The 57,671-nt window shown below is 62.4% G+C and carries 51 protein-coding genes, 3 tRNA genes, 1 other RNA gene, 1 pseudogene and 1 other annotated feature (1 of these 57 cut by a window edge); of the genes and pseudogenes, 28 read left to right on the forward strand and 28 right to left on the reverse strand.

Features of this window, described 5'->3' with window-relative positions; translation table 11 throughout:
• Positions 1-116: 116 nt before the first annotated feature.
• The gene (locus RXV95_RS12435; RefSeq protein ID WP_338466360.1) at positions 117-398 is read left to right on the forward strand and encodes a hypothetical protein; all 282 of its coding nucleotides are present in this window, start codon (positions 117-119) and stop codon (positions 396-398) included.
• Here RXV95_RS12435 and RXV95_RS12440 read toward each other — a convergent pair.
• From RXV95_RS12440 to RXV95_RS12455, 4 genes are all read right to left on the reverse strand, one after another.
• A complete protein-coding gene (locus RXV95_RS12440) occupies positions 343-1,149 on the reverse strand; it encodes a phosphatidylcholine/phosphatidylserine synthase (RefSeq protein WP_338468560.1) in 807 nt (268 codons plus the stop codon). The genes RXV95_RS12435 and RXV95_RS12440 overlap by 56 nt on opposite strands.
• Before the next feature lie 38 nt (positions 1,150-1,187).
• On the reverse strand, positions 1,188-1,937 hold the full coding sequence (locus RXV95_RS12445; protein ID WP_338466361.1) for a phosphatidylserine decarboxylase: 750 nt from the start codon (positions 1,935-1,937) through the stop codon (positions 1,188-1,190).
• A gap of 3 nt (positions 1,938-1,940) precedes the next feature.
• Positions 1,941-3,065, reverse strand: a complete 1,125-nt coding sequence (locus RXV95_RS12450) for a beta-ketoacyl-ACP synthase III (protein ID WP_338466362.1) — start codon at positions 3,063-3,065, stop codon at positions 1,941-1,943.
• 77 nt (positions 3,066-3,142) lie between these two features.
• On the reverse strand, positions 3,143-4,933 hold the full coding sequence (locus tag RXV95_RS12455; RefSeq protein ID WP_338466363.1) for an acyclic terpene utilization AtuA family protein: 1,791 nt from the start codon (positions 4,931-4,933) through the stop codon (positions 3,143-3,145).
• A gap of 437 nt (positions 4,934-5,370) precedes the next feature.
• On the opposite strand from RXV95_RS12455, the gene RXV95_RS12460 reads away from it, so the two are divergent.
• A complete protein-coding gene (locus RXV95_RS12460) occupies positions 5,371-6,153 on the forward strand; it encodes a helix-turn-helix domain-containing protein (protein ID WP_338466364.1) in 783 nt (260 codons plus the stop codon).
• 33 nt (positions 6,154-6,186) lie between these two features.
• On the opposite strand, the gene RXV95_RS12465 is transcribed toward RXV95_RS12460, so the two are convergent.
• From RXV95_RS12465 to RXV95_RS12490, 6 genes are all read right to left on the reverse strand, one after another.
• Complete coding sequence (locus RXV95_RS12465) at positions 6,187-6,864, reverse strand: recombinase family protein (protein WP_338466365.1); 678 nt, start codon at positions 6,862-6,864, stop codon at positions 6,187-6,189.
• A 1,410-nt stretch (positions 6,865-8,274) separates the two neighbouring features.
• A complete protein-coding gene (locus tag RXV95_RS12470; protein ID WP_338466366.1) occupies positions 8,275-10,173 on the reverse strand; it encodes an AAA family ATPase in 1,899 nt (632 codons plus the stop codon).
• Between the two features lie 316 nt (positions 10,174-10,489).
• Positions 10,490-10,678 (reverse strand): DNA-binding protein, encoded by a 189-nt coding sequence (locus RXV95_RS12475; RefSeq protein WP_338466367.1) that lies wholly within the window; start codon positions 10,676-10,678, stop codon positions 10,490-10,492.
• An 88-nt stretch (positions 10,679-10,766) separates the two neighbouring features.
• Positions 10,767-11,423, reverse strand: a complete 657-nt coding sequence (locus tag RXV95_RS12480) for a hypothetical protein (RefSeq protein ID WP_338466368.1) — start codon at positions 11,421-11,423, stop codon at positions 10,767-10,769.
• Positions 11,420-12,649, reverse strand: coding sequence for a tyrosine-type recombinase/integrase (locus RXV95_RS12485; RefSeq protein ID WP_338466369.1), 1,230 nt, complete (start codon positions 12,647-12,649; stop codon positions 11,420-11,422). Before RXV95_RS12485 ends, RXV95_RS12480 begins: the two co-directional genes overlap by 4 nt.
• 196 nt (positions 12,650-12,845) lie before the next feature.
• A tRNA-Tyr gene (locus tag RXV95_RS12490) sits at positions 12,846-12,931 on the reverse strand.
• 203 nt (positions 12,932-13,134) lie between these two features.
• Between RXV95_RS12490 and rlmB the strand changes: the two genes are divergently transcribed.
• On the forward strand, positions 13,135-13,959 hold the full coding sequence (gene rlmB / locus RXV95_RS12495; protein WP_338466370.1) for a 23S rRNA (guanosine(2251)-2'-O)-methyltransferase RlmB: 825 nt from the start codon (positions 13,135-13,137) through the stop codon (positions 13,957-13,959).
• 38 nt (positions 13,960-13,997) lie between these two features.
• Positions 13,998-14,816, forward strand: coding sequence for a hypothetical protein (locus tag RXV95_RS12500; RefSeq protein ID WP_338466372.1), 819 nt, complete (start codon positions 13,998-14,000; stop codon positions 14,814-14,816).
• A gap of 145 nt (positions 14,817-14,961) precedes the next feature.
• Here the strand turns inward: RXV95_RS12500 and RXV95_RS12505 are convergent, their stop codons facing one another.
• The 8 genes from RXV95_RS12505 to hrpB form a co-directional block, all read right to left on the reverse strand.
• Positions 14,962-15,234 (reverse strand): HU family DNA-binding protein, encoded by a 273-nt coding sequence (locus RXV95_RS12505; protein ID WP_338466373.1) that lies wholly within the window; start codon positions 15,232-15,234, stop codon positions 14,962-14,964.
• A gap of 267 nt (positions 15,235-15,501) precedes the next feature.
• Positions 15,502-17,895: an endopeptidase La gene (gene lon / locus RXV95_RS12510; RefSeq protein WP_338466374.1), complete on the reverse strand. Its 2,394-nt coding sequence runs from the start codon at positions 17,893-17,895 to the stop codon at positions 15,502-15,504.
• 230 nt (positions 17,896-18,125) lie between these two features.
• A complete protein-coding gene (locus RXV95_RS12515; RefSeq protein ID WP_338466375.1) occupies positions 18,126-18,551 on the reverse strand; it encodes a DsrE family protein in 426 nt (141 codons plus the stop codon).
• A 46-nt stretch (positions 18,552-18,597) separates the two neighbouring features.
• Complete coding sequence (locus RXV95_RS12520) at positions 18,598-18,933, reverse strand: YbaB/EbfC family nucleoid-associated protein (RefSeq protein ID WP_338466376.1); 336 nt, start codon at positions 18,931-18,933, stop codon at positions 18,598-18,600.
• The gene (locus RXV95_RS12525) at positions 18,930-20,786 is read right to left on the reverse strand and encodes a DNA polymerase III subunit gamma/tau (protein ID WP_338466377.1); all 1,857 of its coding nucleotides are present in this window, start codon (positions 20,784-20,786) and stop codon (positions 18,930-18,932) included. The genes RXV95_RS12520 and RXV95_RS12525 overlap by 4 nt, the downstream gene beginning before the upstream one ends.
• A gap of 176 nt (positions 20,787-20,962) precedes the next feature.
• Positions 20,963-21,059, reverse strand: an RNA gene (gene ffs / locus RXV95_RS12530) — signal recognition particle sRNA small type.
• A 75-nt stretch (positions 21,060-21,134) separates the two neighbouring features.
• Positions 21,135-21,413, reverse strand: a complete 279-nt coding sequence (locus RXV95_RS12535; RefSeq protein WP_338466378.1) for an ETC complex I subunit — start codon at positions 21,411-21,413, stop codon at positions 21,135-21,137.
• A 48-nt stretch (positions 21,414-21,461) separates the two neighbouring features.
• Entirely contained in the window at positions 21,462-23,939 is a 2,478-nt protein-coding gene (gene hrpB / locus RXV95_RS12540; protein WP_338468561.1) for an ATP-dependent helicase HrpB, read from the reverse strand.
• Positions 23,940-24,024: 85 nt separating this feature from the next.
• Here hrpB and RXV95_RS12545 point away from each other — a divergent pair, with 85 nt between their 5' ends.
• Positions 24,025-24,285 carry a hypothetical protein gene (locus tag RXV95_RS12545; protein ID WP_338466379.1) on the forward strand — a complete coding sequence of 87 codons (261 nt, stop codon included), beginning with the start codon at positions 24,025-24,027 and terminating at the stop codon, positions 24,283-24,285.
• 31 nt (positions 24,286-24,316) lie between these two features.
• On the opposite strand, the gene RXV95_RS12550 is transcribed toward RXV95_RS12545, so the two are convergent.
• Both RXV95_RS12550 and RXV95_RS12555 read right to left on the reverse strand, forming a co-directional pair.
• Positions 24,317-25,333 (reverse strand): aldo/keto reductase, encoded by a 1,017-nt coding sequence (locus RXV95_RS12550; RefSeq protein ID WP_338466380.1) that lies wholly within the window; start codon positions 25,331-25,333, stop codon positions 24,317-24,319.
• Between the two features lie 120 nt (positions 25,334-25,453).
• Positions 25,454-27,598: an EAL domain-containing protein gene (locus tag RXV95_RS12555; RefSeq protein WP_338466381.1), complete on the reverse strand. Its 2,145-nt coding sequence runs from the start codon at positions 27,596-27,598 to the stop codon at positions 25,454-25,456.
• Between the two features lie 423 nt (positions 27,599-28,021).
• On the opposite strand from RXV95_RS12555, the gene RXV95_RS12560 reads away from it, so the two are divergent.
• Positions 28,022-28,453, forward strand: coding sequence for a hypothetical protein (locus RXV95_RS12560; protein ID WP_338466382.1), 432 nt, complete (start codon positions 28,022-28,024; stop codon positions 28,451-28,453).
• A gap of 184 nt (positions 28,454-28,637) precedes the next feature.
• Positions 28,638-28,784, forward strand: a complete 147-nt coding sequence (locus RXV95_RS12565) for a hypothetical protein (RefSeq protein ID WP_338466383.1) — start codon at positions 28,638-28,640, stop codon at positions 28,782-28,784.
• A gap of 8 nt (positions 28,785-28,792) precedes the next feature.
• Here the strand turns inward: RXV95_RS12565 and RXV95_RS12570 are convergent, their stop codons facing one another.
• Positions 28,793-29,806: a polyprenyl synthetase family protein gene (locus RXV95_RS12570; RefSeq protein WP_338466384.1), complete on the reverse strand. Its 1,014-nt coding sequence runs from the start codon at positions 29,804-29,806 to the stop codon at positions 28,793-28,795.
• Positions 29,807-29,919: 113 nt separating this feature from the next.
• Between RXV95_RS12570 and RXV95_RS12575 the strand changes: the two genes are divergently transcribed.
• Positions 29,920-30,207, forward strand: coding sequence for a chorismate mutase (locus tag RXV95_RS12575; RefSeq protein WP_338466385.1), 288 nt, complete (start codon positions 29,920-29,922; stop codon positions 30,205-30,207).
• A gap of 3 nt (positions 30,208-30,210) precedes the next feature.
• Entirely contained in the window at positions 30,211-30,579 is a 369-nt protein-coding gene (locus RXV95_RS12580; protein WP_338466386.1) for a hypothetical protein, read from the forward strand.
• Positions 30,580-30,611: 32 nt separating this feature from the next.
• Here the strand turns inward: RXV95_RS12580 and RXV95_RS12585 are convergent, their stop codons facing one another.
• Positions 30,612-31,079 carry an Lrp/AsnC family transcriptional regulator gene (locus RXV95_RS12585; protein WP_338466387.1) on the reverse strand — a complete coding sequence of 156 codons (468 nt, stop codon included), beginning with the start codon at positions 31,077-31,079 and terminating at the stop codon, positions 30,612-30,614.
• Positions 31,080-31,309: 230 nt separating this feature from the next.
• Between RXV95_RS12585 and RXV95_RS12590 the strand changes: the two genes are divergently transcribed.
• From RXV95_RS12590 to RXV95_RS12610, 5 genes are all read left to right on the forward strand, one after another.
• Entirely contained in the window at positions 31,310-33,127 is a 1,818-nt protein-coding gene (locus RXV95_RS12590) for a histidine kinase dimerization/phospho-acceptor domain-containing protein (RefSeq protein WP_338466388.1), read from the forward strand.
• A gap of 31 nt (positions 33,128-33,158) precedes the next feature.
• Positions 33,159-34,160, forward strand: a complete 1,002-nt coding sequence (locus RXV95_RS12595) for a polysaccharide deacetylase family protein (RefSeq protein WP_338466389.1) — start codon at positions 33,159-33,161, stop codon at positions 34,158-34,160.
• 48 nt (positions 34,161-34,208) lie between these two features.
• A tRNA-Ile gene (locus RXV95_RS12600) sits at positions 34,209-34,284 on the forward strand.
• 85 nt (positions 34,285-34,369) lie between these two features.
• Positions 34,370-35,785, forward strand: coding sequence for a DUF6538 domain-containing protein (locus RXV95_RS12605; RefSeq protein ID WP_338466390.1), 1,416 nt, complete (start codon positions 34,370-34,372; stop codon positions 35,783-35,785).
• 189 nt (positions 35,786-35,974) lie between these two features.
• Positions 35,975-36,550, forward strand: a complete 576-nt coding sequence (locus RXV95_RS12610; RefSeq protein ID WP_338466391.1) for a recombinase family protein — start codon at positions 35,975-35,977, stop codon at positions 36,548-36,550.
• Here the strand turns inward: RXV95_RS12610 and RXV95_RS12615 are convergent.
• A complete protein-coding gene (locus RXV95_RS12615) occupies positions 36,530-36,775 on the reverse strand; it encodes a hypothetical protein (RefSeq protein ID WP_338466392.1) in 246 nt (81 codons plus the stop codon). The two genes, RXV95_RS12610 and RXV95_RS12615, sit on opposite strands and share 21 nt — an antisense overlap.
• Positions 36,776-36,967: 192 nt before the next feature.
• Between RXV95_RS12615 and istA the strand changes: the two genes are divergently transcribed.
• A complete protein-coding gene (istA, locus tag RXV95_RS12620) occupies positions 36,968-38,251 on the forward strand; it encodes an IS21 family transposase (RefSeq protein WP_338466234.1) in 1,284 nt (427 codons plus the stop codon).
• Complete coding sequence (istB, locus tag RXV95_RS12625; RefSeq protein WP_216313962.1) at positions 38,248-39,048, forward strand: IS21-like element helper ATPase IstB; 801 nt, start codon at positions 38,248-38,250, stop codon at positions 39,046-39,048. Before istA ends, istB begins: the two co-directional genes overlap by 4 nt.
• A gap of 15 nt (positions 39,049-39,063) precedes the next feature.
• Here istB and RXV95_RS12630 read toward each other — a convergent pair whose 3' ends face one another.
• Positions 39,064-39,618 carry a hypothetical protein gene (locus tag RXV95_RS12630; RefSeq protein ID WP_338466393.1) on the reverse strand — a complete coding sequence of 185 codons (555 nt, stop codon included), beginning with the start codon at positions 39,616-39,618 and terminating at the stop codon, positions 39,064-39,066.
• 48 nt (positions 39,619-39,666) lie between these two features.
• Positions 39,667-40,017, reverse strand: a complete 351-nt coding sequence (locus RXV95_RS12635) for a hypothetical protein (protein ID WP_338466394.1) — start codon at positions 40,015-40,017, stop codon at positions 39,667-39,669.
• Positions 40,018-40,788: 771 nt separating this feature from the next.
• Between RXV95_RS12635 and RXV95_RS12640 the strand changes: the two genes are divergently transcribed.
• Genes RXV95_RS12640 through RXV95_RS12650 form a run of 3 tightly spaced genes read left to right on the forward strand, consistent with a single transcriptional unit; the run spans position 40,789 to position 42,669 of the window.
• Complete coding sequence (locus tag RXV95_RS12640) at positions 40,789-41,556, forward strand: TIGR04255 family protein (RefSeq protein WP_338466395.1); 768 nt, start codon at positions 40,789-40,791, stop codon at positions 41,554-41,556.
• Positions 41,556-42,119, forward strand: coding sequence for a hypothetical protein (locus tag RXV95_RS12645; protein WP_338466396.1), 564 nt, complete (start codon positions 41,556-41,558; stop codon positions 42,117-42,119). Before RXV95_RS12640 ends, RXV95_RS12645 begins: the two co-directional genes overlap by 1 nt.
• Positions 42,091-42,669, forward strand: coding sequence for a hypothetical protein (locus tag RXV95_RS12650; RefSeq protein WP_338466397.1), 579 nt, complete (start codon positions 42,091-42,093; stop codon positions 42,667-42,669). The genes RXV95_RS12645 and RXV95_RS12650 overlap by 29 nt, the downstream gene beginning before the upstream one ends.
• A gap of 1,203 nt (positions 42,670-43,872) precedes the next feature.
• Here RXV95_RS12650 and RXV95_RS12655 read toward each other — a convergent pair.
• A pseudogene (locus RXV95_RS12655) lies at positions 43,873-45,120 on the reverse strand (IS3 family transposase).
• Positions 44,725-44,839 (reverse strand) — a sequence feature (AL1L pseudoknot). It overlaps the preceding pseudogene by 115 nt.
• A 465-nt stretch (positions 45,121-45,585) precedes the next feature.
• Between RXV95_RS12655 and RXV95_RS12660 the strand changes: the two are divergent.
• A tRNA-Pro gene (locus RXV95_RS12660) sits at positions 45,586-45,662 on the forward strand.
• 49 nt (positions 45,663-45,711) lie between these two features.
• On the opposite strand, the gene RXV95_RS12665 is transcribed toward RXV95_RS12660, so the two are convergent.
• A complete protein-coding gene (locus tag RXV95_RS12665; RefSeq protein ID WP_338466398.1) occupies positions 45,712-47,013 on the reverse strand; it encodes an MFS transporter in 1,302 nt (433 codons plus the stop codon).
• Positions 47,014-47,233: 220 nt separating this feature from the next.
• On the opposite strand from RXV95_RS12665, the gene cyoA reads away from it, so the two are divergent.
• From cyoA to RXV95_RS12700, 7 genes are read left to right on the forward strand one after another with little or no spacing between them, the layout of a single operon-like run.
• Entirely contained in the window at positions 47,234-48,346 is a 1,113-nt protein-coding gene (gene cyoA, locus RXV95_RS12670; RefSeq protein WP_338466399.1) for a ubiquinol oxidase subunit II, read from the forward strand.
• A 27-nt stretch (positions 48,347-48,373) separates the two neighbouring features.
• The gene (gene cyoB, locus RXV95_RS12675; RefSeq protein WP_338466400.1) at positions 48,374-50,383 is read left to right on the forward strand and encodes a cytochrome o ubiquinol oxidase subunit I; all 2,010 of its coding nucleotides are present in this window, start codon (positions 48,374-48,376) and stop codon (positions 50,381-50,383) included.
• Positions 50,384-50,388: 5 nt separating this feature from the next.
• Entirely contained in the window at positions 50,389-51,036 is a 648-nt protein-coding gene (cyoC, locus tag RXV95_RS12680; protein ID WP_338466401.1) for a cytochrome o ubiquinol oxidase subunit III, read from the forward strand.
• Positions 51,033-51,431: a cytochrome o ubiquinol oxidase subunit IV gene (gene cyoD / locus RXV95_RS12685; RefSeq protein WP_338466402.1), complete on the forward strand. Its 399-nt coding sequence runs from the start codon at positions 51,033-51,035 to the stop codon at positions 51,429-51,431. The genes cyoC and cyoD overlap by 4 nt, the downstream gene beginning before the upstream one ends.
• Positions 51,432-51,435: 4 nt before the next feature.
• Positions 51,436-52,176 (forward strand): SURF1 family protein, encoded by a 741-nt coding sequence (locus tag RXV95_RS12690; protein WP_338466403.1) that lies wholly within the window; start codon positions 51,436-51,438, stop codon positions 52,174-52,176.
• Entirely contained in the window at positions 52,176-53,504 is a 1,329-nt protein-coding gene (locus RXV95_RS12695) for an ATP-binding protein (RefSeq protein WP_338466404.1), read from the forward strand. The genes RXV95_RS12690 and RXV95_RS12695 overlap by 1 nt, the downstream gene beginning before the upstream one ends.
• Entirely contained in the window at positions 53,501-54,046 is a 546-nt protein-coding gene (locus RXV95_RS12700; protein WP_338466405.1) for a response regulator transcription factor, read from the forward strand. Before RXV95_RS12695 ends, RXV95_RS12700 begins: the two co-directional genes overlap by 4 nt.
• Before the next feature lie 6 nt (positions 54,047-54,052).
• Here the strand turns inward: RXV95_RS12700 and RXV95_RS12705 are convergent, their stop codons facing one another.
• Positions 54,053-55,597, reverse strand: coding sequence for a BCCT family transporter (locus RXV95_RS12705; RefSeq protein WP_338466406.1), 1,545 nt, complete (start codon positions 55,595-55,597; stop codon positions 54,053-54,055).
• A 379-nt stretch (positions 55,598-55,976) separates the two neighbouring features.
• Here RXV95_RS12705 and RXV95_RS12710 point away from each other — a divergent pair, with 379 nt between their 5' ends.
• Positions 55,977-57,671, forward strand: the 5' portion of a protein-coding gene (locus RXV95_RS12710) for a TonB-dependent receptor (protein ID WP_338466407.1). 948 nt of this gene lie beyond the right edge of the window; 1,695 of the gene's 2,643 nt are visible here — the first part of the coding sequence; it begins with the start codon at positions 55,977-55,979; its stop codon lies beyond the right edge, outside the window.

A 57,671-nucleotide genomic window follows, 5' to 3' on the forward strand; every position in this document is an offset into this window, starting at 1 on the left:
AACGCGAATCAGTAGTCACACGGATCGGAACCCGCAGGTGGATGATGCGTTATCCACAGGTCGTCCACAAGCCCCAAGGGTCGCGGACGGGCGGGAGGCAGGAAGGACACAAGGTCATGCTCGCCATCGCCATTTCGCTTGTTTTCACGATATCCGCCGCGTTCGCGGTGCTTTCCATCGTCGCCACGTTCCGCAGTCACGGCGCGAAGGCGATCGAACTGGTCCGGCTGTCCCGCACGATGACGGACAAGCGCGACTTCGTTGTCAGTTGGTGGGACTACCCGGCCGCGGGCGATGTCGTTCAGGCCCTGCCCCGCAGCCGCCAGCCCGCACGCGGCGGGGTTACGCGGCGTCCTGCCCCGGCTCTTCCCGGCGCGCCGCAACGCGCTGCCGCCTGACCCTGGCGTAACGCACAAGGCCATAGGGCATCAGCCCCAGATAGACCGCGCAAATCACCACCAGCGTCATCCACGGTTCGGTCAGCAGAGCAGCGATCACCAGGCCCACCAGCGCCAGCACTTCCAGCCGCAGGCTCTTGCGTGGCCGCAGCGAAGCCCAGCTTAGCGTCGCCATGTTGGAAATCATCAGGAAGGCCATCGCCACCACCCAGACCGCCACCAGCACGGGTTCGCGGAACACCGGGTTGCCGCTCGCGATCCACAGGTAGAGCGGCAGGAAGGCGAGCCCGGCCCCCAGCGGCGCGGGTACGCCGGTAAGGAACCCGGCGGACTTGTGCGGCTGGTCCTTCATGTCGATCCGCGCGTTGAAGCGCGCAAGGCGCAGCGCACAGGCAACGGCAAAGGCCAGAGCGGCCAGCCAGCCGAGCTTGGGCAAGTCCTGCAACGACCACAGGAACAGGATCAACGCGGGCGCCACGCCGAACGATATCGAATCCGAAAGGCTGTCCAGCTCTGCACCAAAGCGCGATTCGGCCTTCATCAGCCGCGCCACGCGACCGTCTATCCCGTCGAGCATTCCCGCCAGGATCACCGCCAGTACCGCGCGTTCCCAATCGCCAAGGATGCCGAAGCGGATACCCGTCAGCCCCGCGCACAAGGCGGCAGAGGTTACCGCGTTGGGCGCAAGCGCCCGCAGCGTGAGCCCGCGCGGCAGGCGCGCACGATCGTCGTACTCGTCCAGATCCTCCATCTCGTCGATGGGTGGATCGCCGCGACGCGCCGCGTCGCTCACTGGCTGAAGCCCTCTATCATCGGCGCCTGGCCGATCTCTGCCAGCACGGTCTCACCCGCCACGACCTTCTGACCCATCAGCACGCGTGGCTCCGTCCCTTCGGGCAAGTACACGTCCACGCGGCTACCAAAGCGGATCAGGCCGACACGCTGCCCCGCCGCCACGATGTCACCAGGTTTCACGAAGGGCACGATGCGCCGCGCCACAAGGCCGGCGATCTGGGTGAAGCCGATCATCACCCCGTCACCGCGTTCGACCAGGATATGCTGGCGTTCGTTCTCTTCGCTCGCCTTGTCGAGATCGGCGTTCACGAACTTGCCGGGGATATAGACCACCCGCCGGATCGTGCCGCCCACCGGCGCGCGGTTGATGTGGACATCGAACACCGACATAAAAATCGAAACGCGCGTGACCGGCTCTGTCCCCATCACTTTCGTTCCGCTGCCGTCCTCGGCCGAAAGCTCACGCGGGGGCGGGACTTTCTGGATCAGGGTGATCATCCCGTCGGCCGGGGAAACGATGGCCCGATCGTCACGCGGGGTAACGCGGCGGGGATCGCGGAAGAAGGCCAGGATGCCGATGGTCAGCCCGGCCATCGGCCAGGCGATCGTTTCCCATGCGAAGAATGCGGTCACCACGCAGACCACCGCCGATATCAGCGCGAACTTGCGCCCTTCGGGGTGGATCGCTGGCCAGCTCCAGCCGGCGCTGCCGCTGCCGCGATTGTCGAGGATTTCTCCGGCCATGGTTCAGGCCACCTTCCGCACGAAGACCGTGCCGACCGAATAACCCGCGCCGAACGAGCAGATCAGGCCGGTATCGCCGCCCGCCATGTCTTCGTTGTTGCGGTGGAACGCGATGATCGAGCCTGCGCTCGAGGTATTTCCATATGTATCGAGCACAGTGGGGCTCTCATCCTCGCTTGCCTCATGGCCCAGAACGCGCTGGGCGATAAGGCGGTTCATTCCGGCATTGGCCTGATGCAGCCACATGCGCCTTAGTGTCGCCGGGTCTATCCCCAGTTTTTCCGCCTGTTCGACGATCAGCCTGGCGACCATCGGAACGACTTCCTTGAACACCTTACGCCCTTCCTGGACGAAAAGCTTGTCCGCCGCGTCCCGCGTTTCCGGATGCGCCCGGTTCAGGAAGCCGAAGTTGTTGCGGATATTGTTGGAAAACACGGTCTTGAGTCGGGTTCCCAGAATTTCCCAATGAACCGTCGGGGCCATGTCCACCGCTTCGACCAGCACGGCTGTTGCCACGTCGCCGAAAATGAAGTGGCTGTCGCGGTCGCGCCAGTTGAGATGACCCGAACAGATCTCGGGACTGACGACCAGAACGGAGCGCGCATTGCCTGATCGCACAAAATCCGCCGCGGTCTGGATTCCGAACGTGGCGGAAGAACACGCAACGTTCATGTCGAAGGCGAAGCCGTCGATCCCCAGCGCGTCCTGAATTTCTATCGCCATCGCCGGATAGGGGCGTTCCATGTTGGAAGCGGCGCACAGCACCGCATCCACGTCGGCAGCGTCACGCCCGGCGCGCGCCAGCGCGTCGCGCGCGGCGGCCACGCCGATCTCTGCCAGCACCGAGATTTCCTCGTTCGGGCGTTCGGACCAGCGTGGAGCCATGATCGCGGGGTCTAGGATCGGGGCCTTGCTCATCACGTGGCGCGCCTTGATCCCGCTCGCCTTCTCGATGAATTCGGCCGAGCTTGGCATCAACGCAGTCACCTCGCCGCGCGCGATGGCATCTGCATTCGCTGCGTTGAACGCTTCCGCGTAGGCGTTGAAGCTTGCGACCAGCTCTTCGTTCGAAATCGATTCCGGCGGGGTGAACAGCCCTGTGGCCGAAATCACGGGAGTGATAGACATGGCCAGCGTCTATAGCCGCGCGGGCGATCTAACAAGCCGCTCCCGACGCGCAAACAACAGGCTTCGACCGGCGCCCGTCACGCTTCGACGAGGTTGGCAGGCACCTTTACCGGCAAGTCCAGCAACTGCTGCGCCTTGCCCTTGGCCAGCGGGTCCAGCCGCAGGCTTGAGAACTGCCCGCCGCCCAGCGCATCCTTGCAATGGAGGTTCAGCGCGCCCAGCCCCGGCAGTTCATAGCGCACCACCACCGGGTTCGCCCCGCCTTCGAATTCGTGCGCGAAATAGCGCAGCACCGCCTCTTCGCCCAGCGCGGCACGGATCCACGGCATGAACTCGGGCCGCCGCGCGATCACCCCCACGTTGAACGCATCGCCCTTGTCGCCGCTGCGCGCCCAGGCAAGGCGGATCAGCGGCACTTCGGCGTCTGCCTTGCCCGCATCCGCCGTTTCCCCGGCTGCCGGCGCCACGACCGCGGCGGGATCGAACCGGCCGCCTGCGCTCACATAAGTGCGGGTGTCGCTTTCATCGCCCAGCGTAACCGTCACCGGCACGTCGTCCACGGGGATAGTGGCGGAAAAGACGCGATAGACCGGCGTCACTTGCGGACGCGCGCCGAACCAGCCCGCCGTTCCCACAGACATCGACGTGGTGGGCGAATCGAATTCACGCAGGAAAGGCGCGAAGGCGGCTTCGTCTTCATGCTCCAGCCCGATCTTGTAGATCACTTCGCGCACGTTCTGCGCACGTGAATTGGCGCCATAGCTTGCTTCCGCACCGATCACTTCGATGCGTTTGGCGCGATAGGGACCGATGTTGCGGCCGCGCAGCATCTCTTCCACGCGCGTCACCGTGGCGTCGGCCTGCGCCTGCGCCTTCTTCGCCGCGTCGCGACCGACCACGGCCATGAACGCCATGATCCGGAAGCCGTCGGCCCACGTCACGCAGACCTTGTATCGGCCGGTCGGCGCATAGCCGCGCGTGCCCGTCACCTTCACGCGGTGCGGGCCAACCTGTTCCACGCGCGTGGTGGTGAAATCGCAAACCACATCCGGCAGGCGATAGGCCTGCGGATCGTCGATCTCGTACAGGATCTGCTCCGCCACGACCGCTTCGCTCACCAGTCCGCCCGACCCTTCGGGCTTGGTGACGATAAAGCCGCCATCGGCATGGCATTCGATAATCGGATAGCCGATGTGCGCCCAGTCCGGCACGTCTTCCCAGTCGGTGAACAACCCGCCGGTCGCCTGCGCGCCGCATTCGATCACGTGGCCGGCCAGCGACCCCTGCGCCAGTTTGTCATGCTCGTGCTCACCCCAGCCGAACTCGTGCACCAGAATGCCCAGCGTCAGTGCCGAATCGACACAGCGGCCAGTGATCACCACGTCCGCACCCATCGCCAGCGCGCGCGCGATGGGGCCGGCGCCGAGATAGGCATTGGCCGTCATCACCTTGTCGTGCGGCGGGAACGGCGCGCCGGTGAACAGCTCGGCCTGCCCGTCGATCTCGTCCAGCCGGTCAATCAGGTCGTCGCCCTCGACAATCGCGATCTTCATGGAAACGCCCGCCTCGCGCGCGATCGCCTCCATCCGCGCCATGCAGGCACGCGGATTGACCCCGCCCGCGTTGGTCACGATCTTCGTGCCGGTGCGCTTCAGTTCGGCGAGGTTGTCCTTCCATACCCATTCGGTGAAATCGGCGGCATAGCCCAGGTCCGCCCGGTGCCGCTTCATCGCGCCCAGCGCCGACATCGTCGCTTCGGCAAGATAGTCGAGGATCAGGTAGTCGACACCCGCCGCAATCAACTGGGTAGGAGCAACGCTGCTGTCGCCATAGAACGCGCAAGCGCCGCCGATGCGGACCGTCTTCATGGGAAACCTCTCCGATAGAATTTTGCCCGAATGGACCTACCGGAAGGGGTGTTTGTCAAGTGATAGGTTTGTGCGCGCGCGCGCCAGGAGTCGCGGAACGCCGGTTCACCGGCCAAACGCCGGATGCGGTCTTTCGCGTTCGGTCGATGATGGTGGGTGGTGGACAGGGGTGGATTGACGAAGCCTGTCAGAAAACCGCAGAAAACCAAGGGTTTCTCACCCCCGATGTGGGCAGATGTGTAGCAGTCCGGTGGTGCATCGACAAGGACGTCGGGTCTCAGGGCTTCGCCAACTATCGGGTAACTGTCGGGTAACTGTCGGGCCGATCCATAGGTGTCGGATCATTGTCGTGATATTGTCGGCCCAGTTGCGGGGCCGTGACGTGGCGCTGTCGGGGTGATTCGGTCCACCTTCACGGCAGCGAAGGAGACAGTTCGATGTACGTCGATCCAAAGAAGATGAAGGCAGCACGTGACCGCCGTGCGCTCACTCAAGAAGCACTAGCGAGCCAAGCACGTGTGAATGTCCGCACGATCCAACGCGCAGAAAGCGGGCACCCCATCCAAGCAGAGACGCTGGCGGAGATCGCAGCTGTCTTGGGCTTGCCCCCATCCGGCCTCATTGTCCCCGGCCCCGTCAAGGAACAAGAAGTCTTGGCCGCTGAAGCTGACGAAGGGCAAACCCAGGTTCTGAAGAGGGTGGACAGCGGGGAGATGATCATTGCGACATTGGAGCGCAGCCTTATGGTTGTTCTTGGGTGCAGCGCAGAGCCAACCGCCGAAACGATGCCTGCTTTGCGAACACTCATTAAGACGCTGGAGCGGCTCTTCCGCGATCCGTGCGATGTCGAGAAGTCGCCACCGCTCACGTTCTATTCACTCCTTGATCGCCTCGACGCCGTCGTGGCTCTCAACACCGCGCTTGCAGATGTTGAGCGCAACGGCATGGCGCTGTTCATGGCTACTTCCACTGCTTACGTGAAAGTGCCCTACAGGGGAGAGGAAGGCTACATGATCACTCGTACGGGTCAGTGGCCTGAGTACGTAACTGCAGCCCGCTTCATGATCGCAGAGTATCAATCAGAGCGTATCCGGGTTTCGAAGGAAGTGCGTTGGCCTCTTAGCGAAGAGGACATCCCGTCTTCCAGCGGCTGGCCCTCCACCGAGGTAGACGGACTCAAGCCCGCAGCAGACGACTTGGACGGAGACATCCCCTTCTGAAAAAAGCAGGGCAGCAAGAAAGAACGCCCAGACCTACGCAGCCAGCCGCGCCAACAGGTTCCGCACGGACGAAGCGTGCCACTTGCCGCCCCTAGCGGTCTTCATGTGGCGAGCGTTTAGTTCCGAAGCGATCCCAGCGAGCGACGTGGTGCCCTCTGCCCTGATGCGCCCCACGGTATCCCGCAGGCCTTCCGCGAACGCATCCGCGTTGCCCTTGATCGCCGCAACCGACGCGGCGTTCCCCTTGCCCGCACGGCGGAGCGCGGCGGCACCGTTGGGATTCCCTAGGCGCTGCCCTCGGGCCTTTGCGGCGGCAAGCGCAGCCTTGGTCCGCTCCGAGATACGTTCCCGCTCGTCCTCGTTGATGACGGCCAGGAGGCCTATGGTCAGGCGATTAACGTCGGGATTGTCGGCGCAGGTGAAGTCCACGCCACTGTTGCGCAGCTTCAGGGTGAAGGCTGCATCGCGGCTCAGACGGTCCAGCTTCGCCACCACCAGCTTCGCACCTGTCAGCCGTGCATGATCCAGTGCGGCTTGCAGCTGGGGCCGGTCGCCGCGCTTGCCGCTCTCTACTTCCGTGAACTCGGAAACAATGTCCCAGCCACGGCTTGCGCACAGGCTGCGCACGGACTGACGCTGAGCTTCAAGGCCTAGACCAGAACGGCCCTGCCCCTCGGTCGACACACGGTAGTAGGCGGTAACGCGGCACATAATGAACTCCGTACAACCTGATGCAACGCTGCCTAGGCCGAAAGGGATTCTTTTTCCGGGCCGAAGGTCCGAGGGGGATTCAAGAGTGGGGGGGGTGGGCATCATCTCTATCGCAAGTATGATTCGGGAAATTTTTCAATCCGCCAAAACCCTCGCTTTCCTGCAGGCTTCAGCGTCCTTCACGGTCGACTAGATATAATGTAGTTTATAATTTGCGCAGCACCCTCAATTGGGGAAGCCCCTTATGAAACATGGTGTTATCTTAACCGGAACCGGCTTAGCAATCGGAGTCGGCTTGGGTTTGATCGCAATCGATCGACGACCTCCCCCTCCCCAGAAAGTTAAGGTCAGCCAAGACCTAACCGAACAAGTAAATGCACCAGACAATGATTCAAGTAATACCGCAATAATGATGACTAACGACGAACTGATGAATTATTTAATTACGATGATTAAGTCTGATGGACGAGGAATTACACCAGCAGAGATGTCAATAATTTCGCGTATTTGTTACGATGTTCAAGGGAGAGAGAAAAGCTATTTTGATTCTGTGCAGAGCATGGCTAGAAGTGGGGGCACAACTCTGGGCGCAATGTTAGCGTTAGCCGAGGGTTCCTCTTCTTACCCCCCGACGGCTGGCTACCCTCCTACATTACCCCCATCTCTCGCACCGAGCTATCCTCAGGTAAGCTCGCTACCGCAAACCTACCCACCACAAGGCTATTATGGGGATACGTCTACCGACACCAACTCAGTTCTAAATGACGAGAGTTCTTCGAAGCGATGGCTTGAAGATCACCCGCAGTCCGCCGCCGCACCGCAACCAAACGTCAATGGCCGACGAACTTCTGCCGGGGGAGCTATCGACCCTGCAACTGGAGACTACTATGCCCCAGCCGGTTCGGCCTATGTCGGTGCTCGCAGTGGCTCTGTGGCCGTACCTGTAGGTCCGAGATTGGCAGTCGATCCACAAACTGGTGAAGTTGTCACGACTCTTCCTTAGCTGGGGGCATCCAGTAGCGATGATACTGCCCTCGGCTCGACCATCTGCGACGTCGTACCCACCCTCGGGCCAACAGGATCGGACTGAGATATTTGCCTTGTGTGTTCAGTGCCTGCTCCATCTCGGCCATGGCGAACGGGCGGTGGCGACTGACTTCCGGCAAGCCGCCGTACCAGTCCATGAACCGCTGACGCAGGTCGGGCTTGGCAGGCGGTGAGGCAGCATGCTGCGCTTCGATTTCCTTGTTTAAGGTGGCTACGTAAGCGCTTGGCATCGAAAATCTCGCTGGTGGTTAGTCTGCACCCGGTCTTCCGAAAACCCGAAACGGACCCGTTTCGGGTGCAGTCCACATCCCCGAAAACCCGAATCCCCCTTAGGGGTTCGGGTTCGGGTGGACTTCTGGGTGGTCAAGTAAGGCAAATACCCCCCTCAGTCAGTCGCAGGTGCCCGCCGCGTAGGAGGCTGTCGACAGCTTCTTTGGCGCGGTCGTTCGGCTTGCTACAGGAGAGGGCCGCCGCGCCGACGCCGAGCGCCTCTGTGTAGATCATGGTCTCACCGGGCTTCTGAAGGCGGCTGCGCAACGCTGCCACCACTGCCTTCTGGTTTCTACCGGTTGTCTTGCGTTTGGCCTTCACATGCAGCGTTTGCCGGACGGCGCAACTCGTCAATGGCTCGCCGTCCTCGTCCTGCCCCACCTCATAGCTGACAAGGTCGAAGTCGAATGTCTGGTCTGCACGGTCGTCCTTCGCCTTGGTGACTGTCCACTGGCGTCCCACAGTGGTCTTGTTCACTTCAATGACCGCATCCATTGCGGCGAACAGCGAGGAATGCCCTCGCAAGCCGCGTGAGCGATCCTTGCCTGCATGGTGGACAAGCACAACCAAGCCGCCAGTCTGGAATGCTATGCGTTTAGCGTTGGCGATTATGCGGCCCATATCTTGCGATGCATTCTCGTCCGCACCCGGCGCGGCTTGGTTGAGAGTATCAATGATAACTACAGCGCCGGTTCCTAGGCTCTTGGAAATCCCGTCAGCCAGCCGGTCGATACCGTCCCCGGTCAGCAGTTGCAGATCACCGCAGGAAAATCGCAGTTGATCAGAACAGGGGGCCTTGGCGTGCTTTGCTAGTGCGGTGACACGCTTGCAAAGCCCACCTTGCCCTTCAAGTGCGACATAGACGACAGGCCTCTGCTTCACACGGCAGTCAAACCAGTTGGATTCTCCAGCAGCAATGGCCCGGGCAAGGTCGAGGGCTAGAAAGGACTTGCCGGACCCCGACTCCCCATAAATTGCAGCCAGCCCGTGTGCCGGCAGCACTCCGCGAACGAGATAGGGTGTTGCTGGTATCTGCCGTAGTTGGTCGGCAGTCATGAGGTATGGCTGCGGCGTCTCTACAGGAGGCGATGGGGCTGGCATGTCTCCCGACCAGCCATTTGAGCGAGCGTGATGTCCCAAGGTGCGAAGCGTGATGCCTTTGCTCGCGTCGAAGACGTCGAACAGGTTGTCGAGAATGTCGGCATCGTATCGGTGAAGTGCCTTGCGGCTCCACTTGTGGGCAATCAGCCTCGCGTTAGCCCAGCCAGTCGAAGCCAGCGACCAGATGATGTTACGCCAGGTCTCGTAGTCACAGTCAGGTGAAACCGCGTCGAGCATTGAAAGTGCATCGCTGACGGTTGCCTTTGTCTCCGGCAGCTTTGGCGGCACCTGAGGTTGCAAGATGGTGGATTGCTTTGCCGAGCGGGACGGAAACCACTTCCGTGTTAGATCGACAACCCCTTCAGTGAAGTCGCAGAGCTTGCCTCGCGCACCGTGCCCGGTGACGGTGACGAAGCGCTTCGCGTAGTACAATTCCCTCCCATCGCCAGCGTTCCCACCCTGAAGAGCAACGCGTGACAGTCCGAGCATCCTCAGCCCCTTGCCGCTGGGTGAGACCTCTACATATGGCATCCCAAGCTGCCGCCACATGGTGTGGTGGCTCGCCATTTCGTTTGCGCAGGTGTCGAGGTCGATCGCGACGGCGTAGTAGTCAAAGCCGTCAACGTTGATCGGGTGCTGGTCGCTGAGAACGATGCCGATGCCCGAGGCTGCGCCACGCTGATGTGCTGCAAGTGCAGTATCGAACGGTAGCCAGTTCACTGGGTCGAGCGCGTTGATTCTGTGACCGCCAAGGGGGTCAACAGGTAACTTATCGAACTTGCCACTTGGCTTCGGCGGACCTGCCTTCCAAGCCACCCACCGGCGCTCCGCCTTGAGCAGATCGGGTATCGCTTGCGGGACCGGATGTGGGATTCGACGGGCACCACTCATACTGAACCGTCCTGAGCGGGTATTTGCCCGCTCCCGATGAGGCCCCACCGCGCGAACTCTAGCGAGCACTCCGCGATGATGCGGAAGTCGGACAAGGGAATATTGGCTTGGTTAGCGAGACTGCTCACCTCTGCCCGATATCCGTCTCTAGAGATGCGCCCGCCCACTTTAGCGTAGGCTAGAAACGACAACTGCAGTTGGATCATCAATCCGTCTGAAGACCGCGCCCAACCCTCGTAGCGTTTCATCACGCTCTCGATGGCCGGTTGTTTTAGGAATGCTGTGAGGTGTGCCGCAGCTTGAAGCCCTAAGTTGCTCATCGCACCACTCCCCCTTGCTCGGGGTCGACGCCTGCAAGTCGTCGGACACTGGCGATCTTCACCAGTCGGCGCGCGCCGATGCGGACGGTTTCAAGTTCGCCCTGGGCTATCAGTTCCCCCAGCTTGGTCTGGCCGATGGCCAGCATCTCTCTGGCGTCGGCTTGGCTACAAAGGATAGCTTCCACTTCAGTATACTCCGCTAAAGTCCGCGCGGAATTGCACGGCATCGCGGAATGGTGGTGGAGACATGAGTGCCTAAATAGGCGTCACGATTTACATGGTGTTCTGATTGGATTTTGGACGCCCAGACTTGTCGCGCCCATACCTTGGGGCCACCGTAGCCCACGCTCGGGCAAACCCTCTTGCGGAGAGCCGCGTGCCGAAATGCTCTTTCGCCTGGGCAGCGAATGACGGCTTCCTTCTATTCCTTGAAGAATCGGCAGCGAATTGCTCGACCAGCCACACTTCACATTCACGCTCCGCCTTGCTGGTAGCGCGACTGGACGCTGCGCGAAGCTTGTCCAAGTCATCGCGATCAACGCTGACCTCATCAAAGCCACCGTCAATGGCCTCCGCCTTAAAGGTGACATCAAACTCATCGCCGCTGCAGTGGCCGGGCCGCAATGCGTCACGGAGATGTGCGAACAGACGATTATGAAGGCATTCGGCATCAGTTAATCGCCTCGGCGCTCCTAGGAGCGGATCCAAGCCCGTCGATTGCGTAATTGGCCTTCCCCAAATCCTTACTTCACCCTTGTAGCCCGCGTCGCAATGGATATTCACGGCTTCATGTAACTTTTTCAGAGCGATGGTCGAGCCGCCCCAGCGCTGAGTGTTTAAAGCATCTGATATCATCGCTGCGGGCGTCGGATCGCTGAATGCCAACGCGGTAATCGCTTCCGAAAGCGAGCAAGTTGCTGGGCCGCTCATTTGCCGCACCCAGCCTTGCTGATCGGCACGACCTTACCGCTGCCAGAAACTCCGCCGACGCAGTAGCCCCCCCAGTCCGCCATAAGCTTCACGCGCTGCCCCGGCTGGCCGGGAGTGCCGAGGTAGGTAGTCCGGCGATAGGCGGCTTGCACCGCGTCGGGGGTCTTATGAGCAAGCACAGCTTCAACCACAGCGTCAGGATAACCTTCGTTGGCAGCCCAGTCCGTAAGCGATGAGCGGAACCCGTGCACATGGTAAGGCTCGCTCATGTCGCGGAGCACCTTGAGCAGCGTCATGTCTGACATGGGATCGCCACCCGCACCGGGAAAAACCACGTCCGCCCCCTCAAGCTTCAAGGCGGCTGCCTTCGCCAACACAGCCAACGCCGCGTCGGACAATGGGACCATGTGCGCCTTCTTCCGCTTCATGTGAGCGGCGGGAATAGTCCACAGTCGCGCTTCGAGGTCAAACTCATCCCAAGTCGCCAGCCGCACCTCTTGGCTGCGCACCCCCGTCAGAACGAGCAACTCAAGTGCCAGTCGTCCGTATGAGGGTCTGCGACGCAAGGCTGTGAGAAAGCCCGGCACAGCGACATAGGGCATTGCTTTGCGATTCTCCCGCTCCTTCACTTGTCGAGGGAGACCACGCCCAGCCTTCAAGCTGCCATTGCCCGAAGGCGCTTCAGTTGAGCGCCAGCCCTTCGCATGGGCGTAGTCCAGCACTGCGCAAATTCGATTGCGCACCTGCCGGGCAGTTTCTGGAATTTCCTGCCAGATCGGCGTTAAAACCGTGATGATGTCAGCCGCTGTGATGCCTCCCGTGGGCACATTGCCCAGCTTGGCGAAGGCGTAATTCTCCAGACTGGCAAGCCACTGGCGAGCGTAGATTGCGCTCTTCCAGCCGGACTTGTTCTCCGCGTGATACTGGCATGCTGCCTCACGAAATGTCACCTTGGCGGCGGCCTCGTCCTTCTTCTCGGCCAGCACATCGCGGCGCTGCACCTTGACCGCCTTGCGAATCTCTCCGGCTTTATCGCGAGCTTCCGCCAGCGTCAGCATGCGAGCAGAGCCTAGCCCGATGTCCTGGCGCTTGCCATCGCGTTGGATTCGCACCGTCCATGACGCGCCGCCGCGCTTGTCCACTTTTAGGAACAGCCCGTCACCGTCCTGATAGCTGCCGGGATTCGCAAGAGCCGCCTTCACTGCAACCGCTGTTAGCTTACCCATGCCATACCCCCACACTTTCTCTGCCGATTCTTGGGGTCGACAGTGTGGGGGAAAGCCAATCGCCCCCCACACTTCTCCCACACCTCGCCTCGACAGCAGGCAGAATAGTGCGGGCACAGGCGAGCCTGCACGGCGAATATAGGCGGGGATTCACCGGATTTCTATGGCTTTCAGCGATTCTCAGCGAGGGCGGCGGTGGTGGACAGGGGTGGATTCGAACCACCGTACGCTTGCGCGGGCAGATTTACAGTCTGCTGCCTTTAACCACTCGGCCACCTGTCCACACCAGATTGCCGGTGCGAGGGCTGGGCCCTGAAATCGCAGCCCCCGAAAGGGGCCATCCGGCCGAGAGGCGGCCCCTTTGGCGAAGCATCGCTTGCCTGTCAATGGGGTGGCTGGCAGGAGGCGCGCGAAAGATTGCCGTGGCGCCATCGGTGGAGCCCGGACTCGATATCGCGACTCGATGACAGGAAAGGGTAAGCCACATGGCGGGCCGGGACGGTGAGAAGAAGGGACGCGCACTGCGCGGGCGCGCCGGGCGCAACCAGCACGGACGCGGATCGGGCGGACGCGGCACGGGCGGCGCGGTGCGCCTGTGGGGCCGTCACGCGGTGGAGGCGGCGCTGACCAACCCCAACCGCGACGCGAAAAAGCTGTGGGGCACGCGCGAGGCGATCCAGCAATTGCTGGACGATAACGACGCGGAACTGCCACCTGCGCTGCCGGTGGAATACGCACAGGGCGCGGACCTTGGCCGCCTTGTCGCGCGCGATGCACCGCATCAGGGCCTGGTTCTGGACGTGATGCCCCTGCCCGAACTTTCGCTCGATGACGTGCTGGATGAAGCCGATGGCCGCGTTCTGGTGCTGCTCGACCAGGTGACGGACCCGCACAACGTCGGCGCGATCCTGCGATCCTGCGCGGCCTTCGGCGCGGCGGCGCTGATCACGCAGGACCGCCATGCCCCGCCCGAATCGGGTGTTCTCGCCAAGTCGGCGTCGGGCGCGCTGGAAGTGGTGCCGTGGGTTCGCGTGGTGAACCTCGCCCGCGCGCTGGAGAAGATTTCCGAGGCAGGGTACTGGCGCATCGGACTGGACGGCGAAGGGCTGGCCGTGTTCCCCTCCGCCCTTCCCGCCGGCCCCGTCGCGCTTGTGCTCGGCGCCGAGGGAGAGGGTCTGCGGCACAACGTGGGCCAGCATTGTGACGCCATTGCGCGACTTCCGATCGAATCTGCGATAGAAAGCCTGAACGTATCGAACGCCGCGGCCATCGCTCTCTATGCGGCCGCGGTGCGCGAAACGGGGGAATAGCGCGCGGCCGCTTCGGCGACCGGCAAGGGGGGACAACGATGAAGCGGATTGCCACGATCGCGGTGACGGCGGGGCTTGCCCTGCTGCTGGCAGGATGCCTGCTGATGCCGGGCAAGTTCACGTCCGGGCTGGACCTGCGGAAGGACGGAACGTTCTCGTTCAGCTACCGGGGCGAGATCACGATGCTCGCCCTCAGCGACATTGCCGAGCAGGCCAAGAAGAAGGAAGACGGCAAGGCATCAAGCAAGAAGGACGCTGAAGAGAAGGCGATGATGGACGCCATGCTGGGAGGCATGGATCCCGGCGACCCCAAGGCATCGGCCGTTTTCGCGGAAAAGCTGCGCAAGCAGGCCGGTTTCCGGCAAGTGACCGACAAGGGGCACGGCGTGTTCGAGGTCGATTATGCGATCTCCGGCCGGCTCGACCATGATTTCACCTTCCCCTCGATCGAGCAGATGCCGATGGTGACGCCGTTCGTTGCGGTCTATCGCCATGCTGACGGCACGGTCCGCGTCGAAACGCCTGCGTTCTCGCCATCGGCCGGAGGCGGGCCGTTCATGGCGATGATGCTCGCTTCGGCAAAGAACAAGGCCGCGAAGAACGCCGCCAAGGACGATGCCGGAGCGGATGAGGCTACGAACGGCGATAATGCTGATGGCGCGATGGCCGATGCCGGCGGTCCGGACGTTTCCATGCCCGAAATGGACGGCACGTTCGATATCGTGACCGACGGGCAAATACTTGCCAACAATACGGAAGAAGGGCCGCAAGCCGTAACCGGTGGCCGGAAACTGGGCTGGACGATCAACGCGCACACCACCGCGCCGCCGACCGCGCTGATCCGGCTGGGCGACTGATCCACAGCCAGCGCCAGCCCACGCCAAAAAACCGGCCCCATCGAGCGCCGGATACAAAAAGGCCGCCTTCGTCACACGGCGAAGGCGGCCTTTCCTGTTTCATTGCGCGCGGCGCACCCGATGCGCCGCCGCGAAAGACGCTGTCTTAGTTGACGGCGTCCTTCAGGCCCTTGCCGGCCTTGAACTTCGGCTGCGACGAAGCCTTGATCGACATCGGCTCGCCGGTGCGCGGGTTGCGGCCGGTCGAAGCCTTGCGCTTCGCGACCGAGAAGGTGCCGAAGCCGACCAGGCGGACTTCATCGCCCTTGCCGAGCGCCGAGGTAATCGCCTCGAAGACGCCTTCGACTGCCTTGGTGGCGTCACCCTTGGACAGGCCGCTCGAATCCGCGACCGCGCCGATAAGATCGTTCTTGTTCATTTGCTGAACCCCCTACCTTTTTTTGGGAACTGACTTGCGTTTTGAATCGCCTTTCGGGTGCGCGGGAAGAGAGCGGGTTTCGCATGGGCTGTCAAAGGCAAAAATGGCGCAAATCGGGGATTTATCCCCGATTCCGGCTCAATTCACGACGAACCGGGGACCGCGCGCAAAAAAATTGCAGCACAGCCCTCCGATTCGCGGGTTTCCTTGCGCTTGCAACCAAACAGGGTGAATCCGAAATTCACCCTGTCCCGCGCGGACGGACGATCAATGCGCGGTGGGCGAAGGCGCTCCCGGCCCGACATGCGGGGCCGGCTGGCTGGCAAGGTCGTCCGCCTCGGTCCACTCGATCGGTTCGATCGGCGCGGCCAGCGCGCGCGCCAGCACCTCGTCCACATGGCTGACCGGAACGATCTCCAGCCCTTCGCGGATGTTCTCGGGAATCTCGACCAGGTCCTTGCGGTTCTCTTCGGGGATCAGCACCGTCTTGATGCCCCCGCGCAGCGCCGCCAGCAGCTTTTCCTTCAACCCGCCGATCGGCAACACGCGCCCGCGCAGCGTAACCTCGCCGGTCATCGCCACGTCGGCACGCACCGGAATGCCCGACAGCGTTGAGACGATGGACGTTACCATGCCGATGCCCGCGCTCGGCCCGTCCTTGGGCACCGCACCTTCGGGCAGGTGGATATGGATGTCCTTGCGCTGGAAGATCGAGGGCTTGATGCCATAGGCGGGCGCCCGCGCCTTCACGAAGCTGAAGGCAGCCTGCACGCTTTCGGTCATCACTTCGCCCAGCTTGCCGGTCGTCTTGATCCCGCCCTTGCCGGGCACGGTCACGCTTTCGATCGTCAGCAGTTCGCCGCCCACTTCGGTCCAGGCAAGGCCGGTAACGGCGCCGACCTGGTTTTCCTCTTCCCCCACACCGTGGCGGAAGCGGCGCACCCCGGCGTAATCGCCAAGGTTTTCCGGCGTGATGGTGACGCTTTCCACCTTCTTTTCCAGGATCGCGCGCAGCACCTTGCGGGCCAGCCGCGCGATTTCCCGTTCAAGCGTGCGGACGCCGGCTTCGCGGGTGTAATAGCGGATCAGGTCGCGAAGGCCCGCTTCGGTCAGTTCGAATTCGCCCTTCTTCAGGCCGTGCGCCTTCACCTGCTTGTCCACCAGGTGGCGCTGCGCGATCTCTACCTTCTCGTCTTCAGTATAGCCTTCCAGCCGGATGATCTCCATCCGGTCGAGCAATGGCTGCGGCAGGTTCAGGCTGTTCGCCGTGCACACGAACATCACGTCGGACAGGTCCATGTCCAGTTCCAGGTAATGGTCCTGAAACTTCGCGTTCTGTTCGGGGTCGAGCACTTCCAGAAGCGCCGAAGCGGGATCGCCGCGGAAGTCCTGTCCCAGCTTGTCGATCTCGTCCAGCAGGAACAGCGGGTTCATCGTGCCTGCCTTCTTCAGGTTGGTCACGATCTTGCCCGGCAAAGAACCGATATAGGTGCGGCGGTGGCCGCGAATCTCGGCCTCGTCGCGCACGCCGCCCAGCGATTGGCGCACGAACTGGCGCCCGGTCGCGTTGGCGATGGACTTGCCAAGGCTGGTCTTGCCCACGCCCGGAGGGCCGACGAGGCACAGGATCGGCCCCTTCAGCTTGTTGGTGCGCGCCTGCACGGCCAGATATTCGACGATGCGGTCCTTCACCTTGTCGAGCGCATAGTGATCGGCATCCAGCACTTCCTGCGCCTTGCCGATGTCCCTCTTCAGCTTGGACTTCTTGCCCCACGGCAGGCCCAGCAGCACGTCGAGGTAGTTGCGGATGACGGTTGCCTCCGCGCTCATCGGCTGCATCGACTTGAGCTTCTTCAGCTCTGTATTGGCCTTGGCGCGCGCTTCCTTCGAAAGCTTCAGCTTCTCGATCTTTTCCTGCAATTCCTGCAGTTCGTTGGCTTCGTCGCCATCGCCGCCGCCCAGCTCGTTCTGGATCGCCTTCAACTGTTCGTTGAGGTAATATTCGCGCTGGGTCTTTTCCATCTGCCGCTTCACGCGGCCGCGGATCTTGCGCTCCACCTGCAGCACGCCAAGCTCTCCTTCCATGAAGGAAAGCACCATCTCAAGCCGCTTGAGATGGTCCGTCTCGGTCAGCGCGGCCTGCTTTTCGGAAACCTTGGCGGCAAGGCTGGCGGCAACCGTGTCGGCCAGTTCGCCCGCGTCCTCTATATCGCCAAGCTGCTCGTCGATGTCCTGCGGCAGCTTCTTGGAAAGCTTGGCGTATTCGCCGAACTGTTCGACCACCTGGCGCATCGTCGCTTCAAGCTCGGCACCGGCCGGCGCGCTTTCCTCAACCGGCTCCACGCCGGCGACAACCAGGTCGCCTTCGGGGCGAAGATCGGCAAGGCGCGCGCGGCGCTGTCCTTCCACCAGCACGCGCACCGTGCCGTCCGGCAGCTTGAGAAGCTGGAGAACGGTGGCGACCACACCCATGTCGTAAAGGTCGTCACGCTCCGGATCGTCGCAGCCCGGATCGAGCTGGGCGAGCAGGAATATTTCCTTGTCGGCGGCCATCGCGGCCTCAAGCGCCGCGACCGACTTGGCGCGTCCGACGAACAGCGGCACGACGCGGCCGGGAAAGACCACAATGTCGCGCAAAGGAAGCAGTGGGTAGAGTTGCATATCATCCATTCCTTGGTCCGCAGGGCAGCGGGCAAACCGCGCCCGGCGGGAATCCTTTTCCCGAATATGGGGCTACCCACCCGCCTCCGCAATGGCGGGACGCGGACAGACTGTGCAAAGGCGCCGCAGGACGCCTTATCGAATGGATGCGGTAAACAAATGGAAAGCGGGCGCGCGATCGTCCCGAACCGGCGGGTTGGGGCGGATAATCCGGTCCAGTGCAACGCGGCCTATTCGACGATCAGCGCGTATCCTTCGATCTGAAGCGTCGCGAGCGTCGTCAACGCTGAAACGTCAATCCGCACACCATCAAGCAGTTGCGCGGGCTTGAAGCCCTGCCCCGCCAGCGCCTGGCTGCATACCGCAACCATGATACCGGCGGCGCGCAACGCCTCGACCTGCAACTGCGCGCAGGCCGCATCGCCCGATATGACCGACGGGACCGCCGCGCCATGCACGATCGCCACGATGTGGTTTCCGTCCGTCGCGCCGTGCTTTTCCAGCAGGTTGCAAAGGCGCGCGGCTTTGACCAGCCCGGCCGGCGGCTGTCCGCCCGAACCGGGCTGCGAAACAGACACGACCACGCGGTATTCATGGCCGGGATCGGGGGCATTCCCCGCGCCGGGAACATCGTGAACGGGTGCGAATTCGATCATTGCATCAACCTCCTGCCCGTCCCCGTATCTTGTATCGTGCCCGCTATCAGAACGGCATCTTGAAGCCCGGCGGGATACCGGCCGCGGATTGCACCTTCTCCATTTCCTCCGCCGATGCGGCATCGGCCTTGCCGCGCGCATCGTTGAACGCGGCGGCCACCAGGTCTTCCAGCATCTGCTTTTCGGATGGCTGCATCAGGCTGTCGTCAATCGACACGCCGACCACCCGGCCTTTCGCTGTGGCGCGGATTTTCACCATGCCGCCACCGGCGACGCCTTCCACCTCGATCTGGTCAAGGCGGCCCTGCGCCTCTTCCATCTGCTTCTGGATCGTCTGTGCGGCCTGCTGTGCCGCCTGGATCATTTCTTCCATCGATTTCATGCGCGTCGGCTCCAGGGAGTTACCGTGTTGTCGTCGGGACGGCCTTCATCGACCAGTTCCGCATCGGGAAAAGCCTCGAAAGCCGCCTTTACAAGCGGATCGGCCAGCATGGCCGCGTGGGCGGACTGCTTCTCCGCCTCCTCGCGCTCGCGCAGGCTGGGCTGCGCATTGCCGGCGGAATGCTCAACCTGCCAGCGCGTGCCCGTCGCGCGCAGCAGCGCATCGCGCAGCTCGGGCGCGACGTCTTCGGAAAAGCCAGGGGCAAGCTGGTAGCGCAAGATACCCTCGCCGAGTTCGACGATACGCACCCAGTCGTGCATGATCTGCGAGACCCGCAGCAGCCCGGTGTGTTCCACCCGCCCGATCAGCGCCTGCCAGTCCACCGCCGCCGGGGCCGGGGCGGACGGTTGCGCAGGCGCGGCACCGCCGCCCTGTGCATCGCCGGCGGGCGCGGCGGGTGCGCGTGCGGCGATTTCCTCTATCCGCTTCACCAACTGGCCGGGGTCGGGCATGTCGGACGCGTGCATCACGCGCAACAGCGCCATCTGCGCGGCAGGCAGCGGATCGGGGGCGCCCTTCACCTCGTCGTGCCCTTTCAGCAGCAATTGCCACAGGCGGTGCAATTGCGCGGCCGAAAGATCGCGCGACCAGCCGTCAAGCGCATCGCGCTCCTCCGCGGATTTCGCATCGGCTCCGCTGCCGCCGATCTGCGCCACCGTGATACGGTGCACCAGATCGAGTTGCGCGCGCATCAGTGCCAGCGGCTCCACCCCCAGCGCATATTGCTGGCCGATCTCGTCAAGCAGAGCGCCGCCGTCGCCCCCCAGCAGGGCTTCGAACACGCGGCGCTGCATTGCCTTGTCGGCAAGGCCCAGCATGTCGCGCACCTGTTCGGCGGTCACGATGCCGCCGCCCGACATGTCCGCGTGGCTGATCGCCTGATCTAGGATCGAAAGACCGTCGCGCACAGAGCCTTCGGCGGCGGCGGAAACCATGCGCAGCGCCTCTTCCTCAGCCTCCACCCCTTCGGCCTTGCATACGCCGGCGAAGTGCTGTTGCAGCATTTCGGTGGGGATGCGGCGCAAGTCGAAACGCTGGCAGCGAGACAGCACCGTTACCGGCAGCTTTTCCACTTCCGTCGTCGCGAACAGGAACTTCACGTGCGCGGGCGGTTCCTCAAGCGTCTTCAGCAAGGCGTTGAACGCATTGCGCGACAGCATGTGGACTTCGTCGATGATGTAGATCTTGTAACGCGCCGAAACGGCGGCATAGCGCACCGCCTCGATAATCTCGCGCACGTCGTCGACGCCGGTGTGCGAGGCCGCGTCCATCTCGATCACATCGATATGGCGGCCTTCGGCGATGGCGCGGCATGGTTCGCAAACGCCGCACGGGTCGATCGTCGGGCCGCCTTCACCATCCGGCCCAATGCAATTGAGCGCCTTGGCGATCAGCCGCGCGGTCGACGTCTTGCCCACCCCGCGAACGCCGGTCATCAGGAAAGCGTGGGCCAGCCGGTCGCGCCTGATCGCGTTGGCCAGCGTCTGGACCATCGCTTCCTGCCCGATCAACTGGGAAAAGGTTTGCGGACGGTACTTGCGCGCCAGCACGCGGTAAGGCTGCGCAGGCGCGGCGGCAGCGGGCTCGGCGGGGGCAGCGACGGGTTCCGGTGAAGGCGCAGCTTGTGCGGACGGCTCGGGCGCGGCGACCGGTGACGGATTCGGCGGCGGCGCATCTGCCGGTGCGCCGAACATCGATTCCTGTCCTTCAGCCTCAAGCTCGGCCGCGCTGGGGCGCGGCGTTTCGCCCTCGCCTTCCGGCCCACCGCCAAAAATGTCGTCTGAATCGCCCATCGGTCAGATAGGTAGTCACTCACTGCCCGAATGTCGAAGGCTATCGGGTATAAGCGGGTGATACGCACACGGCACCGGCCCGCTCTCCCACCCGAGCTTACGCTAGTAGTATTGGGAGGTCGGGTGGGGGAGCGGGCTGGTGCCGCAAGCACTCGACGGATGTCGAGGGCGCACCATCGAAAAGGAGCCGGCCGACCCGCCGCAACCCGTTGTGGCTGCTTCCTTCCGGACCTGACCAGGTTGGCGGACGCAAGCGCCCGACCGACTCCCGGCGCGCCATATGGCGGCCGATCCGGTATTTGGCAAGGGACAGTATCCGGCAACTGGCAGGCGCCGGCGCGCCCGCGATCAGCGGAAGTTGTCGGCGTAAGCCTGGATCTTCAGCCGGCGCGGCGGCGTGGGCTGGATATGCGCTTCGATGCCATAGCGATCGGCATAGGCCTTCGCTTCGTCGCAGCTGCCGAACTTCAGCAAGACCTGCTGCTTCATGTCGCCCGATCCGGCCCAGCCCATCAGCGGGTCGGGGCGCTTGGCCTCCGCGGGTTCGAATTCAAGCAGCCAGTCGCTGGTCCGGGCCTTGCCGGACTGCATGGCATTCTTCGGGCGCTGGTAGATGCGTGCTGACATGGCCCACGCGATTGCTTCGAATCGCTGCGGGAATCAAGAGCGGATGCGCTATTTTCGTCCCGCTTCGAACGCGTTCTTCGTTTTCAGGCTGGGATCTTCACGCCAGGGCTCGTCCGGCCAGCGGTGCTTGGGATAGCGGCCCTTCATGTCCTTCGCCACATCTCGCCACGATCCGCGCCAGAAGGCGGGCAGGTCCGCCGTGGTCTGGATCGGGCGACCGGCCGGGCTGGTAAGGCTGAGCAGAAGCGGGCGCGCGGGCTGTCCGATCGTCGGGTGCCGGTCCATCCCGAACAATGCCTGCACGCGCAGTTCCACCGCCGGTCCGCCTTCGTGCCCGTAATCGATCCGGTGCGCCGTGCCCGCCGGAGAGCGGAACTCCGCCGGGGCCAGCGTGTCGAGTTGTTGGCGCGCGTTCCAGTCCAGGCGGTTCATCAGGGCGTCGTGCAGTTTGCCCGCACCGATTCCCAGATCGCGCCGCCCGGACAGCAGCGGCGCCAACCATTCGTCCAGGCTATCCAGCAAGGCTTTTTCCGAAAGGGCACCCAGCCCGGCATAGCTGGCCCGTTCAAACAGTGCCTGCGCGCCCTCGCCCAGCGGCAAGGCAGCCAGTCCTTCGCGCCGCACGCGATCCATCAGCATGGCTTCGACTTGCGACGCGTCAGGCGAGGGATCGGGCACACGGGCCAGCACGATTGCGCCAAGCCGCCGTTCCAGCCGCGCCTCGACCCGCGCGGCCTCTTCATTCCAGTTGACCACGTGGCATTCATCCAGCCGATGCGAAAGCCAACGCGCGATATCGTCTTCCTCCAGCGCCAGCGCCGCCATGATCCGCGCGCCCTGGGCGGTGCCCTGGGCATCGCCGATCACCAGCCACTTCGCGCCTGCCAGCGGCGATGCGGGGTCGAGCCGGTAACCGCGCCCGCCCGCCGCATGCCATTCCTCGCCGGAAGCCGATCGCGCCCGCGCGATCCGGTCCGGAAACGCTTCGGCAAGAAGCACAGCCAGCGGCGGCGCGCCCGCATCATGCGTTCGCCCGTCGTCAGTTTCATGGCGACCGGAGGCAATCGACTTTTCCGCCAGACCGGCCCAGCGCGCGGCCAGTTTGCGAGAGGATTCCGCGCGGCTGCCTCGCTCTCCCTGCCATCGGTCCATCCGGCGCGCCAGGTCTTCCCCGCGCCCGCCCAGTCCGCGTTCCTGCAAAAGCAGCGCCAGTTTCGCAGCCTCGCCCGCGGCGCCCCGCTCCACCGCGAACAGCAGCATATGCGCAAGCGCCGGCTCCATCGGCAGGCGCGCCATCGCGCGGCCATGCGCGGTGATCCTGCCCTCGCCATCTAGCGCGCCCAGCGCCGCAAGCTGCCCGCGCGCCGCCGCCTTTGCCGGTGCCGGAGGCGGATCGAGCCATGCGAGCGCCGATGCATCGTCGCTGCCCCATTGCGCCAGCGTCAGTGCCAGTGGCGCAAGGTCCGCGGTCAGCACTTCGGGCGGATCGAAAGCGGGGCGACCGGGATGCGCGGCTTCTTCCCACAACCGATAGGCCACGCCCGGCCCTTGCCGGGCCGCGCGGCCCGCGCGCTGCGCGGCGGCGGCCTGCGATGCGCGCGTTGTAACAAGCCGCGTAACGCCCGCCGCCTTGTCAAATTCCGCCCGGCGCGAAAGGCCCGCATCGACCACCACCGAAACGCCGTCCAGCGTCAGCGAGGTTTCGGCTATCGCGGTTGCCAGCACGATGCGTCGCCGGCCTTGCGGATCGCGCCGGATCGCGGCGCGCTGGCCCGCCGGATCGACCTGCCCGTGTAACGGCAGCACAAGCGCCTGCGGCAGCCGCTGTTCCAGTATTTCGCGTGTCCGCTCAATCTCTCTGACGCCCGGCAGGAAGGCAAGTATGTCACCTTCCTCTTCCCGCCATGCGCGCCCGGTCGCCTGCGCCACCGCCTCTTCGGTGCGCAAGGTTGGCGACGCGCCCAGCCAGCGGATCGCAAGCGGATACGCCTTGCCCTCGCTTTCGATCACCGGCGCGTCATTCATAAGCCGCGCGAAGCGCGCACCGTCGATGGTGGCGCTCATCACCACGATTCTCAGGTCTTCGCGCAGCACCGATTGCGCCTCTATCGCCAGCGCCAGGCCCAGGTCCGAATCGAGGTGGCGTTCGTGCGCTTCGTCGAACAGCACGGCGGAGATACTCGCCAGGTCGGGATCGTTGAGGATGGTCGATACGAAGATCGCCTCCGTCATCACCAGCACGCGCGTTCTGGCAGACCGTTTCGTATCCAGCCGGGTGAGGTAGCCGATCGTCTCTCCCGGTGTTTCGCCCAGCAGGTCCGCCATGCGTTCCGCCGCCGCGCCGGCCGCCACGCGGCGCGGCGAAAGCAGGATCACGGTGCCGGTGCACCAGTCCTGATCCAGCAGCGCGGGCGCGACAGACGTGGTCTTGCCTGCCCCCGGCGGCGCGACGAGCACCGCGCCTGAGCGCCTCCGCAGCGCGCCAAGCAGGTCTGGCAGCACGTCATGAATGGGAAGATCGTTCATCGGGCCGGCGGGCATTGCTGCCCTTTCCGACAGTTTCTTCCCGTCATCAACCAGTCGCTAACCAATTTCTGCGAGGGTGCCATGCATGAACGCGGACCTGTCCACCATCCTCGACGCCGTCCTGAAGTCGGCCATCATCGCCTTTGCGCTGAACGAAATACGCGGCGTGGTGCTGGCCGTGCCGATCCTTTACGGCATGTACGAAGCCGGCGGCACGATGATGGCGCTATGGCTGGGCTTTTGCTCGCTGGCGGGCGTGGCGCTGTCCGTGGCCGTACCGGCCTTTGCGGCAAAGAAGCTGGACCTTGCCGGAAGGCTGCGGCGGCGCCGCGAAAGCGCCGCCTGATCCATCGGCCCGACCAACGGGCGCCGGAACGTCATCCCATCGGGTACATGATCTCTTTCGACACCTTGTCGATTGCCTTCATCACATCGTCGGAAAGCTTCAGGTCGGCGGCGGCAAGGATATCGTCGACGTGTTCTTCCTTCGATACGCCGACGATGGTCGAAGCGACAAAGTCGTGCTGCTTCGACCAGGCGACCGCCATCGTCGCAAGGCTCATCCCCGCTTCCTTCGCGATTTCGGCATAGCGGTCCGTCGCCGCCAGCGACCGGTCGTTGACGAAGCGCCGTGCCATCGCCGCCTGACGCCCGCCAAGCTCAAGGTAGCGTGAAAAGCGTGCGCCTTCGGGCCTTGCGCCGTTGGCATATTTGCCGGTCAGCACCCCGCCGCCGATGGGCGAATAGGGAATGCAGCTTACGCCCTCTTCGCGGCAGACCTGCGCCAGTTCGTCTTCGAAGCGGCGGTTGTTCATGGAAAAGTTGTTCTGGATCGTCTGGTATCGCGCGGTGCCCAACCGTTCGGACGCGGCGATAGACTTCATCAGCCCCCAGCTCGTCTCGTTCGAACAACCCAGGATGCGCACCTTGCCCGCGCGCACCAGTTCGTCGAGCACCTCCATCGTCTCGTCATAGGCGGTACCGTGATCGGGCCAGTGCGTCTGGTAAAGGTCGATATAATCGGTGCCCAGCTTCTGCAGGCTCTCTTCCACGGCAACGGTAATGTTGCGCCGGTCGAGCGCGGTCATTCCGTTACGCTTGGGGCTGCGGAACCACACGTGGCTGGGACCGGAAACCTTGGTGGCGATCACCACCGCATCGCGCGGCTTTGTCTTGAGCCACTTGCCAACGATTTCCTCTGTACGCCCCACCCACTTCGCGTCAGGCGGGACGGGATAGCCCTCTGCCGTGTCGAAGAAATCGATCCCTTCGTCGAAACAGCGGTCGAGGATGCGCAGCGATGTTGCTTCGTCCACCTGACTGCCGAAGGTCATCGTACCCATGCAGATGTCGGAAACGACAATGGCGGATTTGCCCAGACGGCGACGTTGCATGGCGGATTCTCCCGATAGGTTCGTGATTTTGCGGGAGGGGTGCCGCGTGGCGCGCACGCGGTCAAGCCGGTTGCAACCAAAAACCTTAACACCGGGCCGCGAGCGGAACAGAATATGTCGTCAGACTTCCACCTCGAAGAACTTTCGCGGAGATCTGGATGCGCTCATCTGTTCGGCCAGAGGATAGGAACCGGCCGGCAGGGCCGCAAGCGGCATTCCGGCGGTCGCCAGCGCATAGGGCGAGACGCGGTGGCGGGTCATCAGCCCGTCGTTGCCGTCGCCGATCAGGGCAGTCTCGAACTTCAGCCCTTGCGCGGCTTCGGCGGCACGCACCACCTTGGAAACGGCGAGCTGCCCGCCGCCCAGGTCCAGGATCAGGTCCGTCCCTTCGGGCACGCCGGCAAGACCTTCTATCCATGCCCCGGTCCGCGAAAGGTTGCGCAGCATCGCCTTGTAATAATGGTCTTCGTGAATGACGCCGATCTTGCGGAAAAAGTTCATGCGTCCCGCGCGGTAACGCGGCGGCCCGGAGGGCGGAAACACGAAGTTTTCGGTGCCCGAACGTTCCATGATCGCGTCGTGCGTCAACGGCCGTGAATAGATATAGCCCTGGATCAGGTCCGCACCGCGCTCTGTCACAAGCGCCAGTTCGTCCATCGCTTCCACACCCTCGGCCACCGTTTCCATGCCCAGCGCCTTGGCCAGCGCCACGATGGCGGAAATGATCGCCGGGTTGGTTGTTCCACCCTCGGTGCAACCGTGCACGAAGCTCTGGTCGATCTTGATCTTGTCGAACGGCGCGCGATTGAGGTAGCCGAGCGAGGAATAGCCGGTGCCGAAATCGTCCATCACCAGGCGGACGCCCAGCCGCTTCAGCGCGGCGAAGGTCTTGTCCACCGCCTCCACGTCCCCCACGAAGACGCTTTCGGTGATTTCCAGGTCCAGCCTGTTCGGTTCCAACCCGCTGCCCGCCAGCGCGGCGGCGACGACTTTGGGGAAATCGGCGTTCATGAACTGCTTGGCCGAAACATTCACGGCAACGCGCAGCTGTGTGGGCCATTGCACGGCATCCTCGCACGCCTGTCTCAGCGCCCAGCCGCCAAGTTGCACGATCAGGTCCGTCTGCTCGGCAATCGGAATGAATTTGGCAGGCGAAACCGGCCGGCCGTCTTCCGGCTCCCAGCGCATCAGCGCCTCGAAAGCGTGCACCGTATGGTCGTGCGGACTGACGAGCGGCTGGTAGTTCATCCGCATTTCGCCCTTCACCAAGGCGTCGCGCAGGTTTTCCTCTATCCGGCTGTCCAGTTCCGCCGATTCCCGCAAGTCGGCGGTATAGAACCGGCAAAGGCCGCGCCCGCTGCCCTTTGCCGCGTAAAGCGCAAGGTCCGCCGCCGCGTTCAGCTCGTCGCTTTCCACCCCGTCGTAAGGCGCGATCGCGACGCCCACTGATGTGCCGACGATCGCACGCTTGCCGTTTATCGAATAAGGCTGCGAAATCATCTGGATGATCCGCCCGGCAAGCCCGGTAAGATCGCCGCGGTCGTCAATATCGGGAAGGATTATCTGGAACTCGTCGCCGCCAAGCCGCCCGATCTCGCCACGATCCTTGATCACGGTCTTCAAACGGTCCGCCACCTGCTTCAGCAATTCGTCGCCGGCAGGGTGTCCCAGCGTGTCATTTACCTGCTTGAACCGGTCAAGATCGAGCATCACCAGCGCACAACTGCGGCCAGCCCCCTTGCAAGCCGTCAGCATCGCCGAAAGGCGGCTTCCCATGCGGCGGCGGTTGGCAAGGCCTGTCAGCGGATCGAACTGCGAGTGCTGCGCGGCTTCCAGCTGACGACCATATTCGGCGGTGATATCTATCGAACTGCCGCGATAGCCGCAGAACCGGTCATTCCCATCCTTGTATGGCTTGCCCGACACGCGCCACCACCGGGTCTGCCGCTGTCCCGTTTCGTCGTCACCGGCCACATCGACCCGGACGATCATGTTGTCGAAGCGCGAATGCGAACGCAGCTGGAAGCCGAGTGTGCGCTGCGCCTCTTCGCCGTTCGCCTGCTGCACTTCGCTGAATATTTCCACCAGCGGACGGCCGATCAACGATTCCCCACCGCCGCCCAGCGCATCGAGCGCCTTCGCCGACAGGTAGACAAGGCGCCCTTCCTCGTCCGTCGCCCAGAACGAGCCGACCCCCACCGCTTCGACCTGGCCAAGGATATCGGTTCGCGAGACTGTCGATCCGCCAACGGCGATATCCTGCAACCTCTTTGTCTTTTTCGCCCAGAATCCCATTCACGCGACCTTGCCCGACGCCAGCCGTGGGGCCATCTTTGCTCCCGCGACAGGCAACTGTATTTTCAAGACGAGCAAATAGCCGAAGCAGGTTTGATTTCGGTTAACGCAGCGCTTTCCGTTTTTTCTGAAACTTATTTATTTTCAAATTTTTAGCAGATAAATTGACTACGATTTGATCCACTTTGGGCAGGAAACTTCGCCTACACCCAATGGTCGGCAGTAAACGGCGCAAAGTCGGCCTTTTCACCCATTGTGGCAGGAATTACTTTTCACGGCAGTATTACCCCGCCCCATCGGAGGGGAACGCAAATTGCGCCGGGCCGTTTACTTGTGCGACGCACAGCAGCGTCCGTCCTGCGCGTGGGTCAGTAAAAAGGGTATAGCGCATTCATGACAAACACCATTCGCCTGTCGCTTGCCTTGATGGCCCTGCCGATGGCCAGCATACCGCCGTACGCCTTGGCCGAAACCGCGGGCCAGCCGATCCGGTACCAAGGCGTTTGCGATTACAATCCGGCGATCGTGCAAAAATTTCCCACGACCGACGGCTTTGTGCGCTGCGACGCCCTTTCGATCAGCCGCAGCAACGGACAATCCGTCATTTCCTATGAACGCACGCCACAGGGCAAGCGGATCGCGTTCCATGGCAAGCTGGAAGGCGACCATATGGCAATATCGCGCGTATGGCTTGATGACCGGATGCTGGACGGACGCGGCAAATGCACGATCTATCGCGATGGTGACGGGCTGGTTTCAATCGTGACCTGCATCGGCCAGGCGGGACAAACGCCGCTGGCCGCAAACTTCCGCGTGCTGCGATGAAACGGACAAATCGCGAATCCAAGCCCACGGCGCGCTGGTAAGAGCGGGCGAATGGGCTGGCTGCTTTCGTCGCGACAAGGGGAGCAGTAAGGAAAGCCCCCTCCACCCTGTTGCCGCCATGTCCGCTGCCCGTTCAGCCCAGCGAAGGCACCCGCCAGGTAGCGCAACATCGGTGAGAACCACGTTGGATATCATCCTCGCGCTGACCACCGGCATCCTGTTCAGCGGCGCGCTGGTTGGCGCGGCGATGCTGGGCGCCTGCGCCGGCGTTGCGGGAAGTTGCTGGTGGCTGTGGCGCCGGTACGGAAAAAAGCCGCCGCCCGACCGGTAAGACCGCAGTCAGTAACGCCGCGCAACCGCGAACTGCGCCGCTTCGATCATCGCCGCCTTGGCGTCGCTCTTGGGAAAATGTGCGATCGCGTCGACAGCGCGCGCCGCATAGTGACGAGCCCGTTCGCGCGTCGCCTCTACTGCGTCGTGGCGGCCGATCAGCGCAATCGCGTGATCAAGGTCGGCATCGCTGGTGCGGTGCCCGATGATTGCCGCCTCCCAGAACTTGCGCTCTTCCGCGTCGCCGCGCGCATAGGCAAGGATGACCGGCAGGGTCATCTTGCCTTCGCGAAAATCGTCGCCGCGGTCCTTGCCCATTTCGGCCGCGTCCGAATCGTAATCGATCGCGTCGTCGGCAAGCTGGAAGGCAATGCCCAGGTTGCGGCCATAGGCGTCGAGCGCCATCTCGTCCGCCTCCGGCCGTTCGGCTACCACGGCGGCGATGCGGCAGGCGGCGGCAAACAGCGCGGCGGTCTTCGCGTTGATGATCGAAAGATAGCGCTCCTCGCTCGTCTCGATCTGGCGCTGCGCGGTAAGCTGGTCCACCTCGCCTTCGGAAATCACAGAGCTGGCGTTCGACAGGATGCGCAGGACCTTCAGGCTGCCGTCCTCCACCATCAGCTCGAAAGCGCGGGTGAACAGGAAATCGCCCACCAGCACCGTCGCAGGATTGCCGAAGATGATGTTCGCCGCTTTCTTGCCGCGCCGCATGTCCGATCCGTCCACCACGTCGTCGTGCAGCAGGGTAGCGGTGTGGATGAATTCCACCGTTGCGGCGAGCTTGTGGTGGCGGTTCCCGCCGTATTCCAGCAGCGCCGCACTTGCCAGCGTCAGCATCGGGCGCAACCGCTTTCCGCCGCCCGCGATCAGGTGCCCGGCAAGCGCGGGGATCAGCGGGATGCGGCTCTGCATCCGGTCAAGGATCACGGTGTTCACCGAGTTCAGCCCGTCGGCCACCAGCGTCATCAGCGGCTCAAGCGAAGGTTCCGCCTTGCGCGGCAGGGAATGGATGGTCGCAGTCATCACGCGCAGCGCTAGGCGCGGCAGGCATGGCTTGGCAAGTCGCAATCGCCGCGTTAGCGGATCGAATGCGACACAAAATGCCGCAATGCGAAATCGGAAAGGTGCAAAGGGCGATGAGCGAGGATCCGGTGCTGGCAAACTATCGCCAGTCGATCGACAACATCGATGCGGCGATGATCCACATCCTTGCCGAACGCTTCCGCATTACGCAGGCGGTGGGCGCCTACAAGGCGGAACACAAGCTGCCGCCCGCCGACCCGTCGCGAGAGGAACGCCAGATCGCCCGCCTGCGCAAGCTTGCAGAAGACGCGCACCTGGACCCGGAGTTTTCGGAAAAGTTCCTGCGTTTCATCATCGACGAGGTGATCCGCCACCATGAACAGGCGCGGGGGAACGGGTAAACCGTGGGCTGGCGCGAGCAGCTGCGCGAACTGGCAGGCGCGAAAGGTTCCCTGGGACTGGCCGCGCTGGTGGCGCTGGGCGTGCTTTTGCCCGGCGCTTTCCGCCTGAACGGCCTTTCGGCGGGCAGTTTCGTCAACGCGGCCGTCTGGGCCATCGCCGCGGTCGCGCTTGTCCAGGTGGCCGCGCGCGTATCGCCGCCGCGCAATCTTACCTACGTGCTCGCCATCGGATCGGCGGCACTGGCCTGGCTTCTTTTTGGACCGCAGATCATGGGCGGGGGAGACGCCGCAAGCTGGCTGATCGCAGCCGCGCTATGGGCCGGGATCAGCCTTGCAGCCTTTGCCGCACTGATGATCTATCGCCAACCCTGAGGCGCGGGGCGCCCCCGGCCATATCGCGCGTCTTAACCTTCCAGCGGAACGCCGGGCACCTGCTTTGCGGTGCGGATCGTCAGGCTGGTCTTCACACTTGCCACGTTGGGGGCAGGCGTGAGCTTGCTGGTCAGGAATTCCTGGAAGCTCTGCAAATCGCGGCTGACGATCTTCAGGATGAAATCGATTTCGCCATTGAGCATGTGACATTCGCGCACTTCGGCCAGCGTGCCCATGTGCTCTTCGAACTGGCGCAGCGATTCTTCCGCCTGGCTTTTCAGGCTGACCAGCGCGAAAACGGTAATCGCGAAGCCCAGCTTCGAAGCGTCGAGATCGGCGTGATAACCGCGGATCACGCCTTCTTCCTCAAGCGCACGGACACGGCGCAGGCACGGCGGAGCGGTCAACCCCACGCGCTGTGCCAGTTCAACGTTCGTAATGCGGCCTTCCGCCTGCAATTCGGCCAGAAGGCGCCGGTCGATGTTATCGAGTGCTGCCATGCCCTTGGGGATGTCCTTGAAATTCAATGCCGGATGCGGATCGGTGTAAAAGCCAGCAACATTCCACCGCCGAACCGATTGCGCATGATAATAATATTCTGTCTTAGCGCAATCGTCCCACAATGCAACGCGTGCAATCGTCATGCTGTTAGCAAAGCGGCAATTTGCTATCCTGCATTGGCGCTGCACGAACCGTCCGTCCCGGACGGCCTGCCCCGCCCGGAGCACGAATGATAATCGACGACCGCCTTGATACTGTCTTGCGCACGAACGCGACGGGTCCGGCGGCGGCGCGCACGCAGTTTCGCCAGCTTGTGGACATCCTTGGTCGCGCGCGGGACGCCGACGATACGCCTGTGCGCAGGGCGGCGATCGACAGGCTCGAATCGCTGCACCGTCACGTGGGCGAAACCGAACGGGCCGCCATTGTCGAGGCGGCGGCGGTGCGTTCGCCGGCAATCGTCGAATATTTCGCCGGGCAATCGTCGCGCCTTGCCTCGTCCGTGCTGCGCGGCGCGCGCCTGCGCGAGGACGACTGGCTGGACATGATCCCGCGCCTGCCGGTTGCGGCGCGCGGCTTCCTTCGCCACCGGCGCGATCTTGGTCCGCAAGTCGAACGTCTGCTGGCGCGTTTTGGCATTGGTGATGCGGTGCTGCCCCAACCGGAGGGATTTGTCGCGACGGCAGAGACGTCCGCCCCGGCATCGCCCACCGTTCAGGCATCTCCCCCCGCTCCGGAAACGAGTGCGCCGCCGCCAGCAAGCGCCGAGCCTGAGCGGCCCGTCCGTCCGCCGGTTCAGCCGCGCGCGCCGGCCCCCGACCCGCGCGAAGGCATCGGCGCCATCGTCCGCCGGATCGAGGCGTTCCGCCGCAATCGCGAAGATGCCTCGCAAGATGGCGATGCGATAGAGATCGAGCCGGGCGAAGCCCCTCGCCTGCCCTTTCCGGGTGAGGCTTCGCGCGCACGCGCCACGTCAGTCGACATATCGCTCGACACGGAAGGGACCATTGCCGCCGCGACAGGCGGGATGGGACCGATGCTGGTCGGGCATCGCCCGTTCACCGCCGATCCCGACGCGCCTGCCCGTTGCGACACCAGATCGCTTGCCGCGGTTCGCGAACGCCGGCCGATCGAGGCGGGCCGGATAGAGCTTGAAGGCGCACCGGCCATCGCCGGCCCTTGGCGGATCGACGCCGTGCCGTGCTTTTCCGCCAAGGGAGGCCGGTTCACCGGCTGGCTGGCGCGGCTCCGTCGCCCCGAACCGAGCGCCGCGCGCGACACCGTGCTTGCCGCCAACGACGACGATCGCGACAGCGGCGACCGGCTGCGGCAGATGCTCCACGAACTGCGCACGCCGATCAACGCGATCCAGGGGTTTGCCGAACTGATCCACCAGCAGGTCATGGGGCCGGTATCGCACCAGTATCGCAGCTATGCCGCCCACATCGCGGGCGATGCGGCGAAGATGCTGGCCGGCTTCGAAGAGGTTGACCGGCTGGTCAAACTGGAAACCGGACGTATGGCCTGCGAAACCGGCGATACCGACGCGGCGGATGTCGTCCACCGCGTGATCGCGCAGGTCGAACCCCTGTTCGAACGGCGCGGGGTGCGCCTGACACAATCGATCGCCAGCGGGAACCTGCCGGTATCGCTTGCCGATCATGAACTGGAAGAGCTGGTCTGGCGCCTGCTCAGTGTGATCGCGGGCGGAGCCGCGCCGGGCGAACGCCTCGATCTGGAACTGGTGGTGGAAGGCGGCTCGCTGCGCCTCGCCGCAACGCTGCCTGCATCGCTTGCCTCGCGCGAAACCGCCCGGCTTTTCTCGCCCGGAACGCGCGGGCCGGACGGGCTGCCCGCGTCGCTGCTTGGTGCGGGCTTTTCGCTGCGCCTGGCCGCAGCAGAAGCGCGGGCCGCAAATGGCGATGTCGAACGTTCAGGCAATCTTATCACCTTGCGGCTACCGCTATTGACCCTGAACGGGGCCGCACCTAGCGATACCCGGGGCGATGGCGGCCATCCGGACACACAAGGACACCGTTCCGCCTGAATTCCCGCAAGGCAGAAGGGGGCGAAACACGGTGGGCAAGCCGAACATTCTGGATGTGCCGTCCCGCACTGACAGGGTGGTGTTCGCACCGGAATTCGGCCAGCGCTTCGTGGTTACGGTCGACACCGAAGAGGAATTCGACTGGAGCAAGCCGTTCGACCGGGAGAATCACCGGCTCGACCATGTTCCGCGCATCGCCAAGTTCCAGCAGTTCTGCGAGGGTTTCGGCGTCATCCCGGTCTATCTGATCGACTATCCGGTGGCGACCGATCCCGTCGCCGCCGAAGTGCTGCGCGACGCAGTTCGGTCCGGCCGCGCCGAAGTGGGCGTGCAATTGCACCCGTGGGTCAACCCGCCGCACGAAGAGGCGGTAAACGAATTCAACAGCTTTTGCGGCAACCTGCCGCCTGACCTTGAGCGCGCGAAGTTTCGCAAGCTGCGCGACAGCATCGAGGAAGCCTTCGGCGTCGCTCCGATGATCTATCGCGCCGGGCGTTATGGCGTGGGAAGCGCGACGGCGGAAATCCTGGGCCAGTCGGCCATCGCCATAGACACCTCGGTGCGCGCGCTGTTCAACTATTCAGGTAGCGGTGGCCCGGATTTCACCGGTCACCCGCTTTATCCCTACTGGATCGACAAGGCGGGCGGCCTGATGGAAATGCCGCTGACGACCGTTTTCTGGGGTCCGCTGCGCAAGCAGGGCCGGTGGCTTCATCCTCGCCTGTGGCGTGCGCCGCAACTGCGCGGTGTGCTTTCCAGGCTGGGGTTGCTGGAACGCATTTCGCTGACTCCCGAGGGAATCGACGCGGAAGAAGCGATCAAGGCGATCGATATCGCCGTCGACGATGGACTTCCTCTGCTGGTGTTTTCGTTCCACAGCCCGTCGCTGCGCCCCGGACATACCCCCTATGTTCGCGACGAAGCAGACCTCGACCGCTTCTATGACTGGTGGCGCCGCGTCTTCGCCTATCTGGAGCAAAGATCGATTGCGCCGGCCTGCGTTCGCGAAATCATGGACGCCGCGCAAGTCTGACCGCTTGCCAATCCCCCTTCTCGCCGGTAACCGGCCCAAACCGCCTGGGGGCCTGTAGCTCAGCGGTTAGAGCTGGCCGCTCATAACGGCTAGGTCGCGGGTTCGAATCCTGCCGGGCCCACCAAGCGCAAATCAAGAGCTTGGATTTCCACAAGTTCTTGGTTTTGCGAGGGTTTCTAGATCGTCCTGTGACACTTAGGTGTGACAGCATGGACGACATAGACATGGCAAAATATCCGGGCCTGACCGTTCGGCCTGAGAATGGACGCTTCTACATCCGCGTCGTGATCCCGCAGCGTCTACGGGCTGTCGCGGGCAGGCGTGACATCCGGAAAAGCCTCGACACGTCCGACCGGAGGGTAGCGATCGAGCGCTACCGCACGCGGCTGGGTGAAGCCCAAGAACAACTACGTGGGTACGAGCAACAGCTAGCCGAGATGACGCGGATCGATACCGCTGCCGCTACCGGTTCCGTTCTCTTCTCGTCGCGGGCACCCATCGGATATTGTGCGATAGCTGCGAACCCTGTCAGCACCAACCAAGGTTTCAAGAGCTGGGTTTGTGAAGCCGAAATCTCACCGGAGTTCGTGCGATTTTACCTGCTTAGCGCGACCGATTACGCTGACAGCCTTGCGAGTGGGACGACGTTTCGCGAGGTTTCAGGAAAGCGTGTCGGCGCTATGGCATTCCCCCTCCCCCCGCTGAAAGGCATTATCATTGACGAGCCTTGGATCAGCGAAATTCTGGCAGGCCGAAAATCTTGGGAAATGCGTGGCAAGTCATGGAGCCATCGCGGCGAAGTGGCACTGATCCGCAAGGGGTCGGGGCTGATAGTGGGTCTAGCCCGAATGACCGACTGCTTGGAGCGCCTAGACGAGGCAGGCCTGCGTAGGTCCGAGCACAAGCATCGCATACCTCCGCAGAAAATGGCGATGGCGATCGAAAATCGGTGGATGGTCCCTTGGGTTTTGGAGGACGTTCAGCGCCTGGCGCCTCCAATCCCTTACGTGCATAAATTTGGCGCGCAGACGCCCGTCAATATCGACGAGCAAGCGCAGCTTGAGGTAAGGCGCCGAATATCCGGAAATTCTACAAAGCCTGTTGCTATCCGACCTTTGTCCACTGTTGCGAGATCAAGACGGCCTATCGCACCCCCGCAACCTCCGCCGCCATTGGCCCTTCAATCTATGACGGGTGAACAGCGAGCGCAGGCAATGCATGCCCTGCCGCATTTCGGCGGCAAGTCGGTGCGCTCGATAACCATGGCAGACATTCCCACACCAAAAAGTGAAATGACGATAGAGGCAGCTCCAAGCGTCGATATCAGTAAGCCGACCGGTGATGTCTTGAAGGGGATTGAACGGCAAAGCTCTCAGGCCCGTAAAGGTGCCAAGCTTCGACAAAGACGAATTTTGAACCGCCGGTTGGCTGTCGTAAGAGCCACCGTGAGCTTTGTTGCGGGCTGTGTTGTCGTCATTGGCCTAATTGGCTGGGCGTACCACCTGGTAGCCTTCGGGCTTTTGCAAGCCTTCTCTATGGGAGGCCTGAAATGGTTCCTTTCTGCATGCGCCGCGTCAATCGTTGTTGGTGCCCTTAGCGATGAGGCGCGGGAAGCGGATCAATGACGACCGCCGCCCAAGCCGCCAAGTCCTTGGGCCGTGACACGTCCATCGCGCCGGTCCCATGGCGGCTCAAAACTTGTAGCTTCTGGGGCATTCCTCCGGGTACGGATTTGCATGACCCATAAGATATCTATTGCTATTTATGGGGATGCCCCATAAGGTGAATGTATCTTATGGGGCATGGAGGCGTCAGTGAGCCGGATCGCATACTTTCGAGTTTCAACTGGCGGGCAGAGCATCGAGGCGCAGCGGGTCGCGCTTGCGGGGCCGTTCGAACGCGAGTTCGTGGACGAGGGCGTCAGCGGTGCGACCGCCGCAGCATCGAGGCCCGGCTTCGCCCAGTTGCTCTCCTACGTGCGCGAGGGGGACACGGTAAGCGTGTACGCACTCGACAGGCTGGGGCGCGACGCGCTCGACGTGCAAGCCACGGTGCGCCACCTGATCGAAAAAGGCGTCGTGCTGGAAGTGACAGGGCTTGGTCCTATCGGACGAGGCGTCGGAGAACTGATCGTGGCAGTCCTCGCCCAGATCGCCGACATGGAACGCCAGCGCATCAAGGAACGGTGCGACGCGGGCCGGTCAGCGGCACGAGACGCGCTTGCCAAGACCGGCAGGACCCATCGCGGCAAGGTCAGCCTCGGACGGCCCCGTGCAGCGGACCCGGCGGCAGTTCGGAAGTGGCGCTCTGACAATCAGGCTAGCATTCGCCAGACCATGGACCACTTCGGCATCTCGAAGAACACGGTGTCACGCTATTGCGCGGGGTGACCTGTCAATCCCCGGCTGGTGGTCAAGCCATCGCAGCAGGGCTTCCCGCGCGGCCTCCACGTTGCGTCGCAACCTGATCTCCACGAGGTACCAGCCGTGCCACCATGCCCATGCGGACTTCTTGTACATGATGTGCTTCTCGACATCGTCGATTTCCGCCAGCGAGGCGTGGTTCAGGCGGCTGGCGATGGCGGCTTCCCAAGCCGATGCTACCTCGCGGGGCACATAGGCTAGCGGGGTCTCGCCTTCGATCAGGCGATAGTGCGCGCCGTTGAACTTGAACTCCTTAGTGACGTCGTGCGCAGAAAATTTCCCGATGTCGAAGGGACCAGCACCGTGTGTCAGGCGAAGTGAGAAACTGCCCCCCTTCCGAATCTGAGAACTGACCCCCTCTGGGTTCGACAAGAGGAGGGACAGATGACGATAGGGACATCAGAAATCCCGGCACAGGCGATTGCTGTGCAGGGAGAAGAGATGCTTCAACCGGACGAGGTGGCCGCGATGGTGCGGTTGCATGAACTTGGCTGGGGAGCCAAGCGGCTGTCGAAGGAATTTGGCTGCGCGCGCAACACGGTGCGCCGCTACCTTCGCGCCGGGGGCGTCGTGCCGTTTGCCAAGGCACCGCGCAAGTCGGCCTTTGACGGCTTGGATGACTGGCTTCGCGAACGGTTCTTCCGGCACAACGGGAATGCCGATGTTATCCGCCAGGAGTTGGCGAGCGAGCACGGGATCGTGATCGGGCTGCGTTCTGTCGAGCTGCGGGTCCAGCCCTGGCGGCGCGAATTGAGGGCGCACAAGAAGGCGACGGTGCGCTTCGAGACTCGCCCTGGGCATCAGCTGCAGATCGACTTCGGCGACACCAGGGTCTGGATCGGCGATGAGCGGGTCAAGATCCACCTGTTCGTGGCGACGCTGGGTTACTCGCGGCGGATGCATATCCGGCCTTCGCTCCGGGAGCGGCAGGCGGACTGGTTCGAAGGGATGGAGGGCACGTTCCTGCGGTTCGGCGGCGTGCCGACCGAGGTCTTGTTCGACAATGCGCGAGCCCTGGTCGACCATCATGATGCAGCGACCCGCGAGGTTCGGTTCAATACCCGGCTCCATGCCTTCGCGCGCTACTGGGGCTTCAGTCCAAGGGCGTGCGCTCCGTATCGAGCCCGAACGAAGGGCAAGGATGAACGCGGCGTCGGCTATGTGAAGCGCAATGCCATCGCAGGCCGCCGCTTCGCGAGCTGGGGCGCGTTCGTTGCCCACCTGGATCAATGGAACCGGGAGGTTGCCGACATGCGCGTTCACGGCACCACTGGCGAACTGCCAATCGTGCGCTTTGCCGATGAGGCGAATGCCCTGCGTCCGCTCAGCGGACGCGCACCGTTCGGCCAGCTGCGCGACCTGGCCCGCAAGGTGCGCTCCGACTGCGCGATCGACCTCGACACCAACAGCTACTCGGTCCCGTGGCGTCTCGTCGGCGAGACGGTTCAGGTCGTGGTTCTGGGCGGTCGCGTCATCGTCCGTCATGCCGGCGAGGTCGTGGCCGATCATGCCCAATGCGAGGGTCGCCGGCAGCGGGTTATCGAACGGGCGCATCTGGCTGGGCTCGTCGGTGCCGCGCCCGGGCGCGCGACAATGCCGCCGGCTGCGCCGCCCGCGCTGTTGCGGCCGCTCGCCGAATACGAAGCGGTTGCGGGAGGGGCATGGTGATGGCAGTCGATCACGAGACCCTCATCGCCATGCTGGACCGGCTGAAGCTGACCGCAATCCGCGATCAGCTGGATACGCTGCTCGACGAAGCCGCACGCTCGGACATGACCTTGCGCGAAGCGCTCGCGTTCCTGGTCGGACGCGAAATCGCTCGGCGCGATGAACGGCGGATCTCCATGGCGAGCAAGATCGCCCAGTTCCCCTTCGTGCGCGAACTCGACGGCTTCGAGTTCGATGCGCAGCCTTCGCTGGATCCAGGGCAAATCCGGGAACTGGCGACGTGCCGCTGGATCGCACACGGTGACACGACGCTGTTCCTGGGGCCGCCCGGGACGGGGAAAACGCACTTGGCGGTGGCGCTGGGACGTGAGGCGATCCGGCAGAACTACTCGGTCCAGTTCGTCACGGCAGCAACGCTCGTGGCCCTTCTGGCCAAAGCCCACATGGACGGGAATCTCGATAAGCAACTCACGTTGCTGAGCCGGCCGAAACTGCTGATCATTGATGAACTCGGCTACTTGCCGTTCGAAGCCGACGCGGCTCACCTGTTCTTCCAGCTGGTATCGCGCCGTTACGAGAAGGGATCGATCCTGATCACCTCAAACCGTTCGGTCGGCGAATGGGGCAGCGTGTTCGGCGATCCGGTCGTCGCAACCGCGATCCTGGATCGCCTGCTCCACCACTCCACCGTGATCACCATCCGCGGGGACAGCTACCGACTTCGCGAAAAGCGCAGATCCGGCCTTCTGCAGAAGGCCGGATCTGCGCTCGACAACACCGCAACCGCACCGCAATGACAGGGGGTCAGTTCTTCAGTTCGCCCAAGGGGTCAAATCCTCGGTTCGCTTGACACCGTGATCCGCGAATGCGGTACGGACAAGACCTGCGACCTCCCCTGCCCTATGCCGGGGCACGAGCACCCCGACGTTGTCCGACCAGATGAAAGCCCGATGTTCCCCGAAGACAGCGGCGCTGCGGAGTACATCGGCCATCACCTGCTCGGCAATAAGGCAGGAGAGTGCCGAGCCTTGCGGGATACCCCACTGGCCCCCCTCTCTGCTTGCTTTGTGCGTGGCACAAACGGTGGCCATCTCCCCGGGCACGTTGATAGACATTTGGCCCAAGTGGACCTGGTGCCTGACAACAGCCGGATCAATACCCAGATGCCTCTCCAACCAAGCGTGCGAGATAGAGCCGTAGAAGTCCGCCACATCGAAGTGCAGGAACTGGTACTCCGGCCCGCACTCGGCAAGTGCCTGTTGGAGAGCTTCGCGAACAGCCGCCGGTCCATGACGGAACCCATCACGCGCGAGCATGAACTGGGCGTCGTGGATGTTCGCAAAGGGTGCGAGTGCGGACCGCAGCATGATCTGCCGTGCTAGGTCCACCCAATAGAATTTCGTGATAGGACGCCATCAGCGTCCGTTGTCCTTGCGGATGCAGAAGCGCCGAGCCTTAGCAGCGCGGGTCAGCTTCCCCACCTGCGGCAGCTTATCGAACACAGCCTGTAGGCGTTGCAAGCGCCGCTGCTCTCTGCGCTCGAGCGTCATGTCCTGCTTAGTTGGCCACCGCTTGCGCGCTGCTTGGAACAAGGCGTTCACCTGCACCACCTGTCGCGCGAGGTGCCGCCGGGCTTCCCGTCGAGCGTTCTTGGTGTGACCTAGTCCGACCAGCCGCTCGATCCCCTCCGCAGACCGTCTGGCCTGCATCCAGCACCACTGCCGCACCTTGCGCTCCTCTACCTCGGTCAGGCTGCGCGGGTTCACGCGTCCCGCGATCAGCCCTGCGAACAGGGCCTCGCAGTCACGATCCGTTGAGCGGATGTCTGCCGAGTAGTTGAATGCGGGTGTGATCTTACGGCTCCTAGCTATGAACAGGAGCCTACCTCTATACACATGAGATCGGACCGCGCATCAACTTTCGGTTGCAACGGGTTGCAACTTCTTGCCCCGACAGATGCCGTGCCCACCAGCGACCTTCATCTGTATGCAACACACTGATATATCTTATGTTTTGTATTGACTTCGACTTTGACCTGCCGCAGCCTCGCTGGGATTTGGCGGAGGACTTATGGCTCACAAGCACGTCTGGAAGGTCGGGCACCTTGCCTGCTTCCTCGGATACACTGACCTGATTGGAGAGCAGGCGGGGAGTCTGCCATTGTTGTGCCTCGTCGTCGTGGTCGCCATCGGCGCTGGGGGCGATCTGATTGTCTTCCGGCTCAACGGACCCGGCTACACTCCGGACAGTGAGACAGTGTGGCCAGAGGAACTACTGTTCGTACCTCACGGCATTCACACTGACGGCAGAGGCTCCGGTTGCGGTTGACTACGCACTCCCATGGACGGACGCGAAAGAGGCCGACGAATGGTGCGAAGGATCCGGGCAGCGGCGGGGCCGGTTAGCTTGTGCGTGTCCCTGGAGAAGACACAACGCCGTTCGAGAGCCGACGATGATTTGCTTGCGCGAGAGCATGTTCCTTGACTATCGTCAGGCTACGAGTGTCGCTTCGGCGCCCTTGGAGCGGGGATTAAGCAGTGAATAACGCGCCAGAGAACGACGCCCTCCCGCAGAAACTCACCAATGACGCGATCTTAGAAGCCGTATTGGACATAAGGTTCGAATACGACAGCAAGCGGGTTTCCGAGGTCTTTTTCGGGCAAATTGCTTTAATGCCAGAATGGAAAGGCTTCACGCAGGCCCGTTCTGCGGTCGCCGACATCCCGGAGTCCATCCGACGCACGCAAAGCGACCTACGATACCAGTCAGCGTTTCAACTAACTGGCCCAGACGGCAGGATCGCAGTGCAAGTCGGCCCTCAAGTATTTGTTTACTCCCGGCGCGGAGCATACCCCGGATGGGACGAAGCCTTTTGGCCGGAACTTGAGATGGCAATCGATCATCTCTTTAACGTGGTGCCGAATTTGTCGATAACACGACTAGGACTACGTTACATCAATGCACTGCGCTCCGATTTGCACGAAATTAAAAGCGTAATTGATCTAAATCTGGGCATAACCGTCGCTGGAGAGCCAATCGAAAACAACCTTAACGTCAATTATGTGACACGGGTGGGGTCACCATTCGAGACTGTAACGCGGATAGCAAGTGTTGATCGCGCACAGGGGCAAGTCCCAGAAAATACGACAGTAATAGTTGATATCGACGTCTATACGCCTTCTGGATTTGAGACCAGGATCGCAGATTCTGTGAAAGATTGGGTAGACGAAGCTCACAAAAAAGAAAAAGAAAGTTTCTTCTCTATTCTTGGAAAAGACGTAACAAATAGATTAAGAGAAATATAATGAGTGCTAATACAGGATCCATATCCACATTGGATATCACTAGATACTTTACGGTCCAATCTGGTATTAACCGAGATGCGACACCTGATGAAGATGTCGCATTACCTGTTGACGAGGGTGGGCCTTACAGCTCCTTCATCCAAGCCTACCTACCTACGTTAAATGGCCCTATCGCTTGGCTACCCGCGGTTGAAGCAGCCATTGCAGCATCGGTACCGGAGGAAATGAATCACGATGAGAACGAGGGACAATGGCTAGACGCAGATTCAGCGCACAACGCCATCTATTTTCTAAAAAATACCGCCGATCTATTTCCCGGATATCCAAGTATATATGGAACCCCGTTGGGAGATTTTGTGGCAGAATTTGAAAGCGGAGCTGCGACGTTAACAAGCGTAGTAACTCCCGATAAGACATTACTTGTTGGTGTATGCTTGTCAAATCCGGATGAGCAGGTCCAAAGCATTATCCCGAGGGGATCGAACCGACTTCGCGATGCTGTTCGCGAGTTCACCAAGAAGCTAGCGGAAGTTCATGGCGAAGCGGTGGGATCCGCAAGGTAAGCCAGTTGGCCCGCATGAGCGGGTTGGGCGACGCCTGTTCGATCTTCCGGAACTCGTAGGGGCTTCGGAGGCACAGTACTATTCACGCGTCAAATTCACGCAATTCTGGGACAAGCAAACTGGCGAGGTTTCCCTAGACCGTCTTGGCCGCGCCAATGTCGAGCCGAAGGTTCGGACTTACCTATTGCGACGGGCCGAAGCGCAGGGAGGCTCCTTCAGACCGACTAGAACGTTCGAAGGCTGGGCGCACATCAAGGCACAGGACCTAACGAACGCCAAATACCCTCCTAGCGTAGTGATCGTCGCCTCCCCCATGCTCAAGGACGAGGGCGCCCCCGAGATAAAAGAAAACATTTACCACGCACACATCCCTCGACCCGATGACGTCTATCAGCTTGCCCTTCATTTACGTAACCTGTTTGAAGATGCTGGAAGCGTTGAACAGCTGGAGGGGGATGACAACTCCGCTGGCGGCCCTTGGAACCTCCTTTCCAAGCTAAGGGGTTTATTCGAACGCATGATGAGCGCAATTTCAAGCACGGAGGACTGATACCGTCATCCAGGAGGCTAGTTGCAACTGGTTGCGCGACGCGGCCTCTCGCGCGGTGCACATGAGCCTGGTCAAGCGATGTTCATGCCTTGGCCTGCCGTCCCACCAGCCCCACATAGCTTTCATGGCAACGATATGCCGCTCGATCAGATCGAGTTCGTTCGGGTTTGAATGCGCAACCGAAGTGGGCGTCTGCCGGACAGGATCATCCCGAGCCGCGCCTAAAGGCCTACATCGGTCAAGTTGTAGTCAACTTCGCGCGGGGGGCGACACCGTCGCACCAGAATTTGGAGCAACCCTTTAGCCAGATTTTCCGGCAGCGCATCGACTTTAGGTTGCAACGGGTTGCAAGATTCAGGGCGTTCCGTGTTACCTAGAAACCTAGTTTGGCGCACCAACTTTCGGTTCAATCCCACTGGGTTACGGGCTAATCGCGACGCTCTCAACCATGAAGCCTGCGGGGATCAATACGAAACATATGACCTTGATAGTTAGCTACGGCGGAAGACATGACGGGAGCCTTCGTGTTGGTGCGCTTTTCAAAGTGCTGGGCGATTTCGGCGACTTTCATGAAGTTGAACTAGTAGCGGTCCATCCGGCGCACCCACGTGCTGGGGAACCCGTCCTTTCATGGGTCGTCGGTCTTAGTCAGGTGGGCGGTAGGCTTCTGCTCAAGCGCAGTATGGTGCAAGATCGAATTTCGTCGCGATCGGACTACGATGATCTTTTTACCGCGGCCAGTGAGCGCCAGCGAAATCGTACTCGGCTTGAAAGGCTCGATCGCTCCGCTAGGGCGCGTTTTGCACGTCGTCTAAAAGACATTAATCAGAGACTCGATAGGACCGTGAAGCCGCTCTCCTCGGTGCTTTGCGCTACTGGCCAAGACACACTTCGGATCGGCCACGTTTATCGCTTGCTCGTTCCCGTTAACAACTATCACCCTTATCGATTCATTCTCTCGGAGAACCGATATGCGCTTCCTCACCGATCGAACATACGAGACCTCGCTGGGCGACTTCACGAGGTTCAACACGGCCTAGACGCAGAATTGCTGGACCAAGAAACTCTGGAGTTTCGCCCCTCAAGGGCACCCACTGCATTACAAATAAATCGATTATTCCACATTAAAGAAGCGAAATATGGCAAGTTCTATCTTAAAAGGTCTGAAGCGTCCCGGGTTTTCCGGAGGCGGTTTCATTTGAGTCATGCGACCATATCGAGGTTCCCTCTGGCTGCATAGTAATTGGCTTCGGCCTCGGCGGGTGGGATGTGCCCGATGGGGCCGAACAGGCGATGGTTGTTGAACCAGTCGACCCAGCGCAGGGTTGCCATTTCAACAGCCGATACGCTCGGCCATGACCGCTGCCGCCAGATCACTTCCGCCTTGTAGAGACCGTTGATCGTCTCGGCCAAGGCATTGTCGTAGCTATCGCCGACGCTGCCAACGGACGGGACGAGGTTGGCCTCTGCCAAGCGCTGGGTGTAGTTCATGGCCAGATATTGCACGCCCCTGTCGCTGTGATGGATCAGGCCGTCATCGGGCCGGGTCTGCGGGCGTGGATCGCCTGCTCCAGGGCATCCAAAACGAAGTTCGCCGTGGCGCTGGTGCTGACCTTCCAGCCCACGATACGCCGGGCATAGGCATCGATCACGAAGGCGACGTAGACGAACCCGGCCCAGGTGTGGACATAGGTAAAGTCGACCACCCACAGGGCGTTGGGCCGGCTGACGCGGAACTCGCGGTTGACCTTGTCGAGCGGGCATGGCGCCTTCGGGTTGCTGACGGTAGTGACCGTCGTCTTGCCCCGCCGAACGCCTGCCAGCCCCATGGTCCGCATCAGCCGCTCCACGGTGCACTTGGCTACAGCGATGCCTTCGCGCCGCAACTGGTGCCAGACCTTGCGCGTGCCATAGAGGCCGACCCGAAGGGCGGCGAAGCCAACCTGTTCTCATGGACACGCTTGATGTCTTCCATGAGATCGTCGTCCCGCTGGGCACGGGCAGGACGCCTTCCGGGATCGGCAAGGCGGGCAGCATGTTCGTGATAGGAGGACGGGGCGACCGCCAGTTCGCGGCAGATCGGCTCGATACCCAGTTCACCCCGGTGAGCGTCGATGAACGACATCACCATTTGCCGTGGCGGTCGAGCTCCGCCTGAGCAAAATATGCCGAGGCCTTACGCAAGATCTCGTTGGCCCGGCGAAGCTCCTTCACCTCGCGCTCCAGCGCCTTGACCCGATCCCGGTCACTGGCGGCCTGCGCCGCTGGTCCCGCTCGTCGGCTCGCCTCCTCGCGGCACCAGCGGCGCAGCGTCTCGGTCGTGCAGCCGACCTTTCCGGCAATCGAGGTCATTGCCGCCCACTCTGACGGATAATCTCCCCGATGCTCCTCCACCATCCGTACCGCACGGTCGCGAAACTCAGGCGAAAACTTGTTCCTTGTAGCGCTCATTGTGGCTCCTTCTCACAAATAGGAGCCTCCGGAAAACCCGGGACGCTTCAGTCAAGTGATTGCGCCGTTTCTTTTATGGACCGCTATACGGCGTTAGGGCTACCCGAGGAACCGACAGCGCTCATCGATTGCAGCGGAGATCATTTTATATTCCTCGCTGCCTTGAAGCAACTGATAAGAGAAATCGAAGAATCTCCGCGTCAGTTGGCGAACTTCCGCACTCTGGTCCAAGGGATCCGAGTTGCGGAAAAATGATGGTTTCAGTTGGAAGCTATGCTGGTGGATGGGCTTGTCTGTGACACCGTGGTGTGACACTGTGGCCAAGTTACAGGACTGAAACTCAGCAGAAACGCGTGGTTGTGGTGAAAGCGGGAAGAAATCCTGCCGGGCCCACCAGGCGGAAAGTCCCATCGCCGCATTTGCGCTTGCGCGAAAGCTTCGGCGAACCTAATGGCCGGCCCGGTTCGGGGAGTAGCGCAGCCCGGTAGCGCGCCTGCTTTGGGAGCAGGATGTCGCAGGTTCGAATCCTGTCTCCCCGACCATTTTCCTTTTACCCACTTTCCCTGTGACGACGGGTCAGCAGGCCCCGCGTCAGTTGCGCTGGACAAGTTCCTTGTTCACCGCAAGCGCGACCAGTGTCAGGACAGCGCCCGACAGCAGATAGCCGCCTGCCGCGATCAGGCCGAAGTTGCTTGCCAGCAGAAGGGCTGCAAGCGGCGCGAAACCGGCGCCGAACAGCCAGGCAAGGTCAGATGTCAGGGCAGACGCGGTATAACGTGCATCGCCCGAGAAGTTCGCCGCGACCGCGCCCGAGCTTTGCCCGAAGGCAAGGCCCAGCAACACGAAGCCGATCACCATGAACACGATCTCGCCCACCATCCCGGCATCGAGCAACTGCGGCGCGAAACCGCTGAACACCGCGATCACCGCCGCCGAAACGCCGAGCAGCGTTCGCCGGCCATAGCGGTCGGCCAGTGTCCCCGATGCGATGATCGCAAGAATGCCGACAAAACCGGCGAACATTTCGATCAGCAGGAAGGTCGACGGCACTTCGCGCGTGAACAGGAAAATCCACGAAAGCGGAAACACCGTAACCATGTGGAACAGCGCGAAACTTGCCAGCGGAGCGAAGGCGCCGATCACGATGCTGCGGCCTTCGGCGCGAATCGTCTGCAGCACCGGCGCGGGCTGGAGATCCTTACGTTCGAACAGCCGCTTGTAATCGTCCGTCGTCACGATGCGCAGCCGGGCGAACAGCGCAACGACGTTGATCGCGAAGGCGACGAAGAACGGATAACGCCAGCCCCAGTCAAGGAAATCGGCGGCAGACAGCGTTGCGGTAAAATAGGCGAAAAGCCCGCTGGCCACCACCAGCCCGATCGGCGCGCCAAGCTGCGGGATCATCGCATACCAGCCGCGCTTGTCCTCCGGCGCGTTGAGCGCAAGCAGCGAGGCGAGCCCGTCCCATGCACCGCCCAGCGCGAAGCCCTGCCCAAGGCGCAGGATCGCCAGCAAGATCGCAGCACTGATGCCCAGCGTCTCGTAACCCGGCAGAAACGCCATCGCCGCGGTCGACCCGCCCAGCAGGAACAATGCGACCGTCAGCTTGGCGGCGCGGCCCTGGTGCCTGTCTATCGCCATGAACACAAGGCTGCCCACCGGACGCGCGATGAAGGCCAGCGCGAAGATGCCGAACGACCAGATCGTGCCGGTCAGCCGGTCGACGAAAGGAAACACAAGTTGCGGAAACACCAGCACAGACGCGATGGCGAATACGAAGAAATCGAAGAATTCCGACGTGCGGCCGATGATCACGCCAATAGCAATCTCGCCCGGGCCGACCGCGGGATGCCCGCCGGCGCGCGTGTTCCGACCGACCAAATCGGTGTCCATCGCGTTTCCTGCACTCATTCGATCAAGTCTCCAGCAAATCCGGCACGCGCGAAAGGGATGGTCCGCGCCTTTGCGGCAGGTCCACGGCCTGCATTGTTGCGGCCGTTAAGACCGTGCCGCACATTTTGACATAGGACAAAATGTCCAATGTTGCATCGCAACAACCGAAGCTAGGCGGCGGGCCATGAAGATCCCACCGTTCAAAGGAACGTGGTCCCGCATGCGTGCGGGTGCCGCGTTGGCCGGCCTTTTCCCGCTGCTTGGCGGATGCAGCGCCGTGGTGCTCAACCCGTCGGGCGACGTCGCTTCGCAACAGGCCGACCTGGTGATCATCGCCACGGTCCTGATGTTGCTGATCATCGTGCCGGTCATGACGCTGACCGTGCTGTTCGCACGGAAGTATCGCGCATCGAACACAGAGGCCGAGTACGAGCCCGATTGGGAGCATTCCACCCAGCTGGAACTGGTGATCTGGTCGGCCCCGCTGCTGATCATCATCGCGCTGGGCGCGGTGACGTGGACCGGCACGCACAAGCTCGATCCGTATCATCCGATCGACCGCCTAAGCGCCGGCAAACCCGTTCCCGCGGGCGTTACCCCGCTTGAGGTCGACGTGGTGGCGATGGACTGGAAGTGGCTGTTTATCTACCCGCAATACGGCGTCGCGACGGTCAACGACCTGGCGGCTCCGGTGGACCGGCCGATCCGCTTCCGCCTGACCGCCTCCACGGTGATGACGGACTTCTATATCCCCGCGCTGGCCGGCCAGATCTATGCGATGCCCAGCATGGAGACGCAGCTCAACGCCGTGATCAACAAGCCCGGCGTCTATGACGGGTTCAACGCCAACTATTCGGGCGATGGCTTCAACTGGATGAAGTTCAAGTTCCACGGTCTTTCGGACGCGGGCTTCGATCAGTGGATCGGCCAGGCCAGGGATTCGGGCAAGACGCTTGACCGGATGGGCTATCTGCAACTCGACAAGCCGAGCAAGGCAGTGCCGATCATGCGCTTCGGCAATGTTGCGCCCAACCTTTACCAGCTGGCGCTCAACAACTGCATGAAGCCGGGAACGCCCTGTGTCGCCAACCAGATGCTGAAGAACAAGGCGACGGCTGCGGGCGTAAATCCCGAGTCCGCGGCAAATGCAACGGATTCGGCAATGAGCGCGAAGATGGCAGGCCACGGTGCAGGCGCGATGGCCGATTCGCGCTCCGATGCGCATACGCCCGGCCCGTTGCGCGGCGCGGGCCTGACCCCACCGAACGCACGCCCCGATCGCGACGTGATGGCCGAAGCGGCGCCCGAACCGCACGCACCGTCCAGCCTCTGACGCCCAGTTCCAACGGAAGATCCCGCAATGCCCGACACTCCCCTTCCCTATACCGGCTGGCTTTTCGGCCGCCTGTCACTCGCGGCGCTGCCGCTAAACGTGCCAATCGTCATGGGCACGTTCGTGGTCGTCGCGCTGGGCGCGATCGCGGTGCTTGGCGCACTCACGTATTTCCGCCTTTGGGGAATGCTGTGGCGCGACTGGTTCACGTCCGTCGACCACAAGAAGATCGGCGTGATGTACATCGTGCTGTCGTTGATCATGCTGCTGCGCGGCTTTGCCGACGCGCTGATGATGCGCGCCCAGCAGGCGATCTCGTTCGGTTCGAACAACGGCTATCTGCCGCCAGAACACTATGACCAGATCTTCACCGCGCACGGCGTGATCATGATCTTTTTCGTCGCCATGCCGATGGTGGTGGGGCTGATGAACCTGGTCGTGCCGTTGCAGATCGGCGCGCGCGACGTTTCATTCCCGTGGCTCAACAACTTTTCGTTCTGGATGACCGTTTCGGGCGCGGTGCTGACGATGATATCCCTGTTCATCGGCAGCTATTCCACCGCCGGATGGCTGGCGATGGCACCATTTTCCGGCCTTCAGGCAAGCCCGGGTGTTGGTGTCGACTACTATGTCTGGGGCTTGCAGATCGCGGGCCTTGGCACCCTGCTTTCAGGCGTGAACTTCGTCGCCACGATCCTGCGGATGCGGGCACCGGGGATGACGATGATGAAGATGCCGGTCTTTACCTGGACCGCGCTGTGCACCAACGTCCTGATCGTTGCGATCTTCCCGATCCTGACGGTGACGCTGGCGCTGTTGGGGCTCGATCGCACGCTGGGCACGCAATTCTTCACCAACGTGAAGGGCGGCAACCCGATGATGTATGTCAACCTCATCTGGATCTGGGGCCACCCGGAGGTTTACGTCCTGATCCTGCCGATCTTCGGCGTCTATTCCGAAGTGACGGCCACGTTCTGCCGCAAGCCGCTGTTTGGCTATACCTCGATGGTTTACGCCACCATCGTCATCACGATCCTGTCCTATGTCGTGTGGCTGCACCACTTCTTCACGATGGGGTCGGGCGCCAGCGTCAATTCGTTCTTCGGCATCACCACGATGATCATCTCGATCCCGACGGGCGCGAAGATGTTCAACTGGCTGTTCACGATCTATCGCGGCCGGGTCCGCTATGAACTGCCGATGATGTGGACGCTGGCGTTCATGCTGACATTCGTGATCGGCGGGATGACGGGCGTGCTGCTGGCGGTTCCGCCGGCCGACTTTGTGCTCCACAATTCGCTGTTCCTGATCGCGCACTTCCATAACGTGATTATCGGCGGCGTGTTGTTCGGGGCGTTCGCGGCCATCAATTACTGGTTTCCCAAGGCGTTCGGTTTCAGGCTCGACAGCAAGTGGGGCAAGCGGTCGTTCTGGCTGTGGGTTTCGGGCTTCTATTTCGCCTTCATGCCACTTTACGTGCTGGGCCTGATGGGGGTCACGCGCCGCCTGTCGCATTTCGACAATCCGGCCTATCAGATCTGGTTCGAGATTGCTGCCTTCGGCGCGCTGCTGATCGCCGGCGGAATTGCCTGCATGGTCATCCAGATCCTGGTGTCGATCCGCAATCGCAAGGAACTGGCCGATACCACCGGCGATCCGTGGGACGGCCGCACGCTGGAATGGGCCACATCCTCTCCGCCGCCGGCCTATAACTTTGCCTTCACGCCGGTGGTCCACAGCCGCGACGCATGGTGGGACATGAAGCGCAACGGCTATGTCCGGCCCACCAGCGGTTTCGAGCCGATCCACATGCCGAAGAATTCGGCCACCGGCATGATCATCGCCGGGCTTGGCCTGGCCTTCGGCTTCGGCATGGTGTGGCACATCTGGTGGATGGCGGCGGGCGGCCTGTTCGCGATGGCGGCAACCGGCATCGGCCACACCTTCAACTATGCGCGCGACTTCTACATCCCGGCCAAACAGGTCAGCGACGTTGAAGGCGAACGCACCCGCAAACTCTCGGCCCAAGCGGCCTGACCCGCATGAGGACCGGATCGGAAACGATGGACGCACAAAGCTATTTCGACGGCGACCGGCCGCTTTACCACCTGCCGGAAGAGCCGCACCACGCGGAAGGCCACAGCACAATGCTGGGCTTCTGGATCTACCTGATGAGCGACTGCCTGCTGTTCGCGGGGCTGTTCGCCACATATGCGGTTCTGGACCACTCGTTCGCCGGCGGACCGGGTCCGAAGCAGTTGTTCGAACTGCCGCTGGTGGCGCTCAACACGGCGATGCTGCTGTTCTCTTCGATCACCTATGGCTTCGCGATGCTGGTGATGGAGCAGAACAAGAAAGGCGCGACGCTGGCCTGGCTGGCCATAACCGGCCTGTTCGGGCTCGCCTTCCTTTCGATCGAGATGCACGAATTCGCCGGAATGATTGCCGAAGGGGCCACCCCGCAATCGAGCGCGTTCCTTTCCGCGTTCTTCACGCTTGTCGGCACGCACGGGTTGCACGTTACCGTCGGCTCGATCTGGCTGGTCACGCTGATGTCGCAGGTCGCGCGCTTCGGGCTTACGTCCGCGAACAAGCGACGTCTGATGTGCCTTTCGCTGTTCTGGCACTTCCTCGACATCGTCTGGATCGGCGTTTTCACCTTCGTTTACCTGATGGGAGTCCTCGGATGAGCACCGCCCCCGCACCGCACGATCATTCCAACGGACACGGTGATCACCTCGATAACGCGCCCCACGGTTCGTTCGGCGGCTACATGACCGGTTTCCTCCTGTCGGTGATCCTTACCGCGATCCCGTTTGCGCTGGTGATGACGGGCACGCTGGACAAGAACGTCACGCTGATCCTGATCCTTGCCATGGCGATTGTGCAGATCTTCGTCCACATGGTCTATTTCCTGCACATGAACATGAAGGTGGAGGACGGCTGGTCCATGCTCGCGCTGATCTTCACGGTGGTATTCGTCGTGATCACCCTCGCCGGGTCGATGTGGGTTCTTTACCACATGAACGATAACATGATGCCGATGACCCCGGTGGCCTCTTCTTCCGCCGGGATGACCGGCTGACGCGGTGCCGACAACGGCGGACACCGGGCACAGGAAGGGAATCGTCCTCCCCCTGGCGTTTGCGCTGGTGCTGTTCGCGGGGTTCATGACGCTGGGCGTATGGCAGGTCCATCGCCTCGCGTGGAAAGAGGCGCTGATCGCGCGCGTGGATGCGCGCCTTGCTGCGTCCCCCGTGCCCGCGCCCGGGCCGGACGAATGGGCGGCGGTCAACCGGACCCGCAGCGAATACCGCCGCGTCAGCGTGACCGGGCACTTCGCGACGGTCCGCCCGGCGCTGGTCCAGGCCGCAACGCGGCTGGGCGGCGGATTCTGGGTGATGGCGCCGTTCGACGATGACCGCGGCTTTACCGTCCTTGTGAACCGCGGCTTCGTGCCGGACCGCAAGACGGGCGCCGCGCCCCCTCCATCCGGCAAGCGCACGATAACCGGGCTGTTGCGCATTACCGAACCCGACGGCGGCTTCCTGCAATCGAACCAGCCAGCGGCCGACCGCTGGTTCTCACGCGATATCGCGGCAATCGCCAGGACGCGCGGCCTTGGCAGGACCGCGCCCTATTTCATCGATGCAGACGCGGCGGGAATCGATAACGGAAAAGTGGCCGGGCAGCCCGTGGGCGGACTGACCGTTACCCGGTTTCCCAACAGTCATCTTTCCTATGCGATAACGTGGTTCGTGCTGGCGGCGATGAGCCTTGCCGGCGCGGCATGGTTGATCCGCGAGCGGGTTCGTCCAACAAGGGGGTGATGGCAAACCGCCCTTCATACCCTGCCCAGGGCAGCAGCGCGCTGTCCGACCACGCCGTAGAACCCAGCGGCACCGCCAACATGCGCCAGCTTATTGCATTGCGCTGGCTGGCAGTGATCGGCCAGTTCGTAACCATCATGATCGTCCACCACGGCATGGACGTGCAATTGCCGCTGTACCGGATGCTGGCGATCGTCCTGGGACTGGTGACGCTGAACCTGATCAGCATGTTCAGCCTGCGCAACGGGCTGGAGGTCGGCAACAGCGAACTGTTCTTCGAACTCACAATAGACGTCGCCGCGCTCACCGGCCTTCTCTATCTCAGCGGCGGGGCGACCAACCCGTTTATCTGGCTGTTCCTGCTGCAAGTCGCCCTGGGGGCGATCCTGTTGAAGCCCTGGTCGACCTGGGCGATCGTTCTGTTCACGTCCGCGTGCTTTGTGTTCCTTCTGGTCACGCACGAACCGCTGGTGCTACCGCCCGAATTCACGATCGGGCTGTTCGACCTGTATATTTTCGGCGCGCTGACCAGTTTCGTGATTATCGCGGTGCTGCTGGTGCTGTTCATCACGCGCATAAACGCCAACGTGCGCGCAGGCGACGCGCGCCTTGCCGCGATGCGGCAGCAAGCGGCGGAAGAAGACCACATCGTGCGCATGGGCCTGCTGGCCACCGGCGCCGCGCACGAACTTGGCACGCCGCTCGCCTCGCTTTCGGTGATCGCCAACGACTGGAGCCACCGCGAAGACCTGCTTGCGCTTCGCGATCTGCCCGAAGAGGTGGAGGACGTGCGCGTGGCGGTGGAGCGTTGCAAGACGATTGTCGGCGGCATCCTGATGTCGGCCGGCGAAGCGCGGGGCGAAAAAACCGCCGTCACGACGCTTGTCCAATTCCTTCAGGATATCGTGGGCGAATGGCAGGACCGCGTCGATCCGGAAATGCTGCGCTTTTCCAACCGCATCGATGGCGACGTGCGCATCGTCTCGGATGCGGCGCTGAAGCAGGTCATCTGGAATATATTCGACAATGCCTACGAAGCTTCGGGCGCGCCGGCCACGATGACCGCACAGCGCATGGCAGGCGACCTGGTATTGACGGTGCGCGACAGTGGCCCGGGCTTTGCAGCAGACATTCTGGAAGACTTCGGAAAACCCTATCGATCCACCAAGCAGCGCCGCGGCGGCGGGCTGGGATTGTTTCTTGTCGTCAACGTCATGCGCAAGCTGGGCGGGCAAGCGACCGCGCGCAACGAACCCTTCGGCGGCGCAACCGTTGAACTGACCTTGCCCATTGAAGCCATCGAATGGCATGGTGACAGGCAGCAATGACCCGGAAGACCCTGCTGATCGTCGAAGACGATGCCGACCTGGCCCGAACGCTCAAGCGGTCGTTCGAACGCAGGGATTACGCCGTCGCGCTCGCGTCCAGCCCGGCAGAAGTCGATGCCTTCATTGCTGCGCGGACCGGCGGGGAAGCTCCGGATTTCGCGCTGGTGGACCTGAAGCTGGGCACAGAATCGGGCCTTGGCTGCGTAAAGGCGCTGGCAGAACATTCGGGCGATACGGTGATCGTGGTGCTGACAGGCTATGCCAGCATCGCCACGGCGGTCGAGGCGATCAAGCTGGGGGCCAGCAACTATCTTCCCAAGCCTGCGAACAGCGACGACATAGAAGCCGCCTTCGGACGGACACAGGCGGATACGACCGTCGAAATCGGGACACGGCAAACGCGGTCGGTGAAGACCGTGGAATGGGAACATATCCACGAAACGCTTGCCGCCACGGGCTTCAACATCTCCGAAACCGCGCGCAGGCTGGGCATGCACCGCCGCACGCTGGCACGGAAGCTGGAAAAGCGACAGATCAAATAGGGCGCTCTAGGCCGCCACCTGATCGTCCGCGCGCAGCATCTTCAACAGACCCCAGGCGATCATCAGCAGGACCAGCGCGAAGGGAAGCCCCGTCACGATCGCCGCCGTCTGCAACGCGCCCAGTCCGCCAGCCCAAAGCAAGGCCCCTGCCAATGCGCCCATGGCTACCGCCCAGGTCACCCGGTGGACGAAGCCCGCGTGGCTGTGCCCGCCCGATGCGATCATCGCGGTAACCAGCGCGCCCGAATCCGCGGAAGTTACGAAAAAGGTCGCCACGATAACGATCGCCAGCGCGGAAACAGGCCCGGTCAGCGGATAGTGGTGCAGGAACGCGAACAAGGCATCGGACATGCTGGAATCGACCGCTTGCGACAGCCCGCCGTTGCCGAACAGTTCGATATACAGCGCGCTGTCACCAAAAATGGTCATCCAAGCAAACGTGAACAGCGAGGGCACCAGCAGCACGCCGCCGACAAATTCGCGAACCGTGCGCCCATAGGATATGCGCGCGATGAAAATACCCACGAACGGCGACCAGCTGATCCACCACGCGTAATAGAACATCGTCCAGCTGCTCTGCCAGTCGGTGTCGGTATAGCTTGCGGTCCATGTCGACAGATAGACGAACCGCTGCATGTAATAGCCGATGTTCTGCACGAAGGCGTCTAGCAGGAACACGGTCGGCCCCAGGACAAGGACGAATACCGCCAGCGCGACGGCCAGCGCCATGTTGATTTCCGACAGGCGGCGGATTCCCTTGTCCAGACCCAGTGCGACCGAAATCGTCGCCAGCCCGGTAATCACCACGATCACGATTGCTTCGACCGCGCCGTTGGCGGGTATGCCCGCAACCAGTGCCAGCCCCGCCGTGATCTGCGACGCGCCGAAGCCGAGCGATGCAGCAACACCACAAACCGTCGCTGTTATCGCGAGAACGTCTATCAGGTCGACAGCGAGCGAAGGGATGCGCGGGAAAGCGACGTTCAGGAACGCACCGATGCTCAACGACCGGCCGCGATTATAAGCCACGTAACCAAGGCCAAGGCCGATGACGGCATAGATTCCCCAGGCGTGCAGTCCCCAGTGCAGGAATGTCAGCCCCATCGCGTGCTGGGCGTTGCCTGCAAGGCCGCGCGGCAACACGGCGTCGGGATTGGAAAACGCGGTCGCCGGGGGATGGGAGAAATGGGTCACCGGTTCGGCCACGCCATAGAACAGCAGGCCGATCCCCATGCCGGCGCTGAACAGCATCGCGAACCATGTCGCCAGCCCGTATTGCGGTACCGCGTCGCGCCCGCCCAGCCGGATCCGCCCGAGGCGCGTAACCGCCATGATCGCGCAGCAGCCCAGCAGGATATTGGCGACCATCACCAGCAACCAGCCGAAGTTCCGCGTGGCAAACAGTTGAATCTGGCCGAACCGTTCGGCCGCGACGCTGGCATTGAGCAGGGCAAAGGCGATCAGCACGCCGATCGCCGCGATCGCCCCGAAAAAAACGACAGGCTTGAAATTGTCCCCGCCATCGACGCCAGCGCCCGGTTGACTTGCCACCCTTCAAAACCCCTGTAAGTAAAAAAATCGAACTAGTTACAATAGTAAATAGTCACAAGTTAACTCTATCACGCGAAAAATATGTATAAATAAACATTACTTATGTATGCTTACGAATACATCTTCGCTGTATCGCCATGATTTATGCATTAACGTGACTGTTGTCACTATGCAACGCATTGATCTTCTTTCAGCGAATCCGGAAAGTGCCGCTGGATATCGATTAGCAACTCTGATAGCGAACCTTTTCCAACGGAGGGAACTTTCCGGGCCTGTGCGCTTTCTTTGCCGTTTCGGCGCCGCCGAAGCGTGCGAAAGCGCTGCCGCGTTGCTGGCGCCCGTCCCTTCATGCCAGTGGAACAGACAGGGGACCACACAGATGCTGAAATCCTTGAGCGGCGCGTCGATCGGCGCGCTGGCCATCGCGATCGTTACGCCCGCCCACGCACAGGCCCAACAGGCGCCAAAACCGGCCGGCGGCATTCAGGCGATCATCGTTACCGCAACCAAGCGCACCGAAGACCTGCAAGACGTTCCGCTTTCCGTGAACGCCATGGGCGAGCAGGAACTGGACAACCTCGGCGTCAAGACGTTCGACGATTATCTTGCCCAGCTTCCGAACGTGACGGCCGGCGGCAGCGGTCCGGGCCAGAACACGATCTACATCCGCGGCCTTGCCTCGACCACGCCGAACCTGACGACCGCGGGCGTTGCCGGCCTTGCCCCCAACGTCGCGCTATATCTGGATGACCAGCCGATCTCACAGCCCGGACGCAACCTTGACGTCTATGCCGCCGATCTTCAGCGCATCGAGGTTCTTTCCGGCCCGCAGGGCACGCTGTTCGGCGCAAGCTCGCAGGCGGGCGTGGTCCGCCTGATCACCAACAAGCCCAGCCTTTCCGGCCTGGATGCATCGTTCAAGGGTGAAACCTCGTTCACCAAGCACGGTGCCGCCAGCTACAAGGCGGAAGGCATGATCAACCTGCCGGTGACGAACAACCTGGCGCTGCGCGCGGTTGTCTATCTCGATCACCAGGGCGGTTATATCGACAACGTGCACGGCACCCGCAGCGTTGCCGACAGCGCGCGTTTCCGCCCGGCGGGAACGGTCCGTTACAACGGCGTGCCGGTGAGTACGGGCCGCGCCGGCTTCCAGGCAGGTGCCGACCTTTCGAACGTGAACTTCATCCAGGCCGACAACGGCGGACTGGTGCAGGACAACTTCAACGGGACCGAATATGCCGGCTTCCGCGCATCGGCGCTGTGGGAATTCGCGCCCGACTGGAAGCTGACGATCGAGCATACGCGCCAGAGCATCAATTCGGACGGCGTGTTCTTCGTCGACCCGACGCTGGGCATGGACAACCCCTCGGTCCAGCAGTTCGAGAACAACCGCCTCGACGATAACTTCTCGAACACCAGCTGGACGCTTGAAGGGCGGCTTGCCGCGCTCGATATCGTCTATACGGGCGCTTACACCGACCGCGAAACGACGCAGCGGGTGGATTACACCGATTACCTCTTCGTCGGTCAGTACCTGCCCTATTACATCTGCGACGGTTCGGTGACCTATCCGGGTGCCGCCGATCCCAGCGGCACGTGCCAGGCGCCGAACCTCTATGTGAACTCCAAGTCTGATGCGACGGTGTTCACCCAGGAATTCCGCGTCAACACGCCTGACGACAAGCGCATCCGCCTGACCGCGGGCGCGTTCTATTCGAAGTCGATCCTGAAGGAACGCAACGACTTCACCTATCCGGGAAGCGTGCAGGCCCAGCCGTTCGGCCCCTTCGCGCCGAACTATCCGTTCCCCGGCGTTTACCAGAGCGATCCCGGCCCGTTCCCGGCGGGCGTGATCTTCCGCAACGACGTGAAGCGCACGGACGAACAGTTCGGCCTGTTCGGTGAACTTTCGCTCGACATCGTTCCCGATGTGCTGACGATCACTGGCGGCGCGCGCTATTACGACGTGAAGGTCGATCTTGCGGGCACGGCCAACGGCAGCTTCTGCAACAGCGGCGCGGCCACGGACCAGAACGCCTATGGCACCAACATCTCCGATCTCTATGACGGC

The sequence above is a fragment of the Novosphingobium sp. ZN18A2 genome, assembly GCF_036784765.1.
Taxonomy (GTDB): Bacteria; Pseudomonadota; Alphaproteobacteria; order Sphingomonadales; family Sphingomonadaceae; genus Novosphingobium.

Coding starts and splice junctions, on each gene's coding strand:
- RXV95_RS12435 (WP_338466360.1), top strand. CDS start 117: ATGCTCGCCATCGCCATTTCGCTTGTTTTCACGATATCCGCCGCGTTC.
- RXV95_RS12440 (WP_338468560.1), bottom strand. CDS start 1,149: ATGGAGGATCTGGACGAGTACGACGATCGTGCGCGCCTGCCGCGCGGG.
- RXV95_RS12445 (WP_338466361.1), bottom strand. CDS start 1,937: ATGGCCGGAGAAATCCTCGACAATCGCGGCAGCGGCAGCGCCGGCTGG.
- RXV95_RS12450 (WP_338466362.1), bottom strand. CDS start 3,065: ATGTCTATCACTCCCGTGATTTCGGCCACAGGGCTGTTCACCCCGCCG.
- RXV95_RS12455 (WP_338466363.1), bottom strand. CDS start 4,933: ATGAAGACGGTCCGCATCGGCGGCGCTTGCGCGTTCTATGGCGACAGC.
- RXV95_RS12460 (WP_338466364.1), top strand. CDS start 5,371: ATGTACGTCGATCCAAAGAAGATGAAGGCAGCACGTGACCGCCGTGCG.
- RXV95_RS12465 (WP_338466365.1), bottom strand. CDS start 6,864: ATGTGCCGCGTTACCGCCTACTACCGTGTGTCGACCGAGGGGCAGGGC.
- RXV95_RS12470 (WP_338466366.1), bottom strand. CDS start 10,173: ATGAGTGGTGCCCGTCGAATCCCACATCCGGTCCCGCAAGCGATACCC.
- RXV95_RS12480 (WP_338466368.1), bottom strand. CDS start 11,423: ATGAGCGGCCCAGCAACTTGCTCGCTTTCGGAAGCGATTACCGCGTTG.
- RXV95_RS12485 (WP_338466369.1), bottom strand. CDS start 12,649: ATGGGTAAGCTAACAGCGGTTGCAGTGAAGGCGGCTCTTGCGAATCCC.
- rlmB (WP_338466370.1), top strand. CDS start 13,135: ATGGCGGGCCGGGACGGTGAGAAGAAGGGACGCGCACTGCGCGGGCGC.
- RXV95_RS12500 (WP_338466372.1), top strand. CDS start 13,998: ATGAAGCGGATTGCCACGATCGCGGTGACGGCGGGGCTTGCCCTGCTG.
- RXV95_RS12505 (WP_338466373.1), bottom strand. CDS start 15,234: ATGAACAAGAACGATCTTATCGGCGCGGTCGCGGATTCGAGCGGCCTG.
- lon (WP_338466374.1), bottom strand. CDS start 17,895: ATGCAACTCTACCCACTGCTTCCTTTGCGCGACATTGTGGTCTTTCCC.
- RXV95_RS12515 (WP_338466375.1), bottom strand. CDS start 18,551: ATGATCGAATTCGCACCCGTTCACGATGTTCCCGGCGCGGGGAATGCC.
- RXV95_RS12520 (WP_338466376.1), bottom strand. CDS start 18,933: ATGAAATCGATGGAAGAAATGATCCAGGCGGCACAGCAGGCCGCACAG.
- RXV95_RS12525 (WP_338466377.1), bottom strand. CDS start 20,786: ATGGGCGATTCAGACGACATTTTTGGCGGTGGGCCGGAAGGCGAGGGC.
- RXV95_RS12535 (WP_338466378.1), bottom strand. CDS start 21,413: ATGTCAGCACGCATCTACCAGCGCCCGAAGAATGCCATGCAGTCCGGC.
- hrpB (WP_338468561.1), bottom strand. CDS start 23,939: ATGAACGATCTTCCCATTCATGACGTGCTGCCAGACCTGCTTGGCGCG.
- RXV95_RS12545 (WP_338466379.1), top strand. CDS start 24,025: ATGAACGCGGACCTGTCCACCATCCTCGACGCCGTCCTGAAGTCGGCC.
- RXV95_RS12550 (WP_338466380.1), bottom strand. CDS start 25,333: ATGCAACGTCGCCGTCTGGGCAAATCCGCCATTGTCGTTTCCGACATC.
- RXV95_RS12560 (WP_338466382.1), top strand. CDS start 28,022: ATGACAAACACCATTCGCCTGTCGCTTGCCTTGATGGCCCTGCCGATG.
- RXV95_RS12570 (WP_338466384.1), bottom strand. CDS start 29,806: ATGACTGCGACCATCCATTCCCTGCCGCGCAAGGCGGAACCTTCGCTT.
- RXV95_RS12575 (WP_338466385.1), top strand. CDS start 29,920: ATGAGCGAGGATCCGGTGCTGGCAAACTATCGCCAGTCGATCGACAAC.
- RXV95_RS12585 (WP_338466387.1), bottom strand. CDS start 31,079: ATGGCAGCACTCGATAACATCGACCGGCGCCTTCTGGCCGAATTGCAG.
- RXV95_RS12590 (WP_338466388.1), top strand. CDS start 31,310: ATGATAATCGACGACCGCCTTGATACTGTCTTGCGCACGAACGCGACG.
- RXV95_RS12605 (WP_338466390.1), top strand. CDS start 34,370: ATGGACGACATAGACATGGCAAAATATCCGGGCCTGACCGTTCGGCCT.
- istA (WP_338466234.1), top strand. CDS start 36,968: ATGACGATAGGGACATCAGAAATCCCGGCACAGGCGATTGCTGTGCAG.
- RXV95_RS12630 (WP_338466393.1), bottom strand. CDS start 39,618: ATGCTGCGGTCCGCACTCGCACCCTTTGCGAACATCCACGACGCCCAG.
- RXV95_RS12645 (WP_338466396.1), top strand. CDS start 41,556: ATGAGTGCTAATACAGGATCCATATCCACATTGGATATCACTAGATAC.
- RXV95_RS12650 (WP_338466397.1), top strand. CDS start 42,091: ATGGCGAAGCGGTGGGATCCGCAAGGTAAGCCAGTTGGCCCGCATGAG.
- RXV95_RS12665 (WP_338466398.1), bottom strand. CDS start 47,013: ATGGACACCGATTTGGTCGGTCGGAACACGCGCGCCGGCGGGCATCCC.
- cyoA (WP_338466399.1), top strand. CDS start 47,234: ATGCGTGCGGGTGCCGCGTTGGCCGGCCTTTTCCCGCTGCTTGGCGGA.
- cyoB (WP_338466400.1), top strand. CDS start 48,374: ATGCCCGACACTCCCCTTCCCTATACCGGCTGGCTTTTCGGCCGCCTG.
- cyoC (WP_338466401.1), top strand. CDS start 50,389: ATGAGGACCGGATCGGAAACGATGGACGCACAAAGCTATTTCGACGGC.
- cyoD (WP_338466402.1), top strand. CDS start 51,033: ATGAGCACCGCCCCCGCACCGCACGATCATTCCAACGGACACGGTGAT.
- RXV95_RS12695 (WP_338466404.1), top strand. CDS start 52,176: ATGGCAAACCGCCCTTCATACCCTGCCCAGGGCAGCAGCGCGCTGTCC.
- RXV95_RS12700 (WP_338466405.1), top strand. CDS start 53,501: ATGACCCGGAAGACCCTGCTGATCGTCGAAGACGATGCCGACCTGGCC.